The following is a 57,032-nucleotide window of genomic DNA, read 5'->3' on the forward strand; positions in this document are numbered from 1 at the left end:
AGTTTATGAATAGGAAGAACATATATTAAAGTGATGAGAAAAAAAGTAATGAAAAATAGCTTTCCTTGGCTCCAAAGGGTTGTTCCAGGAGCACCAATAAGCAAATTGCGTAAAGCTCCTCCTCCAAAGGCTGTAATGAAGCCTAAAGCATAGTAACCGATTAAGTCATAATCTTCTTCAGATGCAATAATTGCTCCACTTAATGCAAAAGCAATCGTTCCAATGATGTTAAAAATCTCCCAAGACATAATTACTGTTTACACCTACATTCATTAAGTTTAAAAATAGTATTGTCACTACCGATAAGTATTGTAACATCTTTTACTAGGAAGGTGTAAAAAAAGTATCATTCATTTAAAAATAATTAGGTGAATAAATGATACTATTACAATTATTTAGAACAAATATAAAGACTAAAAGATAAATGACTAAATTAACTTAACGATCACACCATGCTTTCAGTATAGAGTCCAGCTGCTGAAGCGATTTTTCCGATTTTGTTTTCGCATCTTCCAGCCAAGACTGATGTCTACTGTGCTGACTCATCCGATTAGCAATCATTCTTTTCACTTCATCTGGATTCGGGCCTCCTGGCAGCGAACGAACATGAACAAAATAATCAGCATCAAGTGACTGCCGAAGTTTTGCCTCATCCAGTAACAGCGGTTTGCCAATAACCTCTACTGCAGCTTTATTGACATGAGATAGAGTGATTTGGTATGGGGAGATATGTTGAGTTATTGCGTTTTTCACAACGATACTTGCAATATGGTGTGCTTTACGGAAGGAAAGTTTATCCGTTCTTACGAGAGTATCCGCTAATTCAGTAATAGTAGCGAAACTAAAGGCAGCCCGCTTACGAAGATTTTCTTTATTCACCTTCACCGTTCCGATTACGCAGCCTATCAGCCGGCATAATTTGTCCAATAGCTCCAAGCTTCTCCAAGCGTATGGCTGCATATCATCTTCTGTATCGACAATGTCGCCAAAAGGAGTGTTGTGAAGCATGGTAAGTACGGTTTTTGTATTGCCTACACAGCTCGATAATAGTGATCGAATATGCTCGAAAGACACTGGATTGCGTTTTTGCGGCATAATGGAGCTTATTTGCACATAAGGATCGGCAACCGTTAATACTCCGAACTCTTGTGTGCTCCAAACAAGCAGATCTTGAACAAAACGCCCGAGGGTAATGGCCGTAATTTGAGTGGCAGTCATAACCTCCGCAATATAATCAGCTCCTGCAATCGCATCATAGGAATTTTCCACTAATCCATCAAATCCAAGTAATTCCATCATCCGTTCCCGATTGATAGGGAAGCCAGAAGTGGTAAAAGCAGCTGCACCCATTGGACTTTGGTTGCAATGTTTATATGCTAGCATAAATCGTTGGATATCCCGATTTAAGCTATCAACAACTGCCATAATATAATGGCCGAGTGTTGTAGGCTGTGCCTGCTGTGTGTGCGTATATCCAATCATAAGGGTATCAGCGTGTTCTTGAGCAAAGTGGAGTAATAGTTTTTTTAAAGATAAGATGGAAGAAATGGCAATCTGCATTTTTTGGCGCAGCGTCAGGCGAAACATCGTGATGCACATATCGTTGCGGCTTCGGGCAATATGGAGATTTCCAGCAATATCTCCAGCTTTTTGCAGCAGCTCACCTTCTATTTGAAAAAATAAATCCTCTACTTCAGCAGTATAATGAGAGGTGCGAATAGAATGTAAATCTAAGCTTCTAAGAGCCTCAGCAATCTGTTTTCCTTCCTCAAACGAAATCAAGTGCCGCTCGTGCAGCATAATGAGCTGCGCTTTATTAATGGCCATCATCGGATCAAGCAAATGGAGTTTCGCGTTGTCATAGGAAGGTTGAAGCACAACTTCTGTGTATGTTTTTCCTGGAAAAGTATAACCTTCCTTTTGAAAAATTTGGTCACTGTGCTTGATTTCTTCATCGTTTATTGATTGCTTATTCGAGGTTCCCATTGCATCTTCCCCCTTAATTTTTTCTATTATTAATAAAATAGCAGTGCATTCCAGTTGTTATCTGAGTAATTAACGTGTAATGTTTTCATTTCATCTTATTCCATTTGCCTGAATAACGTCATGTATTTATTTAGAATATAGTGTTCTGAAGTAGCTTAGAAAATCTGTATAATAATTGTAAAAATCAAAATGAAAAAATAGGAGGAAAAATTAACCGTTAAATATACATTATAATTAGAAATGAGGAATGAAATTGTTACATTTTATTGGATGTGGAAGTGCTTTTAATACGCAATTAGGAAACAATGCAGCATTTATCAAAAAAGGGAATAGCTTATTTTTAATTGATTGTGGCAGTAGTACATTCGAAAGGTTTCAGAGAAGCGGCTTGTTAAAGGGTGTCGAGCAAGTATACATACTTTTGACACACACTCATCCAGATCACGTTGGCTCTTTAGGCGACTTGATATTCTTTGGATATTATGTAATGGGGAATTTGGCAGAACCAAGCGTAACGGTGCTTGCTCCTAATAAATTAAAAATTCAACACCTATTAAAAGGAATGGGAGTAGAAGAAAACATTTATACATTCATTCCATTTGAAAAGAACGGAAGAATTCGCTGTAATGATTTCCATTTACAGTATGAAGCTGTTTCTGTTACACATGTAAAAGAATTAAGTTGTTTTGGCTATATTATTCATTTTGAGAATAAGACCATTTATTACAGTGGAGATGCTAATAGCATCCCACCAGAAATTTTAGATAGGCTTCATGATGGTGAATTTGACTTTTTTTATCAAGATACTTGCAAAGCCGATTATAAGGGGAACGTCCATTTATCATTAAGAAAATTAAATGAATTAGTGACGCAAGAGTTTAGAGATAAAGTTTATTGTATGCATTTAGATGAAGGATTCAAAAAAGCAGAAGCAAATAAGTTGGGGTTTCATGTAGTAAAATCGATCATTTAATATTAAAAAAGTAAATCCTTCCTAAAATTTATGCAAGTAATATTTTAATACTGAATGGAAAGAATAAAGTGGACAAACGAATTGTCAATCTTTAAAGGGAGGAAAAAAGATAATGACAAAAGTACAAGATGTAATGACAAAAGATGTAAAAGTATGTACACCACATGAGCCTCTGACAGCTGCAGCAAAAATTATGCGTGATATTAATTGTGGTTCCGTACCGGTTTGTGAAGGGAAAAAAGTGGTGGGAATGATCACGGATCGTGATATTGTCATCAAATGTGTAGCTGATGGAAAAGACTGCAGCACCGTTCATTGTCATGATTGTATGACTTCGGATGTTATTACCTGTTCGCCGGATACAGATGCACATGAATGTGCCCGTATGATGGCTGACCAGCAAATCCGCCGTATTCCTGTGGTCGAAAATGGAGAATTAGTTGGAATTTGTGCGATTGGTGACTTGGCAACCGTTGATATTCATATTAATGAAGCCGGGGATGCGTTAAGTCATATTTCTCAACAGCTTCATTAATTTTATACAATACATTTAGGAGGCAATATAATGGGAAGAGCAAACAATCAAGTATCATCGGGCAATAAAAATTCATTACCTCAAACTCCAAAAAACTTAAAAATAGCACCGAATCATGTTGATGAAGAGTTTTCTCGTGAACTAGGTGAAAAAGAGAAAATAAAAGCCCCAAGACCTCAATAAAAATATGTACCAACGCAATATCAATATTAATTTTAGGGTTGCCGATTACAGGTGATCCTTTTTTTGTTAAAATTTTTTTAGTTATACATAAGCTCAACCTGAAATATTAAGAAAATCTTAAGATTTTTCATCCGAGAATGTTAAGATTTTCCCATTATGATATAAACAGAGAAAAGATAGAAGAAAGCAGGGGAAACATGGAGAAGTTAAATGTATTAGTCGTGGATGATGAAAAAGAAATCCGCGATGCGATTGAAATTTATTTAAAAAACGAAGGAGTCACCGTATTAAAAGCGAAAGATGGAATCGAGGCGTTGGAATTAATCCATGAACAAGAAATCCATCTCATCATTTTAGATATCATGATGCCGAGGCTGGACGGTATTGCAGCTACTTATAAAATACGGGAAGAAAAAAACATCCCTATAATTATGTTAAGTGCAAAAAGTGAAGATACGGATAAAATATTAGGCTTGCAAGTTGGCGCAGATGATTATGTCACGAAACCATTTAATCCGATGGAGCTTGTTGCCCGGGTAAAATCACAGCTGAGAAGGTATGTGACATTCGGCACATTCGAAGGCATCAATAAAGTCATTGATTTAAACGGACTGACATTAGATGCAGAAGCAAAAGAAGTAAAGGTGAATGGAGAGCCGGTAAAGCTCACACCAATTGAATATAAGGTTGTCGAGCTGTTGATCCAACATGCAGGACGCGTATTTTCCATTGAGGAGATTTATGAAAGAGTATGGAAAGAACCGAGTTATCATGCCGAAAATACAGTTGCCGTACATATTCGCAAAATTAGAGAAAAAATCGAAATTGATCCAAAAAATCCAAGATATTTAAAGGTGGTGTGGGGCATTGGCTACAAGATGGAAAAATAGCATTGGTTTTGTCGTTTGGACTCTCTTATTTACAATTGGAGTAAGCGGTTTATTCACGATTTACATATTAGTGAAGGATTATCGGTATAAAGATTATTTCAACACACCGCAATTTAAGCGAGTAGTTGATCAATTTGCCGAGTATTTAAGTGACTTTGAATTATACAGCATTCCGTTGGAAGACGCGAAAAAATTAATAAAAGTGACAGGTGAAGAAATTAATGAGCACCGCTATCGATATGGAAAGCTAGATGACCAGGTTGCTAATATAAAAGAACAGTATAAACAGCAAATTGCAGAAGCTTATGCAGAGGAAAATGAAAAGCAAGCAGATGCATATATAGCAGAAAGAGATGAAAAAATTGCTGATATTAAGGAGAATTTTGAAAGCGATGAGCATGTAAAATCAAAAGTAATAAAAGAAAAAATAGAAAAATTAGAAAGTTATTATAGTGAAAAAGAATCATACCGTATAGATTACTACGTAAACATGGAAGGATTTAGCTATTATTTTAAAAATGATAAAACAGGGAAAGTATATACGAATTTAACGCCTTCTGAACAAAAACCTGGAAAGAATGTGATGAATACAAAAAATATGCTGTTTCATACAGACTATACGGTAACAAGTAATGGTTTTATTGATGATAGATTTATCGATTATGTGCAGCTGGACGATTTAATAACAATAGATAAGCCTGGAAGGTTTGAAGGGGAAATTGGTGTATCCCAATCTTTATCCACTTCTAGTGTTCTTATGGAGGCGTACAATCAGTATAAGCAGGAGCAATTTATTTTATTTGTGTATTCGTTATCAAGTATGGCAACACTTATTATCGCTTTTATTATCGGGAAAAAATCTAGAGTAATAACAAAAGTAAGTGAAAGCTGCAAATCTCTTTATCAAAAAATCCCAATTGATATATGTGTTTTATTTTTCATCACAACGATTGTGTGTACGGGTTTCTGCATTTACGGAATAACTACTGAATTAGAATATATATTCGATACTTTATTTCTACAGGATATTATCATATTTCTTCTCATCGGAGCGTTTTGTTGGGGATTAACGATTATTCAAGGAAAAATACTATTATCAGCATGTAGAGATTGGAAGCAATTAAAAAAAGAGTGGAGTAAAGCGCTGGTAAGTAAAACTATTTCTATCTTAATCTTGCTCTGCAAAAAAACAGTCCATCGTGTAAGAGAAGCATTTTTAAATCAAAGTGTCGGCAGGCAATTATTTATGATGTTAACAACTATTTTCGGGTTAGGCCTTTTAGCAACATTGTCAGTAGTGGAACCGGATTTTATCTTTATATATATCCTTATCCTTATCATTATAGGTTTCCCATTAGCCATGACCTTAGTAAAAAAAATCGACTATTTTAATAGAATCGTACTGAAAACAAATGAACTTGCAGCAGGGAAATTAGGACCGGATCTCGAAGTGTCCGGGAAAACAGTATTCGCACAATTAGCAGGCAATATGAATGTATTAACGGAAGCAGTAAAAACATCCCAAAGTGAACAAGCAAAAAGCGAACGGCTGAAAACAGAATTAATTACAAATGTCAGCCATGATCTTAGAACGCCTTTGACTTCAATCATTACGTATACACAGCTACTAAAATCGGGGTCTGTCACAAGTGAAGATCAGGTGAGTTATCTTGAAATTATTGACCGGAAATCGAAGCGGTTAAAGGTGCTGATTGATGATTTATTTGAAGTGTCGAAAATGGCAAGCGGCAATATTGAGCTGAAAAAAGAAAAAGTCGATGTTGTGCAACTATTGCAGCAGGCATTGGCAGAATACGATGAAGGCATCAACGAATCTACTTTACAGTTCCGAGTAACTCACAAAGAGAAGCCAGTGTATGCCTTTGTTGATGGTCAAAAAATATGGCGGGTTTTTGAAAATTTAATCGGCAATATTTTAAAGTATTCCCTAGAGCATTCCCGTGTTTATATCTCAATTGAAAAATTAGACAATCAAGCAGTCATTACCTTTAAAAATATTTCAAAATATGAACTAAGCGGCAACAGTGAAGAGCTGCATGAACGATTTAAGCGAGGAGATACATCCCGCCATACAGAAGGGTCAGGCCTTGGGCTTGCCATTGCCAAGTCCATTGTCGAACTTCATGATGGGATATTTACGATGGAAACAGATGGAGATTTGTTTAAAGTAAGCATTTCGTTAAAAGAGGAGTAAGGAGAAAGGAGCAAATAATGGAGAGTCAAACGGATATTTCAAAAATATTTCCCTTATTTTATCAACGCTTATTTCAAATAAGCTACTCCATCACAAGAGATCGGCATTTAGCAGAAGACGTTGTTCAAGAAACATTCATCAAAGCTATGAAAAAAATGGGAAGCATAGAGGATGAGAAAAAGATAGGCGCCTGGTTATCTGTAACGGCAACAAGAACAGCGATTGACTTTGTCCGGAAAGAGCGAAAAAAGCAAGGTGTCTTGATGGAGAAAGATATGCTTGATTGTTTCGGAAAAACGGAAAAGCAGCATGTAGAAGACAAAGTGGAAGCCGACCTATTTTTCGATCGAATAAATGATGCAATTGGACGGATGAATAAAGAATATCAGAAAGTATTTTTATTAAAAATAAAACATGGCTTAAAAGAGAATGAAATTGCCGAAATCCTTGGCATTAAACATTGCACTGTAAAAACAAGAATTTACAGAGCAAGAAAACAGTTGAAAATGCAATTTTTAAATGAAGTGCAAGTATAATATGTAAAAAAGTGGTGTCCTATTTGGGAAGTAGTTCAGATAATGTGGAGAAAATGTAAAATAACAGTGAAAAATCAAATATTAGTATATTTAGCATACAAAAACGTTTGGGATAAACCCAAGCGTTTTTGATAAAAATTATATTGGTTTGTTAAATGAAGACCATTACCTTGAAGGTTACTATTGAACTTCAATTACAAAGGCATAACTTGAACTTCCTTTTTCCCATCTTGCAGAAACATCGTACAAATACACACCTTTTTCTTTTGGCAATAGTATTACGTTATCACTTAATGGAACATTTTCGGTTTTTTCATTGGTAAGCCATCTATTTACTCCTAATGTATTTTCTTTAGGCTTATTTTCGAATTCTATTTTCAATTGGGATTGTGGTGATACGACCACAGGTTTTAGTTCTTGATGTTTAATGATTTCCGGTGGAGAACTAGTATCAGCACAAACTGAATTAAATAGTCCATCCCAACAATACGAACCTTGTGCTACTTCCACCTTTTTATCTCCGACAGTTATGATTGGTGAAGGTGGTTTAGTGCTAGATAGCCCAATAATAAAATATACTCCAATAGATACTACACCTATTATTAATATAGAAATCAAAAACTTTCGCATACATCCCCCTCGTGTTAATTTTTACTTAGCTAATCTTTTAAGTAATCTATCTATTATATTAACATATAATTACAATTTACTTTTCGTCATTTTAAATCAGAGGTAGAATTAGCAATTAATTAAACAACCCAAATGCCAAGATGGCAATTGTAGTTGTCATACTGATATTTCGTATGTTATTTGCTATATGTTTTTAAATGATAAAAGTTATTAATTGTTAATATAACTAGGGTTGGAAAAGACTAAATCATAATGCGATTTGGTCTTACAGTTGATATGCTTTCTAATGTTTCTCTACAAAAAATGCTTACTTTTAGGGACACCACTTTTCTGTTTATAGAGCAGCTTTAATCACTTTTTTATAATAGAAAACAGACAGGATACCAAAGATAGAGTAAAGTGCTGTATATAGCACCATGACAATAATCATTGGCGTCCATAATTCGGTGCCGAAGAAAAACCAGCCGGATTGTACGGCGAAATAGCTGTGAAGCAGTCCAACGACCAACGGAATTCCAAAGTTAAAAAGCTGCTTGCCTTGAATTCCTTTCAGTAAATCACCTTGTGTATAACCTAATTTTCGTAAAATCGTATAATTGTATTTTTCGTCTTCGCCTTCATCCATTTGTTTAAAATAGAGGATGCATCCAGATGTAACCAGGAAAGCAAGTCCTAAAAAGGCAACGATAAACATTGTCAGTCCCATCATTCTTTTTTGATGGTTTAGCATATCGAGGCGGGAATGGTTGCTTTCATCAAGTGCCAGCGCATGAAACGTTTGATTGGCTTTTTCCATTTTTGTTTCGTCTTGTAAATCAATGCCGATATAGGTAGTAGATTTCATTTGTATATTTTTATCAATATTATCAGCCAGCGTGTGGAAAACAGTTTGATCGACGATGGCTGTAGGCAGCCCGCCGCTTGTGAAATTAAAGGAAACGACTGTGTTTTTATTCAACCCTAAATAGTTAAGGGGAATAAATCCTTTTTTATGATTGAATGTAACAATTCCTTTATCTTTAAAGCCCATAAAACGCTGTAGTGCGTCATTTACGCCTGTAAAAAGGACTTCCTCTTTTCCTACTTCCACTCCTTTGACACTGTTTTCGCTCACAACAGCAATCGGCATATTGCTCATATCCTGCGTCATTCCTTTTGGTTCAGAAGCGAGGATTTTCTTTAAATCAGTACTCACCTGAATAACGGGAATGATTGTTTCTTTGGATGATATATTTTTATCTGCTAATGTTTGCTTAAAGGTATCGGCTGTTTTTGTTTCATTGAAAGCAAACTGGTTCGGAATACTCTTTTTTGCTGATTGCTCTGCAGAATAAAAGGTAATGTAGCTTAACGACAATAAGGCAATAGCAAGAGCAGAGACAGTTGTAATAATCGTTAATAAAAGCGCATTTGATTTCATTCGGAACATAATCGTAGAAAGGGAAAGCACTTCATTGATGTTCAAATAGCCGTTTTTGCTTTTTCTAATAATATTAGAAATAAAGCTGACAGATCCTTTATAGACAAGATAAGTTCCAATAATAACAGACGCTAAAATGACAACCATTGCCATAAACAATTCATTCATCGTAGTGAAATCTCCATCAAATAGTCTGGAGGAAATATAATAGCCGACAATAACAAGAATAATACCAACAATACCCATCAATATTTCCCAAATAGATAATTTTTTTACTCTGCCTTCCGATGAAGATTTCACTCTAAATAAAGCTAAAATCGTTTGTCGTTTAATGAAGGCGTAATTCATCAACATGATAAAAACATAAATTGCACAAAAAACAAGTATCGTTTGAACAAGTGCCTGTGATGAAAAATGTAATGTTGCAATTCCTTTAACGCCTGTTATTTTAAATAAAATTAAGATAACAAATTTCGAAAAAGAAAAGCCGATAAAAGTTCCAATCAGCAAGGAGCCAAAATATAAGATAATATTTTCTGTAATAAGGATTCGGAATATGCGATTTTTCGTCATTCCAATTAGCTGGAATAGTCCAATTTCTTTGCTGCGGCGTTTAATAAAAATCGTATTCGCATAAAACAGAAAGATACCGACGATCGCAACTAATAAAATCGAAGCAGAACGAATGGCAGCGCCTCCTTTTAATGAACCTTTCGTTGCATCCATGGACGGATCATATTGTAAGGTCACAAAAGCGAAATACAAGGATACACTAAAAATAAGGGCAAATACATAAAGATAATAATTTTTGATATTCTTTTTTAAATTTCGCAGGATAAGCTGATTAATGTTCATATTGCACCCCGCTTAACACACCTTGTGTTTTCATAATATCTTGGAAGAAGCTTTGTCTTTCTTGTTCGCCTTTATTTAATTGTGTATAAATTTGCCCATCCTTTATAAAAATGACTCTGCTTGAGTAGCTCGCTGCAGCTGGGTCATGAGTAACCATGACAATTGTTGCTTTGCGATTTTGGTTTAAAAGCTTAAGTTTATTTAATAAATCGGAAGCAGATTTAGAATCAAGTGCTCCTGTTGGTTCATCGGCAAAAATAATGCTCGGTTCATGAATGAAAGCTCTTGCAGCGGATGTTCGCTGTTTTTGTCCGCCGGAAATTTCATTTGGATATTTATCTTTTAACTCGTAAATGCCAAGTTCTTTCGCAAGCGTATTAAATTTTTCCTCTGCTTCTTTTTTCGGCACATTGGAAATAGATAAAGGAAGAAGAATATTTTCTTTTACCGTCAAAGTATCCAATAAATTATAATCTTGAAAGATAAAGCCAAGATGGTTTTTGCGAAACGTAGCTAATTGTTTTTCTTTCATGCCTGTAATTTCTTTGTTTTCAATTTTGATCGTACCGTTTGTGACTTTATCAATAGAAGAGAGCACATTTAAGAAAGTGGTTTTACCAGAACCAGATGCTCCCATAATGCTGACAAATTCGCCTTTTTGAATACGAAGATCCAATCCCTTTAACACTTCTTGCCTATTAAACTTATTTCCATAGCTTTTATGAATTTTATTTGCTTCTAAAATAGTCATTTTTGACAACTCCTTTATTTGATACGTTTATTATAAAAAGATATGGTGATTAATTCCTTCGATTAGCCGAACAAATAAAGGAAGCATGTGACAAAATTGTCACATGCTTTGTCACTGCCAGCTGTTTGTTTCCCATTACTTGATGTTAAGAAGTACAAAATCATTTTTTTTCGGAAAGGTTAACGTAAAGGTTGTTCCTTTTTTCGGCATGGATTCCACTTCTAGATGAATAAGCAAGGAATCTGCCACTTTTTTTGTTAAATACAATCCCATGCCGGTCGCGTGATTGTTCATATGATTTGTTGTGGAGGTAAAGCCTTTATCAAAAATGCGGGGAAGATCTTTAGCATCAATGCCAATTCCGCTGTCTTTGATTTGCAATACACTATTTTCACCTTTTTGACAGCTGCATATGATAATGTCAGATGCTTCGCAGTACTTTACTGCATTGGATAAAAGTTGTCTAATGATAAAAGCAAGCCACTTGCTGTCGCTAAGGACTTCAGTTGCTTCTAACTCTACATCAAAACCAATTCCTTTTTGAATGCACCACGATTGTAATGTTTTAATTTCATCGAAAATAATTGCTTCTATATTTGTTTTTTCGATATACAAATCATTTTGCATAAATGGGATTCTTTTTTGATGAAGCTGCTGATCAAGCAAAAGGTGAATTCGAAGCCACTCATAGGTTAACTGCGCTTTTATTGGTTCATTTTCCAGGCGGTCGATCATTAAATGAAGGGCAGTTAATGGTGTCTTCACCTCATGTATCCAGGCTAATAGTTCATCTTTTTCTTCTTCCAGCATAATTAAATTTTGCTGCGCTTCTTTTTTTAACAGTTCTGTTTGATTTTTAATGCTCTTTTCAATAATTTTTTCGAAAGGGCTTTCAGGATCTGCAACGCTTGTTAAATCAAGATTATCTTCCCTTTCTGCTAAACTTTTATAAAATGCCGTTTCTTTTTGATAGCGCAGCAGTAAAAAAACAACGAGAAAAAGCAAGGCTAAAAAAGATATGTATAGCATGGAATGAAAGGAAAGCCTCTGATCCATACTTGCGATAAAAAGACTTAATAGTTGTAAAAATAGAATAAACAAAATCCAGCTTCGTTTTTCAGAAAGAAAGGTTCTAATCATATCGATTCCTCTTCTATTGCGATATAGCCTTGGCCAACTTTTGTTTCGATAAACGTGCCAAGACCGATTTTATCGAGCCTTTTTCGCAGTCGATTGACATTAACTGTTAGCGTATTATCACTGATAAAACGTTTATCATTCCATAAACTGTTTATTAAGTGATCGCGGCTGACAATTTTATTTTTTTGTTCAATCAGCAATTTTAAAATAAAGATTTCATTTTTTGTTAATTCAATCGTTCCAGCACTGTTTTCTACTGTATTCTTTTCATAATCCACGGTTGCATCCCACCATGTTTTCAACTCATTTTTTTCTACACTATAGTTATACACTCGACGGAGGGTTGCTTGAATTTTGGCAATTAGCACATCAAAATGAAAAGGTTTCTGGACAAAATCATCGGCACCAAGCTGCATTGACATCACCATATCGGTTGGATGATCTCTTGATGATAGAAAAATAATCGGAACATTGGAATGGGAGCGAATCATCCGGCACCAATGAAACCCATCATACTTTGGCAGTTGAATATCAATAATAACCAAGTCAGGCTTTTTTTCCGTAAAATCCCGCATCACATGGTTAAAATCCGTGATGCCAAAAACCTCATAGGACCACTGATTTAACCGGTCCTTCATCTCTTGAAATAAAGTTTTATCATCTTCAATTAACAATAGTTTAAACATAATAACCACCACATTTTTGACATTTTCTACTATAGAGTGTAACGAAAAACAGGAGAGGATGCTATATAAACAATGAAAAAAACGGAAATGAGGAAAAAATTTTCGTTAGTAGTGGTAAAAATAGGAATCTTTTTTAAAAAGTAATCGTATATGATGTAAGAAATGAAACAAGGAGGAAGATTTATATGTTAGAAGTTAAAGTGAAACTGTTGAATGATGTTCTCATAATAAACTGGCAATTGGCTAAAATAGACATTCCTTTATCCGAAATCGTCAAAGTAACAGAAGATGATACTTATGCTGGTGAAGAAAAAGCGGCTATTCGAATCGGATTTCCATATCCTACAACCGAAAGAATAGTAATAAAAACCAATTCTGATACTTATATTTTATACACAAGTGAAGATGCAACGAAAAAGAAATTATTATCACTTGTGAAAAGGTAATGGAATGATTTGGTGAATATATCACAACAGAGCATTTCTACAATAGGTAGGAATGCTTTTTTACTAACATTACAAAAGTTGCTTTTGTAAGACTATGTAAACAATGACATGGTGAGATAAAAGAAAAAATCAGGTGATAAAGGAATAATCACATTTTATTTCCACTATTTTCAAGGAAAAGTATTGATATAATTTAGCACCTAGTGTTAATATTAGGTTATAAAACTAGGTGTTTAACTAAGGAGGGCGAAAAACAGATGAAATCAAAAGCAAGAATTACAGCTATTGGCACTTATGTACCTGAAAAAAGGCTGACAAATGATGACTTAGAAAAAATCGTAGATACAAGTGATGAATGGATTGTACAAAGAACTGGCATGAAGGAAAGAAGAATTGCAGGAGATAAAGAATATGCATCAACAATGGCTATTAAAGCCATTGAAAATCTTAGAGAGAATTATAAAAAAGATTTAGAAGATATTGATTGTATTATTGTAGCAACTACAACTCCTGACTATGCGTTTCCTAGTGTCGCATGTCAAATTCAAAGTCACTTTCATATTCCTAGTACAGGAGCGTTTGATTTAAATGCTACTTGTGCAGGCTTCACATATGGCCTGCACTTAGCAAATAATTTAATTACGTCCGAGGCTCATAAAAAGGTACTGGTAGTTGCAACCGAAACTTTATCAAAAGTAACGGATTATGAGGATCGATCAACCTGCATTTTATTTGGAGACGGTGCTGGTGCAATGCTAGTTGAATATGATCCCGAAAATCCTAGCTTCCTTGCTCATCATATGGGAACAAATGGAGAAGGGGGTATGCATGTTTACAGAACAACCTTTGCAACTACGATGAATAACAAACCTTTAACGGATACTGGAAAGATGGTCCAAAATGGCAGGGAAGTATATAAATGGGCAACTCGAACTTTACCAATAGGAATAAAAGAATTATTGCTGAAGGCAGAATTAAATAAAATAGATATTAACTGGTTTATACCACATAGTGCAAATCTAAGGATGATTGAATCAATTTGTGAAAAAACAGAATTTCCAATAGAAAAAACGTTGACTAGCATGAAGTATTTTGGGAATACCTCTTCTGCGTCTATCCCATTAGCACTTAATCTAGCAATTGAAGAAGGAAAAGTTGAGAATGGCGACACGTTATTACTTTATGGATTCGGAGGAGGACTGACACATTTAGGACTTGTTATTACATGGAATTTAACTAAATAATTGTCAAACGAATTAGAAATATTTAGTGGAATAGGACTTGACGAAAATGTTTTCAAGGGTATATAGTGTGTACGTGGATAAACATTTATAAATGATACGAAATAGTTTGTTTTCTGTTAAGTGAGGCTCCTGTATAGAGATACGCTGCTGCCCAAAAATGTCCAAAGACGCCAATGGGTCAACAGGAAAAATCGGATTAAGGTTTTTCTTAATGTAGCTGGATATTCCTATGCTATACAGTGCTAAAACGAAACGAGGGAAGACATATGAAGCTGAATATTGCTTATTATGACTTCTTGCGATTGGAAAGAAGTCTTTTTTTATAGGGAAAAGTGTAACTTTTGAAGTTAGATGGATGTCTAGCTTCAGCGCCTAGCTCTTGTGAAAAATAACCCCATGCCTCTAAAAGTAAAAAGCACTTTTTGAGTCATGTGAACATTTTTCTTCAGAGCTGTACAAGGCGCTTGCGCTTTTCTAAATTGGAGGTGGGGAAGAATGGGAGCAGATGATCCGAGTAGGATAAATGAACAAAAAGAGAAAACACATGAGGAAATAAAGGTCCCTCCCGTTCTTCTTAACACTTTTCAACAAGTAAGATAAACGGGAATAGAAACATCTTTATTGCCTCTAATCGAATGAAGAGGTGACGAGTATGATTAAGACATATTTTTACACAAAAACAAATGAAGAAGTAAAGAAGAATATTAATTTAACGGATATAAAAGATTATATAAAAATAGGAAATGAGAAAGATACTCTTCTATGGATAGATCTTTATGATACGACGAAAGAAGAACTGCAAAAAATTGCGGAGATTTTTGATTTCCATCCGCTTGCAATCGAAGACTGCTTGCAGCATACATTGCGTTCGAAGGTCGATCGTTATGAAGGATATACTTTTTTTGTTTTTAATGCGGTTAATTATAATGAAGAAGAAGAGGTGGAAATTACAACACAGGAATTAAATGTATTTTTAGGTGAAAATTTTATTGTAACAGTTCATCCAAAACGAATAAAAGCAATAGGAAAAGTAGTAGATAGCATTCTACACTCTAAAAAGAAGATGAAAAAAGGGGCAGATTACTTTTTATATGCGATTATAGATGAGGTTGTCGATGAATATTTTCCTATATTAGAACGAATATCAGAACGGATTGATGAACTGGAAGACGAAATGTATATCAATCCGGCACAGGAAATTTCAGAAGAATTCCTTGCGCTTAAAAGAACAATCGTTTTATTTAGGAGGGTCATTCAGCCAAAAAAACGGATATTTGCTTCGGTAGGAAATCGTTATTTATTTAAAGTACAAGAAGAAAATATTCCTTATTTTATGGATTTGGTCGATCATTTAGAACGAATTGCTGATTCTTTAGAAGTGTTTCGGGATTTAGTATCTGGTGCGATGGACACCTATTTTTCCATCGTGTCTGCACGAACAAATAATTCGATGCAAAAATTAACAATGATTACAGTTGTTACAGCAGTTATTGCGGCTATTACCGGTTTCTTTGGCATGAATATTCCACTGCCATTTCAAGATAAACCAATCATGACAATTGCTGTCCTTATCCTGCTTATATTGATTCCTGTATTAAGTTGGAAATCAGCCAAAAAAAGAGATTATTTATAAGATTTGTTATGGAATACGAAGATATCAATGAGTTATATAAAAAGAATTTATTCATGAAAAAGGGCCAAAACTGGTCCTTTTTTCATGTGATAAGAATAAGTCTTTTCCATTTAATACATAGTTTCCGCATGTTATGATGAATATGTAAAAAATTTCGAAAAAGTTCTATTTAATGTAATGGTTCAAGGAGGAGAACTGCGTGACAACGATTAAAAAAATAGCAATTGTTGGACTTGGGGCAATCGGGTCTGTGTATGGAGATATGCTTCAGAAAACAGGTGAGTTTCAAGTAAAAGCAATTGTCGATCAAAAAAGAAAAGAGCGTTATGAACAAACCGGCATATATGTGAATAATGAATTGGTTTCTTTATCATACATAACACCTGAAGAAGTGGGGGAAGCGGCAGATTTAATCATTGTTTCTGTTAAGTACGGACAGTTAGGAGAAGCAATTTCTGCTATTAAACATCATGTTGGAGAAAATACAACCATCCTCTCTTTATTAAATGGCATAACAAGTGAAGAAGAATTGGCTGCCGTATATGGAAAAGAAAAAATAGTGTACGCAATGTGCAACGGCATTGATTCTACAAGAGATGGCAATTCTATTTTCTGTTCTAATCCTGGCAAAATATCATTTGGAGAAAAGAAAAACTATCAAATCACGGAAAGAGTGCAACAAATCAAAGCATGTTTTGAACAAGGACAAATTCCAGTTGAAGTTCCAGAAGATATGGAGCGAACATTATGGTATAAATTTATGATAAATGTAGGGATGAATCAAGTTTCCGCAGTAACTCGATCACCATATGGCTTCTTTCAACAACCTGGTTTTGCAAGAGATTTAGCGATGCGCGCGATGAAAGAGGTTATTGCACTTGCAAAAGCACAAAACATTGATTTAAAAGAAAAAGATATGGAAGATTTTTTCGACAATATTTTAAGCAAAATAAGCAAAGATGGAAAAACATCGATGCTGCAAGATATCGAAGCAAAGCGTTTAACAGAAGTTTCGATGTTTTCAGAAAAAGTAATAGATTATGGAAAACGGCTGAATATTGACACACCTGTAAATCAAACACTGTACGAAATTATTCGGACGGTAGAAGCTGCTTTTTAAAGATCCCAACTTTATAAAGAGCAATACTAGATTAAAATCGAGGGGAAGCAAAATATTTTTAGCACCATTATTTGAAAATGATGTACCAATAGTACTTCTCCGTCCTTAATGGAGTAAAGTGACCACTTCTCTCAGCAAGGGACATTTATTGATTGAAGAATCCATTTTGATTAATCTTTTTTCAAAATGGATTCTTTTGCTGTCTTTACTTATTTTTAGCTGCTTTATTAACCATTTCTTTTAATTCTTCATACGTATTTCCTTCAAATTTTATACCATTAATAAAAATGGTAGGTGTACCGGTAATAGAAAGGGAATGAACGTAAGACAAATCTTTCTCTAGGGAATCTTTATACTTATTTTCTTCAAATGCTTGAACGACTTTCTCCATTTCTTCATCGGAAGCCATTTCTTTTAACGTTTCTTTTAAAAACGCTTCAGTATAAAGGTCAATATTCTCATATTTTATATCATCGGGCTGTTTTTCAAAAAGCAATTCATGGAATTGCCAAAATGCATCTTTTCCTAATTCATGATAAATCGTTTCGGCAAACAATGCAGATCTCGTCGAATCGGTATGAATAAAGGGGTAGTTCATAAAATAAAATTTTGCTTTCCCTGTATCAATAAAGTCTTTTTTAATAAGAGGGAAAAAGGATTCATTAAAATTTTTACAAACTGGGCATTTATAGTTGCCAAATTCAATAATGCTGACATCAGCGGAATCTTCTCCTAAAAAAGGCTGATCTGTATAATCAATGGCAACAGCATCTTTTGGCAAGTTTGATAAAATGACAAGACTAATAATGCAAAAGATGAAAATTCCAATAATCCAGTATAAAAACTTAGAAGGTTTATTTTTATTTTTTTTGTTTACCATGTATTCTCCTTCATTCAATTAGGCTCTTTTGGTATAGATTGTTATTATTTACCCCGCAGCCCTGAATACACTTCGCTTTCCGAGGACGAGTGCCGAGCCTCCTCTTCGCTATGCTCCTGTGGGGTCTCGTCTTTCTCGCTTTTCTAAGCAGGATTCTACGTGTATTCGGGCTGCTTAGTGCTTCAAGCATGTTTACTATTTTATTCAAAAACAACAAACTTCTAGAAAACAGCCTTCAATTAAAATAGTTAGGCACTTTGTTGTTTGCTTTTATTAGAGGGGATGATATTATCTAGTGCAAATGCCTGTTCCTGATTAAATGCTAGGAATAGAGACATGGCAAGCAAAGATAATTCAAATTCATAGCCGCCAACAAAGCCATTGCTTCCATTCACCATAAAAATGGCACCTACCATAATTGCTGCAAATAATACTGAAATGATTCGTGTTCCAAGACCAATAATAATAAGCACACTTCCGATAAGTTCTATTCCAGCTACGAGATAAGCGGAAAAACCAGGCAACCCTAAGCTTGTGAAGAAGCTTGCTGTATTTTCGATTCCATTTTGCACCTTTGCTAAACCATGCATAAAGAAAATAATCCCTAGAACGAAACGAATAAGAAGTACGCCAATAGGTTGTAATGTAAACATGTTATTCCTCCTATTTTGATAATATTTTATATAAACACTACAATATGTAGTGTGAATCGTGAAAAAAAATTAAATCAATGTGATAATAAATAATATCGAAAGAATAACAAATATATTCAGAGAAGCTATTGTAGATAAAAATGGAAGTCTTACAGAATAAGCCTTATCAGGATCCAGAATATATTTAATCCGATAATTAACAGAGCTTTCTGCAAAGGAAACATAAGTAAATAGCTGCTTTTTTTGTTGTCGATTTTTTATCATTTTAAGTAACGCATTACTAATATCTATCGGATTGCCGCTCTTTTTTATTGCATAATCATCTGCCATCACTTCCTGAATGATGATATATTGTTGGGAAATCCATTTTAATAAAGGAATATACCAAATAACTGTTGCAAATAAGTGAGTAAGAAAACTTTTTAATGGATCAAGTTTTTTCTGATGATATGCTTCATGAAATAATACAGCTTTTATCTCATCTTTTGATAATAGCTTCCATAATCCGGTGGAAAGAATAATTTTCGGTTTGAAAAACCCCATTGTAATAGCCAGTGGCTCACGGTGTTCAATCACCAGCAAAGATTTTTGACGGTTCTCCAGCAGTTTCATTAATTCTAAACTATGTTCTTCATTAACAAAACGCAATAGCTTTTTATGCATTTTTCTTATTTGGATGGTTTGTTTGGCAATGAGCCAGCCAGCATGTAATATGGTATAACAAACTAATCCTAGAAGCACATATTCAATAAAAGGGACACCAATTACTTGAAACAGTTGCTGACACGCTTGAAAAAGATTAAAGCTTAAAGAAAATCCGTAAAAAATAGAAAAAAGATAACAAATCATTTGCATAAGCAAAATGCATGAAATAATAGTACTTGTTATAAAAAGAGCATTAGCATAATTTTTTTTCATACTATTGTTCCTTTTTCCAATCTTTTATTTTTTGTTCTAATTTTTCTACTAAATCTTGATCCACATCTTCTAATGCATCCAGCATATGATTAACAACAAGGGATCCGAATTCATCCATTAATTCATGAGTAAGTTCTTTTGACTGTCTGTCTAAAAAAACAGCTTTAGAAAGAACAGGTTTGTAGAGAGAAGTTCTTCCTTCGATGCGTTTTTGTAATATGTCTTTTTCCACTAACCGATTCATTACGGTCATTACAGTATTGAAGCTTACTACCTTATCTTTTTCTAAAATTTGCTGTACATTTTTAATCGTCATTTCTTTCCCTTCCCATAAAATGGACATAATTTTTGACTCTAATGGTCCGAAAAAACGATTTAAACCTTTTTCATTAAACTTAAACTGATTAATTTTCAAGCAGAAACACCTCACACTACTTATTGTAGTGTATAGATTTATTTTTAGTCAAGAAATGAGTGCTTAAAAGGTATTTCAAAAAAAGTTTATAATTATTAACTATAATAAACGTTAATAACATCTTAAATATGTTATTATTCTAATGGTTGCAAAGTAATAGAAGTTCAAAAAGCATTTTTTAAAAGACGATAGAAATATAAAGGCAGCTGGTTTAAAGTTTGACTAACTTACGAAAAGGAAGGTGGTACTTCTGAATCATGTAAAACAAATCCCCTTTTGCATAGAGGGTTATTTAAAATTAGCAGATGCAGTAATGATTACAGATATTAACCATACAATATTAGAAGTAAATCAGGAATATGAGCATATCACAGGGTATACTAGGGACACCGTTATAGGATTGCAAGCAAACTTTCTCAAATCATCGCTAACCCCTTCATCTACATATTCTTCTTTAAAAAATGCAATAAATCATCATAAACCTTGGTCTGGAGTATTAATAAACAAAAAAAGTGTGGAGATCTTTGGCATTCTTCTTTAACCATCACTCCAATTTTAGAAGATAATGAAGTATATTATATTGGCGTATTTCGTGAATTAGAGCAATTAAAACAGGGTGTATATATTCCAGAAAGTAAAAAAATAGGAACAGAAAGAGAATTATTGCGCGTACTGGCTATTTCCTGTGAAATTCGCGATCCAGGAATTGAAGAGCATCTAATGAGTGTTCAACATTTAACAGAAAAATTAGTTGCTTCGTTTATTACAAAAAATAGTCAACGTTTTTCTATGCAATATTTATATCAAATAATTCATGCAAGTATTTTGCATGATATAGGAAAGGCAGGCATTCCAGAAGGAATACTATACAAACCGGGTTCGTTGACAAAATATGAGAGAAAAATTATAGAAATGCATCCGTTAATAGGAACAGATATATTAAGCAAAACATCGACAGGCTTACATTATGAATTTATGAACAATTATAAAGTAGCGGAAAACATCATAAAATATCATCATGAAAAATGGGATGGTACAGGCTATCCATACGGTTTAAAAGAAGAGGATATTCCTTTTGAAGCAAGAGTCGTTGCGATAGTGGATGTATTTGATGCATTAGTTGCAAAAAGATCATATAAAGATTCATGGACAGAGGAACAAGCGTTAGCTTTTATTAAGGAACAAAGTGGAAGTCATTTTGATCCAGAAATTGTGGATGCTTTTATGGACTTGTTTTAATGCTTTCAATAGCTAAAAAAATAAGATAGATTGCCAATGAAAATTGCAATCTATCTTATTTTTTAGGTGCTTTATTTATCATCTTTAGACTTGTGAACACATAAAAAGTAGTTTAAAAAACTAGTTCAAAAAATGCCTCTTCTTGCTCGGTATCTTCAAAATATTTAATCCCAATATATTGAAAACCGATTTTCCCTAAAACAGAGATAGCTTCTTTGTTAAGAATGGAAGAAGAGGCAGTTACTTTTTGGACAAGGTTTGTTCGATAAGCGTAATTTAAACAAGCAATCGCAGCTTCTGTCGCATAACCTTTATTCCAAGCATCTTTGATAAAATGAAAAATCAGTTCAGGATTGTCCGAATCATGTTCGATATTAAATCCGGCTGCACCAATTACTTTATTTGTCGCTAACTCCACTACCGCATACACTGACAAACGGTTGTCTTTTTGAGATTGTTCATAAAAAGCAATAACATGTGGGAGCAGCTCATCTGAAGTACTTCCTCCACAATAAGCCATTACTTCCTCATCTCCCCAAAATAATGCACATACATTTATATCATCTAATTGTAATAACCGATAGCCTAATCGATCTGAAGTAAAAAGATATTCCAATATGATTACTCCTCTATCATAATATGGTGAAAGGTATACTATAGAGGAAATTAGATGAAAAGTAAATTCTTATAGAAAAGTTGCTTTTTAAAACTATTAGGCTGTTTTCTCAAAGTTTGTTGTTTTTACGTAAAAAAATGGGAGAAGAAGTACTCAGCAGACTGAATACACGTAGACTCCTGTGGGAATGCGAGAAAGACGAGACTTAAGCAGAGCGTATGCGACGAGGAGGCTCGACGCTCGCCCACGGAAAGCGAAGTGTATTCGGGCTGCGAGTTTAAAAGCAACAATCTATACGAAAACTGCCAACTAATAAAAGTGAAGTAACATCTAAAAATGGACGTATAAACAAAGTACCTTTTTATATAGAATGACCATATATTATGAAAAAGGTGATTTCTTATTAAAAAATATGGGAGATTTTTTACATTTATTTGTTCTTTATTGATCGTTTATTTCCTTTTTTTTGATACAGAGTTATTTCAGTCCATCCAGAAGGGAGAGATAAAAACGGTCTCGGCCTTTTTGGAAGAAAACATCTATTATGCACTTATGTTCAGCTTATTTATTATGATTATTCAAAACAGCTTTACGATTATCCCTTTACTTTTTGTGATTACGTTAAATTATTATTTATTTGGTTTTTTTTACGGGTTTATTTGGAGTTGGTTTTCTAGTATTCTTGCAGCAATGATTATCTTTTTAGCAGTGCGATATTGGTTTCAAGAGATCGTGCCCGCAAAAAAATATGTTGATTTATTAAAGAGAATGGAAACGAGAGGGATATATTATGTTATATACGGTAGAATATTCCCTTTTTTTCCAACGAGTATTTTAAACATTATCGCAGGCATCAGCATGATTTCTTTTAAATCCTTTATTATCGGAACAGCAATCGGAAACTTTTTCTACTTTTTTATTTTGGCTTTAATTCCATTAGGATTATTTTCAATGGAGATTCATCCAGTTTTTGTAGCCCTGATTATATTATGTACGATTATCGTCTTTTATTCTATTAAAAAAATGAAACCAAGGTGTTGGCAAAATATAAAGAAAATTAAACAAAGATTTTAATAGATAAAAGGACTAAACCTTGGCATTTCTATTGGTTTAGTCTTTTTTTGATAAATAGTGTAAAATTTTTAAAAAATTACATAAATATGAAACTTTATGAAATCATATCCGTATAAAATAAATAGATAAACGAACTTTTATCAAAGGAGGAGATAAAATGACGATTATTTTATTATTAATAGGGCTAATTATTGTCAGTACCTTACTAGTGAAAAAGAAAGATACTAGAATAAATAATCACAATTCCGGTTTTTATACCCAACACCACTCTACTCATGATATGGGCTATGCAGATAGTGGAAGTGATTGCGGTTCTTCCTTTGGAGGCAGTGATGGTGGGGGAAGCTGCGGAGGAGGAGGTGGAGAATAAGTAAGCCTTCTTTACTATAGGCTGTTTCTCAAAGTTTGTTGTTTTTTTACGTAAAGGCTCTGTTAAATTTAAATGTTGATTTCTATATAATAATTAGGGGAACCTCATTTGTTGAGGTTCCCCGTTCTTCTTCAACTAACGCACCTTTATCTACAGTATGTTTTTCCACCGTATTCAACGTATTTTATGATAACAAAAATGGTAATTTTCTATCTTTGTGGAAGCATTATCTACAGTAATTATTTATAGTTTTCAACGTACACAAAGATAGGACTTTACTTGGAGTGGTGGGTATGATAGGCTCGAATGCCTGATGAAACAACTGCTTCAGCCTTTCATGACCAATCGTACCCACGGAGGCTCCATGTCAAGTCCTTAACCACTTATCTTGGCATACATGTACATAAAGATAAAAGGTGCATTCTATCAATCTTTTGTTGGTAATACTGTAGATAAGCGCCCGTTAGTTGAAGTGTTAAACTTCACAAACTATTAGCCAGCTCAAGGCTATCCAATTTTAGTTAGAATATAGCTTTAATAGTTCTTGTACTGGAAAACTATTTGTATTGTTCACCTCAACAAAATATGCTAACTGCCATTTTTGTGTTTCGATAGCTTGTTTGCTAGTGGGATTTTCCCATCTAGGGTAAACTCTAATTGCCATTTTTCCTTTTGTAGTGCCTGTTTTAAGGATATTTTGTTTTACAAGAACTTCTTTTGGAAAAACGAATTGTCCAAAATTATTATTACTAGTAAAAGTATTGATAACCAATAAATCAGTAGCCTTTTCATATGAAAAGGCTTGGTTTTTATTATTTCCATCTTTTTCCCAAAAAGCAACAAACTGTCCTATCTTGTTAGGTGTTATTTTTGCGACTCTAAATCTAACCGATTTTGAATTTAGTTGAAACATACCAGCCCCATAATCTGAATTTTGAGCTTCTTCTCGAATAGCATTTATTGTTAAGTGATTTGGTTCATAAAAAATTTTATTTACATATGTTAACGCCTTATAAAATTCATTCACTGCTTTGTACTCCTTATTTTTTATACTACGTAATCCAATGCCTTCTTGAATAGAATAGGCTAATCATAAAATACCGTCAAAATTTTCTTATTATATCACGTTTCTTATCTAGCTATCCTGCTCCGTTAGTTAAATAAGAACTAAATAGCGAAATTTGATAAGCGTAAACTGCGATATGTTTCTTTCACTTCAAAAACAAATGATGTCAAAAGAAACTCTTTGATGTTATGTTTTGTACTTTCATTACTATGACTATCTACAAATAAGAACGAAGCAAGATAATTATCAAGGTATTTAGTAGCCACACCTTTAAAACGGTTTATCCAATGTTTTAAACGTGAGTGCAGTCCATTAACATTTTGAATATGGTACAAACCTTTAATAACGTGTTTCCCATCATTAGATTTAATACGATAATGTTCTATCCCTTTTTCCTTTGCATAGGTTTTATAGGCTCTCCAAGCATCTGTAACAAGAACATTTTCAGGTGTCAGTTTAGAACCAATCATATTATCAACCTTTGTTTTCACAACCCGCTCCATACACGCTACCTTAGAAACCGTTGATTTAGTTCGCTCTCTAGCGACAAGAACACAGACTTGTTCTTTGCTTATTCCTCTATGTTTGGATTTTCCGCCTCGTTTACGAGGTTTACGTTTCTTAATACCACGTTGTCCTTTTTGAGAGTACAGAAAATAGGTCTCGTCAACTTCAACAATACCGTCAAATTGCTTAAAATCCATTTGTTTAAGGGCTGATAATATCTTGTGTCTCCAATAAAAAAGCGTAACCCAAGTAACCCCTACGATTTCCGCTGATTTTCGTAGGGAATATCCTTTAAACATACATTCAACAAAAGTAATCCATTCGTTTCCTTTTCGAGTTCGGAACAGAATCGTATTTGTAGTATCTGTAAAGGTTTTACGACAAGCCTTACAACGATAACGTTGGCGACAATTAGTTTTGCCAAATCTATTGACGTGTTCAGAAGTACAATGGGGGCATTTAAAGCCTTCTTTGAAACGTGCTTCTCTCTAGACGACCACCAACAGTTGAGGAAGGTTCAACATAGCGTTTTCATTGAAACACTCGTTCTTTATTTGTATGTGATAATTTATCAATATGTTTTAATAAATTGCTAAACGCTTTGCTCATTTCGAACTCTCCTATACGAATGTTTGTTCTTATTATAACCGCATTTTGGAAACGTATCAAATATCAACATTATTTTTTAACAGAGCCTACGTAAAAAATAGGAGTCTATGTGGACTCAGCAGACTGAATACACGTAGACTCCTATGGGAATGCGAGAAAGACGAGACTTAAGCAGAGCGTATGAGACGAGGAGGCTCGACGCTCGCTAAACGGACGAAGTATATTCAGATACTAACGAAACAGAATACTGGGTAAAAAGCGTATTATCTATAAAAATATTTATAGATGATGCGCTTTTTTATAATTTGTTTTATGAATAACTGTGACTTACAATTACACTTGTAACATAGAAATCTAAATATGGAGGAAAGACAATGTCAAAAAAAATATTAATGGTAGTTACAAATCATAAGCAAATAAATGAGGAGAAAGCTACGGGCGTTTGGTTATCAGAGTTTGCTGAAGCATATCTAGCATTCGAGAAAAAAGAATATGAGATAACCGTAGCAAGTCCACTTGGCGGAATAGTTCCAGTAGATCCAGGTAGTGTAGATGAAAGTACGCCACAAGAAATTTTGGACACGAAACAATACTTGCAAAACACGGTGAAACTTGATTCATTATCTGCTGAAGGTTTCCATGCAATTTTCTTGCCAGGTGGACACGGAACAATGTTTGATCTGCCAAAGAGCGAAAAACTTCAGGAATTGCTTCGTGATTTTTATGAAGGAGATAAAATTGTTGCAGCTGTTTGCCACGGACCAGCTGGATTAGTAGGAGCAACTCTTTCAGATGGTCAACCTCTAGTAGCTGGAAAACGTGTCAATACATTTACAGATCGTGAAGAAGCTGAAACTACACTTGACCAATATATGCCGTTTTTATTAGAAAGCAAAATGCGTGAACTCGGAGCCATTTTTGTCGCTGCTCCTAATTGGACGACGCATTATGAAGTAGATGGGAACCTAATTACTGGACAGAATCCTCAATCTACAATAGCGGTAACAAATGCTGTTATCGAAAAACTAGGATAAAACTTATAGGTTGATATCTTTTGAAGATATCAACCTATTAAATTTTTTGCATCAACTCTCTAAATAAGATAAGATCGTTAAAAAAAGGATGATGAACGTGGTTGATTTTGAATGGTATCGAAGTTTTATCAGCATCTATAAGCATAACTCTGTATCCGAAGCCGCAAAAGAAAGAATCATGACACAGCCTGCCATGAGCCAGCATCTAGCAGCACTGGAAGCTGAGGTTGGGCAGCCTCTATTTACAAGAACATCCCGAAAGATGCTTCCTACTGAAAGAGGCAAAGAGCTTTATTCAGAAGTTGCCCCGCTTATAGAAGCGTTGGAGGAAAAGACAATTGGACTGAAAAGTGTCTCGCTATCGAGCGTACCAGTGATTAGATTCGGCTCGGCCATTGAATTTTTCAATGAACTAATCCTGCCTAATCTAAACGATGAAAAATTCCGCATGATAGCTCATTTTGGTGTTGCATCTCAATTAATGGATCAATTATCAGAGGATAAAGTAGACCTTATTGTTACATCTAAAAAATTTCACATGCCAGGGATTGAATATATTCCATTAATGAAGGAAGAATTCGTTTTAGTTGCACCTAAAGAATTAATGGTTCCAGACTTTCAAGACTTAAATGAGGTTGAAAATTGGCTGGTAAACCAAAAATGGTTAAGTTATGGTTTGGACCTGCCAATTATAAGAAGATTTTGGAGGCAGCACTTTAGCAAGCGTCCCCAACTTAAACCAATCCACGTTATCCCAAATCTTCATGCTTTGTTAGCAAGTGTGGAATATGGAACTGGCATCACCTTAATTCCAACCTTCCTATTAGATCATTCGATGAATGGTGAAAAGGCTAAAAAAATAATGGAGCATTTAAAAGTACCTAATGAATTATATATCGCTTATAAAACGAAGCATAAAAACTCACCAGAAATGAATCAAGCAATAGACTTCATTAAGCGAATTTCAAATAAAGATGTATGAAGTAATGGAGGTAATTACGATGAAGGGAATAGGTATAAAACAATATGGTAATGTACTACAGCTCACGACAATTTCTATTCCTACAAAATCAGTAGGACCAAACGAACTGCTTATTTCAATTAAAGCAAGTGGAGTAAACCCTGTAGACTGGAAAGTGCGAGAAGGGTATTTGAAAGAGGACTTTCCATATAAAATGCCTCTTATTTTAGGATGGGATGCAGCAGGAATAGTAACGGGCGTTGGGAGTAACGTAAAGGAATTTCAAGTGGGAGATGACGTTTTTTTTAGACCTGAAATGGAGAAACAGGGTACATACGCCGACGAAATCGTAGTTCCAGCATATCTTGTTGCCCGAATGCCTAAAAAATTGTCCTATGTGGAAGCTGCTTCCCTCCCGTTAGTAGGGCTTACGGTTTGGCAGGCACTTGTTGAAGTAGGAAATATTCAGCAGGGGGATAAAGTGCTTATTTTAGCAGGTAGTGGCGGGATTGGTTCTGCTGCTATTCAAGTCGCAAAAGCGTTTGGTGCATATGTGGCGGCAACAACTAGCTCAAAAAATCGTGACTTTGTACGTGAATTGGGAGCAGATGAAGTTCTTGCATATGATCTTGGGGGCATGAATACAAACACCAAATTTGACTTTATGTTAGATGGAATTGGAGGCTCAGCATATGGTGATGTATTACATCTTATGAAGAAAAATGGTAAAGTAGCTACAATCATTAGTGAGCGAGATACCGTCCGTCCTGAGTATATAGATGCATTGGAAAAAGAACGTGAACTAGTAGTTCAGTTTGTGTTTACAAGACCAGATCGAGAAAATTTGAAAAATATTGCTGATCTAGTTGAAGCACAAAAACTGAAGCCGGTAGTTTCAGAAGTATATCCGCTTACAATAGATGGAGCAAAAAAAGCCCATCTTTCTAGTCAGACTGGTCGAACAAGAGGTAAGATTGTTTTAAGTAGAGAGGACTAAGCTCTATAAAATAATATTATTGTAGACAGAATAAAAGGAACAGTGAGGTAGTAATTTAAACAGTCTGAATATCATCCAAAGCAGATATCACTCTCTTTTACACAAAAGCTAAAAATTATATTAATTTTGCCATATAGTATTCATCAATATACTGATTATTAATCATTAAAGAGTGCTTTTTTGTTCCTTCTATTTGAAAACCCATTTTTTTGTAAAGGGCGATGGCTGCTTCATTGTGGGTCATAACTGTAAGTTCCAGCCTATGAATATTGTTTGAATAAGCCCAATCTTCCAATACAGAAAATAAATTTGTTCCGATTTTTTTACCTGTATAAGCCTTAAGTATTCCTATTATAATATACGCACTATGACCCATTCTCTTAAAACTTTCTCTTGTTGCAGAAAGGTATCCAACTATCTTACCATCTATCTCGCATACAAGAATGAGTGATAAATGATTATATAAAGTTTGCTTAATATATTCCTTCTGTTGTTCTAACGTTGTTTGTCGTTCATCAGGTTCAAGCATCATAAATTCTGATTCTTCATCCAATGTTTTACGGAGTGTAAGAAAGTTTTCTGAATCAGAAGTTTCTATTTTTCTAATTATCACAATAAAGTACTCCTTATAAAGTATTTTACTGTTATTATAGGAGATGGCTAGAATTTTTACTACAATTTTGCATAATTGGAGTTTAGCTGTTAAAAAGAATAAATAAAATAAAGCTATTATAAGGAATATATTGAAAAAAACATGCTAGTATAGAAACGAATCTATAGCTAGCATATTTTTTATAAACGTAAAAAATTCATTAATAAAAAGGTGGATAATAGTTTGCATAAGGATTAAGATATGGTTGGTATGGATTGGTTGATTGCATAGCAGGGTGCAAATATGGATAAATAATGACTGGACTTCCAGCTGTAAAACTTGTGGTAGCAGGCACTGCTCCATGCCCGATAGCACCTGTCCCACCTGCGCCATGGACAATTGGTGGAACAACTGGAACTGTTCCGATAACTGGAGCACCATGTAATCTGTTTTTCGAATGGATAGGATACATTATTTTCACCTCCGTGGTATTTTATTATATGTGTAGTAAGGAGAGTCGCTACATGTCAATATTAGTTATGTACATTCATAAAACAGTAAATGGAAAAAATACAGGTGGTTTTTATGAGTGAAAGATTAGTATATAGTGTTCTAAAGCGGATTAATGACGGAGATGTTGGAATCATTTCTAAAGATTATCGAATGCCGGATCGGGATTTTAATCAATTTATTTCATTATTAAATTCAAATGGTTATATCGATCAATCCTCGCTTACTAAAGTTAAACTTACGATTAAAGGATTAGAATTTCTCAAGGAAAATAAAAGGTTTGATGAAGAGATACCCGAATCTATAAAAGAACTTCCTCAATGGGTTCGATATGCAGGCGCTATTTATAAATGAAAGAAAAAGAAAATTAAACCTTATACATACGACATTTATAACTATATAGAATGGCAAGTAATTTTAAATCAAACCCTTCAACTGACAAAAAACAAACATGCTGAAATTCAACATATAGATATTTTTGACAAAGCAAATAAGGAAGAAATTAAGAATATTGAAATTCAAATAGGAATGTCACTTCCCATTTCGTATAAAAATGTAGTGCAGCAGTTTTCAAAAAGGGTTCATTTCTATTGGGCAGTGAGTGAAGAAAATGCATTGAATATCAATAACCGTTTGATTAGTTCGGGCAGTTTTTTGGATGGGCCACTTTGGGATGTTGACCAACTAATTATGTTAAATGAGATGAGGCGTGACAATGAGGGTTTAGATGAAGATCAGGCTCTTGATCATTGGAAGTATTCATTTATATTCTCTCGACATGGAAACGGGAATTATTTTGCAATCGATTTAAAATATCATCCAGGGGAAGTTATTTATTTAGCAAGTGATGGAATGATGCATGGATTAAGGCTTGGAGAAAGTTTTGAATCGTTTATGGATAATTGGATTCGTATTGGATGTGCAGGACACTGGGGAGAAGATTTTGAGTTGTTTTCAGATGACTACGTTTATTTAGATCACACATCTTTGAATTCATTACTGTGTAAAAAGTGGCTTGGGTTAATTTACTTTTCTTAGGAGTGCTACATGTTTAATAAGTTGGTTTCAACATTAGTTGTGTTCTTTTACCAAACAAGTTGTTAAGTGACAATAAAGTTGTTTAAAACGTCAGTCATGCTATTCAACAATCGGGTCATAGAAAATGATTCTAGGTTGATGGATATTCAAGTAAGGCCAAAAAGTAACAGGAAGAATTGGAGAATGATCATTCTTGACTGTCAGCTGATCAAAAAATTGAAAAGGGGTGTTCCTTGATGACAAATAGTAGAATGAATCCTAAGGTTGATGAATTTTTAAGTAATGCTAAAAAGTGGAAGGAAGAATATGAGACGTTGAGAAATATCGTTCTTGACTGTGAGCTGACCGAAGAATTTAAGTGGATGCATCCTTGTTACACGTTTAAGAAAAAAAACATCGTTTTAATACATGGATTTAAAGAATATTGTGCGCTTCTGTTTCACAAAGGTGCCTTGTTAAAGGATGCTCATGGAATTCTAATCCAACAAACGGAGAATGTACAGGCAGCGCGCCAGATTCGGTTCACCAATGTTCAAGAAATAGTTGAAATGGAAACCATCTTGAAAGCCTATATTTATGAAGCCATTGAAGTTGAAAAAGCCGGTTTGGAAGTGAATTTTAAAAAGAATACTGAATTCATAATACCTGAAGAACTTCAAAATAAATTCGATGAAATTCCTGCCTTGAAAACTGCTTTTGAAGCATTGACGCCGGGACGGCAAAGAGCATACATTCTTCATTTTTCTCAACCCAAACAATCCAAAACTCGAGAGTCAAGGGTTGAAAAATGTATACAGAAAATTCTCAATGGAAAGGGATTAAATGATTGCACTTGTGGACTATCTCAAAAACAGCCCAATTGTGACGGCTCGCACAAGAACATTCGATAAGAAAATCAATTAATCAAAATAAAAATTAGTGAATTTATAGTTGCAATGAAGAATATAATAAGTATAATAAATGAAAAATAGTAAAAATCTTGGAAAAAGAGAGTAGTTATTTGGAAAGTCACAGCGAATTAGGGTAGGTGGGAGCCTAATACCGAACAAATAATGAAGCGCACTTTGGAGATGTTTTTCTGAAAACAGTAGGAAAAACCGGAAATAATCCGTTAACATAGGCAAGTGGTTTTTTCTAATAGGAAAAAACAATTAGAGTGGTACCGCGGGATATTAAAAACTCTCGCCTCTTCAAATAGAAGGGGCGGGAGTTTTTTTATGTAGAAACTAGCATGAGAATTTTCTTTAAGACCTTTATGGAAAAAAGAATTGTATGCAGACTCAGGACATAATAAAGGCGGCGTGAGTAGAGAACTCACTATATATTCGAATAAAAAAACAAAATATTGGGCACATGGGCACAGAACCGCGTTATTTTCCATCTAAATTTCGAAGCTCTGTCCCCTTTTCCACAGAAAGGAGAAAATATGTTGAACATAAAAAACGAACTAGCCAATTGTTTAGTTAATAGTTTACAAGGAGAAATAGAAAAAGAAACGATTATTTCTTTCTTGGAAAAGCCGAAATTGTCCCATTTAGGGGATTATGCCTTTCCATGCTTTCCATTAGCAAAGCGGTTTCGGAAGGCTCCGCAAGCAATTGCCGAAGATCTTGCTGCAAAACTAAAGTCACCATTAATAGATAAAGTGGAAGTGGTTACAGGATACGTCAATATCTTCTTAAAAAAGCCTGTCTTATCTTCCTATATTTTAAAAGAAATAATGATAAAGAAAGAAAGCTACGGTCAACAAGTCATTGGCAATGGTGGCGTCATAACCGTTGATTTTTCTTCTCCTAATATTGCTAAGCCATTTTCGATGGGACATTTACGATCGACGGTAATTGGAAATTCCTTAGCACATATTGCTGAGAAAAATGGGTACAAACCAGTTAGAATTAATCATTTGGGGGATTGGGGAACACAGTTTGGAAAGCTGATGGTTGCCTATCAATTATGGGGAGATAAAGAGAAGGTTAAAGAAAATCCAATTAAAGAATTATTAAAACTATATGTAGCATTTCATGAAGAAGCAGAAAAAAATCCTCAGTTAAATGATCATGGGAGATATTGGTTTAAAAAATTGGAAGACAGTGAGGAGGAAGCAGTTGAATTATGGAAATACTTTCGAGAAGAATCAGTAAAAGAATTTAACAAGGTGTATCAATTACTTGGCATTACTTTTGATTCTAAAAATGGTGAAGCTTTTTATAATGATAAGATGGATAAGGTTATTGATTTATTAGAAAAAGACCATTTGCTTTTAGAATCAGAAGGTGCAAAAGTCGTTCAATTAGATGGTTTTCCACCTTGTTTAATCAAGAAAAAAGATGGCACCACCCTCTATGCCACCCGTGATTTAGCGGCTGCCATATATCGACAAGAAACGTATCAGTTTGTAAAAGCTATATATGTAGTAGGAAATGAACAAACACTGCATTTTAAACAGCTTTTTGCTGTGCTAAATAAAATGGGGTATGATTGGCAAAATGGAATGGTTCATATTCCGTTTGGGATGATGTTAAAAGATGGCAAAAAAATGTCTACGAGAAAAGGGAAAGTAGTATTACTGGAAGAAGTGTTAAACGAGGCGATTGATCTTGCCTGTCAAAGCATCGAAGAAAAAAATCCAAGCTTACAAGCAAAAGAGGAAGTGGCAATACAAGTAGGCACAGGTGCGGTTATCTTTCATGATTTAAAGCATTATCGATTATCGGATATTGAATTTTCATTACATGATATGCTTCGTTTTGAAGGAGAAACAGGACCTTATGTTCAATATACACATGCACGAGCATGCTCCTTATTAAGAAAAGGGAATATGATGGAATTAGAAAAGTATGAACTTGCAGATGATATAAGCTGGAATGTGATAAAGGTATTACTGCATTTTCCAGAAAAAATAAAACGGGCGATGATCAACTATGATCCGTCTGAAATAGCCAAATACGTGCTTGACCTTTCAAAAGCTTTTAATAAATATTACGCATCTACACGAATTCTAGAAGAAGATGCCCTAAAACAACAAAGATTAGCACTTGTGTATGCAGTAACAATCGTTTTAAAAGAAGGTTTGCGGTTATTAGGAATAGAAGCACCGGAAGAAATGTAAAAGTAATTGCATTTTCAAAAAATAGGTAAAAATGATGAGCAGATGTTTTTCTAAAAAAGATAACTTGTCTTACAATGGAATTGTGGAAGCATGCTTCATCTTTTCTTCGTGATGGAATAATAGACGAAGAACAAACAGGTTATTTCCACCTAATAAAGGAGTGGCGTAAAAATGAATATCACGATTACAGAAGATGCGAAAAATAAATTGCAAACATATGATGTTCCAGAAGGAGCAAATTTTAAAATAAGTACCATTTTCAGCGGCGGATGCAGTTATACGTATGATTTCGAATTTGCTTTAGATTATATAGATGATAAGGATACAAAATTTGAAGATAACGGAATCGTAATTTATTTAGATCAACTGACGTTAAAACATACTAATGAAGACTTAAAGTTGGATTATGTACAAGGAAAAGGCTTTCGTTTAGTAGGCGCAAGTCAAATCTATTCCTTCTATTTAGAAGTGAAAAGAAAAGTAACCGTATAAAATAATAAAAATCGCTTTCCAGAGAGGGAGAGCATTTTTTATAAGTCTATATAAAAGCTCATTGTTGATTTTGACACGATGTTGATTGGAGTGGAAGGCGTGAGACTCCTGCGGGAAAAGTGAGTCAGAGGAAGACCACACAGGCACACAGCGAGCGATAAGCTTCGGAAATCCCCTTTTAACTAAGCCTTTTTATAAAAAAATACATCCTATCAAAAATGATCGAAAAGGAGGGAATAGGCAGTGGGGAATTCAGTAAAAGTTTATCATTATGATGCGTTTAGTCAAATGCCGAATAAAGGGAATCCAGCCGGCGTCGTATTAGACGCTGATCACTTAACAGACGAAGAGATGCAGAAAATAGCCCATCTTATTGGCTTTAATGAAACGTCCTTTCTTGTTGCATCAGAAGTTGCAGATATAAGGATTCGTTATTTCACACCTGGTCACGAAATGGATTTATGTGGACATGGAACGATGGCTGCCATTGGTGCATTAGTGTTACAAGATAAATTGCGACAAAAAAAGGTCACAATTGAAACGAAAGCAGGTATATTTACTGTAGAAATTAACTTTTTAGCAAATGGTGAATATGAAATAACGATGAAGCAAGCTGCACCGAAATTTCATGAGTATAAAGGATCAAGGCAAGCGCTTGCTCTTTCTATTAGTATTTTAGAAGAGGAAATAGATAAAAATTTGCCGATTGTTTACGGAAGTACAGGAATATGGACTTTGCTAATTCCAATAAAAAAATTAGACACCTTCCAAAAAATGAAACCTATAAATCAAGATTTCCCAACGATATTAACGGAAAAACCACATGCATCATTGCATCCATTTTGTTTAGAAACCTATCATGCAGAAGCAAACATGCATGGTCGCCATTTTTCCTCTCCATATTCTGGAACGGTAGAGGATCCTGTTACAGGTACAGCTTCAGGTGTTATGGGGGCATATTATGCGACATACATAAATAAGCTATTGAAGCAAGACGAAAAAATGAAATTAATAGTCGAACAAGGACAGGAAATGAACAAAGATGGAAAAGTATTGGTGGAAGTTTGTAACCAGGATAAAGGATTTGAGGTGCAAATTACTGGGAGTGCAGTGTATGTAAAAGAATGGAGATTGGAATATTAATAAATAAGTAATATTACGATAACCTAAAAGAAAGCCAAGTCATTCACACTTTTACACAACGTGAATGATTTGGCTTTGTTTAGCCAGCAATAAAATGGAGATGAAAACCCCCTACTGTGATAGCTTCTTACTTATGTATTTTCATTCTTTTTCCCCGATTTTTCAACGACTAGTTCTATTAAGCTGATCAAAGCAGCAGCTAATATTTGTGTATATTCACCAATTTGAATAGAATCCATCCAACTGTCTAATAAAAAAATAATCGCCCAGTTGACAAAATAGTTTAATAGAAACTCAGTGAAAAACTGCATAAAGGCTGTTGGGATTAATGCATGGATCAATGTATTTAACAATTTGAAAATAATCTCCCCAATAATGCCTAATAAAAGATAAAACAGCACAAACAGAAATAGCGTGTAAAAAGAGTCATACTGTACATGAAGAAGCTTAAAAAATCCTAATAAACCAAAATAATAAGTAGCAAATACAAAAGCAAGTGCAAATAGAATCAAAAAAGTAATGATGGAAATAATAAAGATTTTTGATTTAAGTGTTTCATTGCGAAATGGTTTTTCTGAATTCATATCGATACACTCCTAAACTTCTAAACAAGCTAAATATTATGAATCATCTTGTAAGAAAACAAAGGCATTCTTTTATACGATTAGAGAATAATATAGTTTCAAGTAATTCCAAAAAATTTACTATAAACGATTTGTTTGACAAGGAAAAAGAAACGTGGCAAAATAACTACCGAACGGTCGGTTGGTTCGATAGTAAAATAGTTAGAAGCTCTAGAGGAGGCAAAATATGAATCGTTATTGGATGATGGTTTTTGGAGCAGGTTTAGTAGAAGTGCTTTGGGTTGCAGGATTAAAATATGCAGAAACACCTTTAGAATGGATTGGAACCGGAATAGCCATTATTTTTAGTTTTTCCCTGCTAATATATACAACTAATTTTTTGCCGATTGGAACCGTATATGCAGTTTTTACTGGTCTTGGAACAGTAGGTACTGTGGTAGGAGAGATTATCCTATTTCATGAACCGATACAGCCATTAAAAATATTGTTTATCGGAATATTACTGGCAGGTGTAATCGGTTTGAAAATAGTGACAGATAAAAACCCTGGAACAAAGGAGAAAGTATAATGGCGTGGATTGCGTTAATGATAGCAGGTTTATGTGAAGTGGCAGGCGTGCTTAATATAAAAAGATTGACACAGAAAAAATGGGATGCGGTCATTTTTCTTGTTTTAGGATTTGTATTAAGTTTTGGTATGTTGACATACGCATTAAAGACCATTCCAATGGGAACAGCATATGGAATTTGGACAGGAATCGGCACAATTGGTTCTGCATGTATCGGCATGTTTTTATATAATGAACCAAAAGACTGGAAACGATTATTATTTATCAGCATGATTTTAGCAGCGTCAATCGGACTAAAAATAATTTCATAGTGAAGTTAATCATTTCATGAAAGGAGGAGACCTTGTGAAACGTGAGGAATTAAAACAGGCGGCTTTAAAATATTTTGGATTACACGGATACGAGGGCACCTCCCTTGCACAAATTGCAGAAGAAGCAGGCATTAAGAAATCTTCTATTTATGCCCATTTTAAGGGGAAGGATGAGTTGTTTTTAGAAGTATTAAGAGAAGCAAAAAAAGTAGAAATAAGCTTAAAAGAAACGTATTTTCAACAAAATAATACGAGAAATGCAGATGATTTTTTATATGGTTATTTAGTACATACAAAAGAAATGTTTCAAAAAAATGAAAGCTTAAAATTTTGGCTCCGCATGGGTTTTTTTCCGCCCGCCCATCTTTATCAAGAGGTGCATAAAGACGTAATGGAAGTAGAGATATTACAGGAAATGCTGTTGAAAAAAGCATTTAAACAATGGATACAACAAGATGCCCTAACAGCAGAAGAGAATGAAGAGACTTTAACGATTGCTTATACAGGGATGATTATGGCCATTATGGTGGAGCTAGTTTATTTTCATACGTCTAATCGAGTAGAAGAAAAGCTTGAGGCGTTATGGAGAATTTTTTGGCAGGGAATAAAAAGAAGGTAGAACGGTAGAAAGTGCAGTATTTGTAAAAAAGACAAAAAACTGCACTATTGCTAGTTATTAATCTTGTTGTTAGCTAGATGTTTCAGCAATCATTTCTTTTAATAGTTGTGCATACTGTTCTACTTCTTCGATTGTTGTATCTTTCCCAAACGAAATCCGCACAAATTCCTTTGCTTGTTCATCCGAAAAGCCCATTGCCTTCATTGACTTTGATGGAGTTTGTTGACCGACTTGACAGGCACTACCTGTTGAAATCGCATATCCTCTTCGATTACTTTCCAACATGACCCACTGACCTTCCATATTCTTTACTCGTAATCCAATAATAGATGGAAGTTGCTGGGCACATTCTATTACATGGATAGATGAATTTCCTTTTGTTTTTTGTAAAAAGGCGTTTCGCAGCTGCTTAAAATGAAACTGATTCCCCTCTAATTGCAAATGTGCTTTTTGCGCAGCAACCGTCATGGATACAATTCCTGCCGTATTTAACGTGCCAGGTCTAAACCCATTTTCATGAGTCGTTCCCGGGTAATAGCCTTCCCAATTATGTTTTGGGTTGATATATGCGACTCCGACTCCTTTTGGTCCATAAAACTTATGACTTGATAGAGAAAAACCATCAAGCATGTTTGTGAAAGAGGTAAGTGGAAGTTTGCCAAAGCTTTGTACAAAGTCACTATGAAAAAGAACACCATGTTTTTTGCAAATGGAACCTATTTCCTCAATCGGTTGAATGGCACCAGTTTCTGAGTTGACATGATGAATCGAAACTAGTGCAGTATTTTCGTTTAACCTTTTTTCAAAGAGCTCTAAATCAATTAGCCCGTTATTCATGACGGGAAGATAATCTATTTCATATCCTTGTTTTTCTAGTATTTTCATCGTGCTGTGAATCGAAGAGTGCTCTGCTAATGTTGTTATTATATGATTCTTGTTCTTTGGTTGTTCCGACAGCAAAGCCTGGATCGTTAAAAAGTTGCTTTCCGATCCGCCGCTTGTAAAATAAATTCCCTCTTTGTCTACTCCTAATAAAGAAGCAAAATCACTGCGGCATTGTTCTATAAAAGATTGAACTGTGCCTCCCATATCATGAAGACTGTTAGAGTTGGCAAAATAATTAGCAGCTACTTTAATATATGCGCTAGCTGCATCTTTATCCAACGGACAAGTTGCCGCATAATCGAAATAAATCATCGTGTTCCCTCCAAATAGTTGCTTGATGAATCCATAAAAAAATCCTTCTTAACATAAAGAAAATGAGAATATTAAAAAGTCCTAAAAGAAAATACTTGTCATAAGTTTAAAACTATGTAAATATAAGTGTCAAGACACCTGTTAATAAGGGGAGTAAAAATATGAAATCAGATGTATTAATTATTGGCAGTGGATTGGCAAGTTTACAATTGGCAAAGTTACTTTCTAAGCATTTAAATGTGATGATTCTCACAAAGTCACACTCATTTCATAGTAATTCTTATTTGGCACAAGGAGGAGTTGCTGCATCCATAAGCAAGCAAGATGATTTTAAAAAACATGCACTTGATACACTCGAAGCAGGCAGATTTCATAATAATGTCGAGGTAGTAAAGACAATAACAAAAAATGCCCCCGACTTAATTCATGAATTGCTAGGCGGTGGCTGTGCTTTTGATCAAGATGACAACGGAAACTTGTTGCTAGGCATGGAAGGAGCCCATAGTGAAAATCGTATTGTTCATGGAGGAGGCGATTCAACTGGCAAAAGGCTAGTTGAGTTTTTAACCCACTCTTTAGGTAATAATGTCACGATTTTAGAAAACTTTTTTGTGGATGAATTGATTCAAAACAATCAAAACGAATGTATAGGTGTAAAAGGAACACATGCAAATGGCCAACAAGATTGTTTTTTTGCAGCACATACAGTGCTTGCCACTGGTGGATGTGGGCAAATTTATTCCTTAACTTCAAGTGAAAATACGATTACAGGAGACGGGATAGCACTGGCATATTTAGCTGGGGCTGCTGTAACAGATATGGAGTTTGTACAATTTCATCCTACCTTGCTTTCAATTGAAGGGAAAACAGTTGGTCTTGTTTCAGAAGCTGTACGAGGAGAAGGAGCAAGGCTTATATCGGAAAAAGGATCATACATTATGGAGGGCGTGCATCCATATAAAGATCTTGCTCCAAGGCATATTGTCTCCCAAACGATTTTTAGCCATATAAAAAAAGGGGAAAAAGTGTATTTAGATATTAGCAGTATTCAACATTTTGAACAAAGATTTCCCTCCATTTCAAAGATGTGTATACAAAATGGCATTGATTTAGCTAAAAAGAAAATTCCAGTTGCACCTGGCAGTCATTTTTTAATGGGAGGAATTGAAACAGATCTGATTGGCAGAACAACAATTAAAGGATTATATGCGATCGGCGAAGCAGCATGTACGGGATTTCATGGAGCAAACCGGTTAGCAAGCAATTCTTTATTGGAAGGTTTATTTATGGGAAAACAGCTTGCTTGGTATATTAGTACGACCAACTATCTTCCATCGACTTTTATTAGAAAAGAAACAAAAGTATCCCATCTTGGAACGCCCCTAAGCTTACCAGAAGTAAATGTACTAAAGGAAAGCATGATGGAGAATGTCGGCATTGTAAGAAAGAAACAAGATTTGCAAAACCAGCTGCATTGGCTGAAGGGATTTGGAATACATGATCTATCTATTAATCTTGATACATTCTCTTCAAAAGAAAAAGAAATTGCTTTTATGCTAATTACCGCCTGGTTGATTACAAAATCTGCTTTAGCTAGAACAGAGAGCAGAGGCGGACATTATCGCGAAGATTTTCCGGAAGAAAAAGAAGAATGGCTAAAAAGAAAGATCGTTCATAAAAAAGAAAAGGTAGGACATGATGAATACAATAAAATTGCGAAAACAACTTGAACAGTTTTTTATAGAAGATATTGGAGAAAGAGATGTTACAACCGACACGATATTTCCAGCTTATACAACAGGCGAAATTGTATTTATAGCAAAAAGTTCGGGAATATTCTGTGGGCAAACCGTTATTGAACATGGTTTCCAATTGCTTGAACCATCCATGGACATAAACATGCTGATAAAAGATGGAGAAAAAGTGGAGATAGGACAAGAAATTGCAACCGTAAAAGGAACAATTCGCAATCTTTTAAAAGGAGAAAGGGTTGTTCTCAATCTTATTCAAAGAATGAGCGGTATTGCCACGAAAACAAAAGAATGTGTCGATCGTTTGAACAGCCCTTATACGAAAATTTGTGATACAAGAAAAACGACTCCAGGCCTTCGTATGCTGGAAAAATATGCAGTAACAGTCGGCGGCGGTTATAATCATCGCTACGGTTTATATGATGCCGTCATGATCAAAGATAATCATATTTCTTTTGTAGGTTCTATTAGAAATGCCGTTAAAACCATCAAACAATCTATTGGTCATATGGTAAAAGTAGAAGTCGAGGTCGAAACAAAAGCACAAATGGTAGAAGCATTGGAAGCTGGAGCGGATGTGATTATGTTTGATAATCGCAGTCCAGAAGAGATAAAAAAATGGATTAAATATATTCCAGAAACAATCATTACAGAGGCATCTGGAGGAATCACATTAGAAAACGTAGCTTCCTACAAGGATTGTGGAGTTGATTATATCTCGCTCGGTTTTTTGACCCATTCGGTTGCTTCGTTGGATATAAGTGTAAAGGTGAACCTATCATAATTTAATCAAAGGGGATGAAATCGATGAATATTCTTGATCAATTACAAACAAATCATAAACAAATTCCAGAACACTATAAAAATATGTCGACACAAGAATTAGAAGCTCGAGCAATGAAAATAAAAAGGAAACTCGGAGATCGTTTATTTGTTCCAGGTCATCATTACCAAAAAGATGAAGTAATCCAGTTTGCTGATACAACAGGTGATAGCTTACAGCTTGCTCAAGTTGCAGCTGATAACAAGGAAGCAGAATATATTGTTTTTTGCGGCGTGTATTTTATGGCAGAAACAGCGGATATTTTAACATCAAAACAGCAAAAAGTGTATCTTCCTGATATGCGGGCAGGCTGTTCTATGGCAGATATGGCAGATATTTATCAAACCGATCGTGCATGGGAGAAGCTGCTGCAGCTTTTTGGAGATACAATTATTCCACTTACTTATGTCAATTCAACTGCTGCAATTAAAGCATTTGTTGGCATAAATGGAGGTGCAACTGTTACGTCATCGAATGCAGAAAAAATGGTTTCCTGGGCCCTAACACAAAAGGAGAGGTTACTATTTTTACCAGATCAGCATTTAGGAAGAAATACCGCATTTAATTTAGGGATACCATTAGAAAATATGGCCGTGTGGGATCCTATTAAGAATGAATTGGAATATTCCGGTCCCTTGGAGAATGTTCAAGTCATTTTATGGAAAGGACACTGTTCTGTACATGAAAACTTTACGGTGAAAAATATTTTTGATGTAAGAGAACAATTTCCAGATATGAAAATTATCGTTCATCCAGAGTGTCGTCGTGAGGTGGTGGAGTTAGCAGATTATGCTGGTTCTACCAACTATATAATAAACTGCATTCAAAATGCTGCTCCTGGAACATCGTTTGCAATCGGAACAGAAATGAACTTAGTAAAACGAATCATAAAAGAGCATGCGGATAAACATATTATTTCCTTAAACCCCAATATGTGCCCTTGTTTAACAATGAATAGAATTGATTTGCCTCATTTTGTTTGGTGTTTAGAATCTTTAGAAGATGGATTTGAAATGAACCAGATTATAGTAGAAGAACCCATTGCAAGTAACGCTCGTTTAGCACTCGAAAGAATGCTGACAACTACATGAATTAATTTAATTATTAAATAAATTTACTAAAAAAGCTGTTGACGTCATAATCGTTGACAGTTTTTTTACATTATTTTTGATTTTTTTGTAACTTTTTTAATTGTTATTCGTTTCTATATATGAAGAAGTTAATATTCTTTATCGTAAATGAATAAAGGGGATGTAGGATAATATGTGGATTACAATATTTTTACTACTGATCTTTTCTATCATACAATATCGAGATATAGCGCATCCTAAGGAACCCCAATTAACAAGAGTGGATATTGCCAATCAACAAGATGAAGGAAATAAGATGATAGTAGACGATCATACGTTAACGGAACTACAACATGTTTGGGACAATGCTTTATGGGAACAGTCAAAAAGAAATATGTCGAGAGTAGAGGATGTGGATATTCAGCTCTTTTATGAATACAGATCAGATTTTCCTAAGAGTATTGAACAGTACAAAATATGGTTTTCCGTTAATGGAAGTACAGAAATAATCAACCCAATCGATCATACATACGTAAAATTAGAAGGAGAAAAAGCAAAAAAGGTGAAAAATATTCTTCTGAACAAAACGGTTGAAAAAACAACATAAGAGCAATTCATATAGTAATAAATAGCTTACTCTTAAATGCAAAATGACAAGAAAACGATCTTGCTTTAAGATAGATGTAAAAAGAAGGGGAAAATGAAAAATTGTTTTTTTATAGAAAAAGTATAGATAAAAGAATAGTGCATCCTATAAGAGAAGAGATTTATGAAATTGCTTATCTATTAACAGGAAATCAAACAAAAGCACACCAATTAATGCAATCCGCTCTTTATAAAGCAAATTATTCATTATTAAAAATAAAAGAAGAAGCTTTTATACATAATCTTTGGAAAGATTACAAGATACTAATTAAAACAGATGCTTTAACACCTAATCCGAATCCATTCGATAAAATGCCATTATTAAAAAACTTGCATCATCTTTCTGAAATAGAAAAAATGGTCATTATTCTTCGTTATCATAAAGAATATCCAATCAAAAAAATAGCAAAAATCCTTTCTCTATCAAGACAAAAGGTAAGAAGCAAGCTCTTTCACTCAATTCCAATATGGAGTGGGGAAAACACAGCGATTTCTTTAGCACAGCTACCGGGGGTTTTTCAAACTGAAATTGCTAGGTTAGAAATACAGCTTGATGTTAAAGAAGTTCATATCCTTAAAATAAAAACATCTTCCAAAAAGAAATTCTATTATATGTGTGCGGGTATTTTAGTATTTTTAATTTTAGGCGGCAGCATGAATGATGCTACCGTAGATAAAACAAGGGCAAGTGCAGGACCTGATATTGTTAAAATTTATAAAGAAGGTACACTATTACAGATTATCAACCAAAAATTACACGATCTTGGTTTTTCGGAATGCTATTTGAATCGAGATTCTTTGTCCCATACAATTTCTATACAAACAGATAGTTTAAAAGTAAAAGATAAACAAGAGCAAATCATTTCGGCAGTTTCAGCCATATTAGATGCAAGACTTATAGATGATGCAGTCCAATTTGAATATTTTGAGTCATCCGAAGAAGGAGAAACAATAGAGGAAAACGAAGATCCGTTCATGAAAAAACGACAAGGACCTGAGGGTGAAATTTGGGTGGAAGTAAATCGAAAACTAATGTTTGCCGATGACTATTCTTCGGCTGATTTTGATGGGGATAAATGGATTTTAACGGTGCCGGATAATATCAGCGATGAACAAGAAGAAACAACGCGCAAGACAATACAAAAGATATTAAACAAATATCAAGAAAACACGGACGTCACCTTTCAATTTTATAATAAAAAACAAATAGATAGCATGCAAAGATGGTATTCACTTCTTGATTATATATCAGAAGGACTAGCCAATGACGAAAAATATCGATTTAATGAATTGATGATAGATTACAAAAATGGAGTAGTCCAATTAAATATTACGACCACCTTCTTTTCTGACGAAAAAGGACATGAATCGATAGTTCGAGAAATAAAAAGAGGCATTACGACATTTTTACAAGATAAAGAAATAAAAAAAATCATTAAAAAGGATAAGTATTCCATAAATGTACTAGCAACATCAGGGGAAAAGTTAGAAGGAGAATAACCAAGATGTAGACAGAGAAGTTGTCTACATCTTAACCTATTATTTATATGCTTTATTTTTTTCTTCTAAAAACTCGCCAAGTTCATCATCGTATTCAACATGATCATCAGTCGTGTACATATCGTCTTCATCTTTACTGAAATTAAATAAGTTTATTAATTGTTTAATCATCTCAAATCATCCTTACGTATTATTGCTGTTTTATTTGTTTCATAATTAGAATTTCCGCAAGCACTAATCCTTATACGAGCAATAAGAAATTAATTTTAAGAAGAACTGAATGAAGGTATACATCATAGGAAAATCGGCAATAATGTGTGGATGTTAATGAATAGATGTTTTAGCAAGTGCTCAAAAGGAGGAAAACCTGTGCGGGAAGGTTGAGGCACGAAAGTCACGAAGAGATTTGCCAGCTAAGTTTCCGGACTTTTTGAACAACCTCTTTTATGGTAAAATATATTCAATAGTCAAGATATATGGACTAAAATGCAGGTAAAGGCAGTGGAGTGGATTGACAAAAAAAGAAAAGGTCATTGTTTTGATAGGTCCAACAGCTGTTGGTAAGACAAAACTCAGCATAGAATTAGCGAAACGCTTTAATGGGGAGATTATTAGTGGTGATTCTATGCAAATATATAAAGGAATGGATATAGGAACAGCCAAAATAACAAAAGATGAAATGGAAGGAATTCCACATCATCTAATTGATATTATCCATCCAGAGGATAGTTTTTCTGTTGCCGAATTTCAAACGTTGGTAAGAGAAAAAATTTCAGAAATTACGAATCGTGGGAAAGTGCCATTTATAGTAGGAGGAACAGGTCTTTATATTCAATCTGTACTATATGATTATCATTTTCAGGAAACACCAACAGACAGTGCTTATCGAAAGCAGATGGAATCTTTAGCAGTAACTGAAGGTTCGCAAACAGTGCATGCTTTATTAGAAAAAATAGACCCTGATGCCGCATATTCGATTCCACATCAAAATGTGCGTCGTGTTATCCGAGCGCTTGAAGTATTTCACGTAACTGGAAAAAAAGCGTCAGACTGGCAAAAAGAACAAAGCAAAGATCTATTATATGATGCAGAAATAGTCGGATTAACGATGGATCGAGAACTTTTATATAGCCGCATAAATGAACGAGTAGATATCATGGTATCAGCGGGACTTGTGGATGAAGTAAAAAATCTTTACAACCGAGACATAAAAAATTGTCAATCTATTCAAGCAATCGGTTATAAGGAATTATATAAATATTTTGACGGCTTACTTTCTTTTGATGAGGCCATTGAAGAATTGAAACAAAATTCAAGACGTTATGCCAAAAGACAATTAACTTGGTTTCGTAATAAAATGAGTGTAAAATGGTTTGATATGACAGATAGTGTAAAACATGATAACATACGAAAAAAAATAATGGAAATTTCAACCTATCTGGAAGGAAGCTTTAAAGAAATATAGAATACATAGTATTAGAGAGAAAAGAGGAGGATTTTCATGAAGCAATCTGTTAATATTCAAGATCAATTTTTAAATCAACTACGAAAAGACGGGATAAGTGTAACAGTATTTTTATTAAATGGATTTCAAATTCGAGGATCAATAAAAGGATTTGATAATTTTACCGTTTTATTTGAATGTGAAGGAAAACAACAATTAGTATATAAACATGCAATTTCGACGTTTTCACCATTAAAAAATGTGCAAATTGATTTAGAAGGAAATCAAGCATAATGAAGAAAAACTCCACGTATCATGATACGTGGAGTTTTTTATTGGAAAAGGGGCTAGAGCTTCGCCAACTTTAATGGAAAAAATACGAGTAACGGTACTCTGTAGTTTGTTTTTATCCTTATTAAGATTGGAGTGGCTTCGCTCACGCCGCCTTTATTAGGTTTGAATCTGCTTTTTCCTTGTTAGATGGTCAAGTATCCATATGAGTTTTTGTGAAAAAAATGAACTCCGTTTAAATAGTATTTTTAATAAATAGGGCTAATCGTGAATATAAATAGATATGGGGCAGAAAATCGTTTCGTTATATTTGTAGCTGTAGGCTTAATGTTCAAGGGGAAGAAAGCATAAAATCTTTGAACTTAGTCGAGTGTCAAGCTCCGGCGCCTCGCTTTTCTAGTAATATTAGAATTTTTATCTAAAAGTTAGATGGATGTCTAGCTCCGACATACAGGATGTATTAGTGCCGGCGTAGCCACAGGGCGTGGCGCATTTAGCCGGCCAGCGCCTAGCCCTTGTGAAAAATAACCTCATGCCTCTAAAAGTAAAAAACACTTTTTTGAGTCATGAGAACATTTTTCTTCAGGGCTGAACAAGGCGCTTCTGCTTTTCTTATAGTATCAGAATTTATAAGTTTTAAGTTAGATAACTGTCTAGCTCCAGCGCCTATCGCCTATCGTACTTCAGGTCTTCTCCCTACGATAAGTCAACATCGATTCGCTTACGCTCTTCGTGTTTCCTTTATCTCAGTCGAAGCCCCTCCAGTCCGTACGGCGATAAACAAGGCGCTTGCGCTTTTCTTACTAGGAGGTGTGGCTTTTGGAACATCCAATAAGGATGAAAAATAATGGACAGATTAGTGTTGTGATTAATTCGCAAAAAAAGAAGGTTCAACCGAGACAGCTGCCAGAAGCGAAAACAATCCCTAAAAAAATTCCTAGTGAACATGCTGCACTGAAGGAAATTGAAGAGGAATTAGGAAGCCTTGTTGGCATGGATGAAATGAAAAAAATGATTAAAGAAATATATGCATGGATATATGTGAATAAAAAAAGAGAAGAAAATGGCCTGAAAGCAGGAAAGCAAGCACTTCATATGATGTTTAGAGGGAATCCGGGAACAGGAAAAACAACGGTTGCAAGATTAATCGGCAAATTATTTCAGAAAATGAATGTTCTTTCAAAAGGTCATTTAATAGAAGCGGAGAGGGCTGATTTAGTCGGAGAATATATCGGCCACACCGCACAAAAAACGAGGGATTTAGTAAAAAAGTCTTTAGGAGGCATTTTATTTATTGACGAAGCTTACTCTTTAGGCAGAGGCGGAGAAAAAGATTTTGGCAAAGAAGCAATCGATACGCTTGTGAAGCATATGGAAGATAAACAACATGAGTTTATTTTAATTCTCGCCGGTTATTCAAGAGAAATGGAATTTTTCTTATCATTAAATCCTGGTCTTCATTCCAGGTTTCCTCTCGTAATTGACTTCCCCGATTACACGACTGAGCAATTAATGGAAATTGGCCATCGCATGTTGGAAGAAAGAGAATATACATTAAGTCATGAAGCAGAAAAAGGCTTAAAAGAACATTTGAATTATATCCAAACGGTACAGCATCCGAAAACATTTTCTAATGGGAGATATATACGGAATATCATCGAAAAGTCGATAAGAGCACAAGCGATGCGCCTGCTCATGCAAAGCAATTATGATCGACACGAATTAATGACAATCAGAAGTAACGATTTAGTATTTGATCAGAAGGAAAAAGGATAAATCGTATAGAAATAGATATAAATAGATATAAATGACACTAATGAAATGATTAGTGTTTTTTTTTGTCACCAGGAAATTATAAACGAAATGGGATTGTGGATAACTTGGCGGTTGTGTCCGCATCCAGCTCCAGCGCCTAGCTCTTGTGAAAAATAACCCCATGCCTCTAAAAGTAAAAAGCACTTTTTGAGTCATGTGAACATTTTTCTTCAGAGCTGTTCAAGGCGCTTGCGCTTTTGTTCCGAAAGGCTGTTTTCTATAAGTTTGTTGTTTTGAATAAAATAATAAACACGGATGAAGCACTGAGCAGCCTGAATACACGTAGACTTCTGCTTAGAAAAGCGAGAAAGACGAGAACCCACAGGAGCATAGCGACGAGGAGGCTCGGCACTCGTCCGCGGAAAGCGAAGTGTATTCAGGCTGCGGGTTAAATAACAACAATCTATACGAAAACAGCTTAAGAAAAGAAAAAATGAATATAGGTTTTTGTTGGATATTGTCGATTTAATAAGATGTTGTATTAAAATGATTAATTGATGATAAGATAGACTCCATTAGGAAAGAAAACGTTTTTTTGTTATAATAAACTGCAAGAGTAATATGGAAAGAAGGTTTGTTTATTGAAACAAGCGAAAGAAAAAGTAATACTCGTGGGCTGTCAAACAATTGAAGATACAACAAGATATGAGTATTCAATGGAAGAGCTTGCAAGTTTAACTGAAACAGCAAATGGAGAAGTAGTTGCATCCCTTATTCAAAACCGTGACCGTATCCACCCGTCTACTTATATTGGGAAAGGGAAAGTGGAAGAATTAGAAGCACTTGCAGAAGAATTAGAAGCAGATATTATTATTTTTAATGATGAGTTATCTCCTAGTCAAATTCGTAATCTATCGAAAAATATAGAAGCGAGAATTATTGATCGCACCCAGCTAATTTTAGATATTTTTGCTGGCAGAGCCCGTTCAAAAGAAGGGAAGCTGCAAGTAGAATTAGCGCAGCTTCAATATTTATTGCCTAGATTAGGCGGCCAAGGTCTTGCGCTTTCAAGATTGGGAGCAGGAATTGGAACGAGGGGACCAGGTGAAACGAAACTAGAATCAGATCGAAGACATATACGTCGAAGAATTGATGATATTAAATCACAGCTGAAAGTAATCGTTCAGCACCGTGATCGTTATAGGGAAAGAAGAAAAAAAAATAAAGCATTTCAAATTGCCCTTGTCGGATATACAAATGCAGGGAAATCGACTTTGTTTAACCGGCTGGCAGAAGCAGATTCTTATGAGGAAGATATTTTATTTGCAACCCTCGACCCAATGACAAGAAAAGTTATTTTACCAAGTGGATTTACTGCATTAATAACGGATACGGTTGGTTTTATTCAAGATTTGCCGACCACATTAGTAGCTGCGTTTCGATCGACATTAGAAGAAGTGAAAGAGGCGGATCTATTGCTGCATGTCGTGGATATGTCGAATGAAGAATATTATCAACACGAAGAAACGGTGCACAAACTGTTAGATGATTTAGACATGCCTCCCGTTTCTCAATTAACCGTTTATAATAAACGAGATTTAATGCATAAAGAATTTGTGCCGACCAGTAAAACAGAAAGTATTGTGATTACTGCATTAGATAAAGAAGACCGGAATAAATTGAAACAAAAAATCGAAAAGCTGATGATCGAGAAGATGGATTATTATGAAGTCGACGTTCCTGCAAGTAATGGGAAACTACTATCTCAATTAAAAAACGAAACCATTTTACGCAGTTTACTGTTTGATGAAGATAAACAGCACTATATTTGTAAGGGGTATGTGTTAAAAGAACATGCCCTTCAAACAAAATTGGTGTAATATAACAGAATTTGAATGGAGAAACAGATGTACGAACATTTATCATTTGGGCAGAAGCTTCAATCGCTAGTAAAAGAAGTGGAACAGCAAATAAGCCCTGTTCATAAACAAATAGAAGATGCGATAGATGTAAATCAATATCGTGTATTAGCTAGTTTTCAACAGAATAAAGTAAGCGAGTCTCATTTTATTCCTTCAACAGGTTATGGATATGACGATTTAGGAAGAGATACGTTAGAAAAAATATATGCAGATGTTTTTGGAGGAGAATCAGGCTTGGTCCGCCCGCAAATTATTTCTGGCACTCATGCTATCAGTATAGCACTATTTGGCATATTGCGACCTGGTGATGAATTATTATATATAACTGGGAAACCTTATGATACATTAGAAGAAATAGTCGGTATTCGCGGGGACGGAGTTGGCTCATTAAAAGAATTTCAAATCGGTTATAAAAGTATAGATTTACTTCCAAGTGGAAAAGTAGATTTTGAGGCAATTGCAGCAAATATCAAACCAAACACAAAAATGATTGGCATACAACGATCGAAAGGATATGCAACGAGGCCATCTTTTACCATTTCAGAAATTAAAGAAATGATTCGCTTTGTAAAAGAGTTAAAAGAGGATGTCGTTGTGTTTGTAGACAATTGTTATGGGGAGTTTGTTGAGCAGCAAGAGCCGTGTCATGTTGGAGCAGATTTAATGGCAGGCTCCTTAATTAAAAATCCGGGTGGAGGGATCGCAAAAACGGGCGGTTACATCGTCGGAAAAAAAGAGTTTGTAAAAGCATGCTCTTATCGAATGACATCACCAGGGATTGGAGCAGAAGCAGGAGCATCCCTTAATAGCCTTCAAGAAATGTATCAAGGTTTTTTCCTTGCTCCGCATATTGTAGGGCAAAGTTTAAAAGGTGCTGTTTTTACTGCAGCCATACTGGAAAAACTAGGTATGAATTCCACGCCAAAATGGAATGTACCACGAACAGATTTAATACAGTCTGTTCAATTTGATGATAAAGATAAAATGGTAGCATTTTGTCAGGCCATACAATTTGCTTCCCCAGTAAATTCCCATGTTACGGCTTATCCAAACTATATGCCAGGGTATGAAGATGATGTTATTATGGCCGCAGGAACCTTTATACAAGGAGCAAGTATAGAATTAACGGCAGACGGTCCAATCCGCCCTCCATATGTTGCATATGTTCAAGGCGGGCTAACGTATTCCCATGTAAAAATTGCCGTATGCATGGCCATCAATCGGTTATTAGAACAAAAATTGATTAAAATAGATTAAAAATTTTTATTCGAATTCGCGTTGTTAACAAACAAAAGTTAGAAAGTATCACATAGGTTGACAACAATTCTTACCAAAACTATAATGAAATTGGGTAAATTTATATAAAAGGAGCCGAAAAACTATGTCTGGTAGTCAAATTCGTCGGTCGATGCCTCTATTCCCAATAAGTATTGTTATGCAGTTAACGGAGCTGTCCGCTCGACAAATTCGCTACTATGAAGAGCATGAATTAGTGGCTCCAGCAAGAACGGATGGCAATAGACGACTTTTCTCATTAACTGATATTGATACATTATTGGAAATTAAAGATTTAATCGATCAAGGAGTAAACCTTGCTGGCATTAAACAAATTTTCTCTGTTAAGGAAAAACAAGAATTAACAGAAGATGTAAAAAAAGAAGCAGAAAAGGCACGTCGAGAATTATCTGATGAAGATTTACGTAAACTTTTACGTAAAGAGTTATTAAATGCTGGACGCTTTAACAATTCTACTCGAACATCCATGCGACAAGGAGATATGACAAGATTTTTTCCGAGATAACTTAGAACTGACTGTATTTTAGGAGGAGAAAACATGGCTAAAAATTATACAAAAGAAGATATTAAACAATTTGCAAAAGAAAGCGATGTAAAATTTATTCGTCTTCAATTTACAGATATTTTAGGAACCATTAAAAACGTGGAAATTCCAATCAGCCAGCTTGATAAAGCATTAGAAAATAAGATGATGTTTGACGGATCATCCATTGAAGGATTTGTTCGTATTGAAGAATCAGATATGTATTTATATCCTGATTTAGATACATGGGTTGTTTTCCCTTGGACAGCGGAAAAAGGGAAAGTGGCTCGCCTTATTTGTGACATTTATAATCCTGATGGCACTCCATTTGAAGGAGATCCACGCAATAATTTAAGAAGAATTCTTAAAGAAATGGAAGCGCTTGGATTTACAAACTTCAATTTAGGACCTGAACCAGAATTCTTTTTATTTAAATTAGATGAAAAAGGGGCTCCAACACTTGAGTTAAATGATAACGGTGGATATTTTGACTTGGCACCTACTGATTTAGGTGAAAACTGCCGCCGTGATATCGTACTAGAACTAGAGGAAATGGGCTTTGAAATCGAAGCATCCCACCATGAAGTGGCTCCTGGCCAACATGAGATCGATTTTAAATATGAGGATGCTATTACAGCATGTGACCAGATTCAAACGTTTAAATTGGTCGTAAAAACAATAGCCCGTAAACACGGTCTTCATGCAACCTTTATGCCGAAGCCGCTGTTTGGAGTGAACGGTTCTGGAATGCATTGTAATTTGTCATTATTTAAAAATGGCGAAAATGCATTTTTTGATCCAACAAGTGAACTGGAATTAAGTGAAACGGCATTGCAGTTTATCGCAGGGATCATTAAACATGCAACAGCATTTACAGCAGTAACGAACCCAACCGTTAACTCTTATAAACGATTAGTTCCAGGCTATGAAGCACCTTGTTATGTGGCATGGTCTGCACGCAACCGTTCTCCGCTTATACGTATTCCGGCATCACGTGGCTTAAGTACACGTGTGGAAGTTCGCAGCGTAGATCCAGCTGCAAATCCATATTTAGCGATGGCGGCACTTTTAAAAGCAGGATTAGATGGAATCAAAAATGATTTATTCCCGCCAGCTCCAGTAGACCGCAATATCTACATCATGAGCAAAGAAGAGCGTATAGCAGAAGGTGTTGTCGATTTACCAGATACATTAGCAGTAGCATTAGACGAATTAAAACGAAATGAAGTCATGATCGATGCACTTGGTGAACACATTACTGCACATTTTATTGAAGCAAAAGAAATTGAGTGGGACATGTTCCGTACGCAAGTACACCCATGGGAGAGAGATCAGTACTTGGAAATGTACTAAGAACGGAATAGGTTGATATAACTGGGTTTTTAAGGATTAATAATCATGGGTGCGTACATGTGTTATTGTAGAAGAATAGCACACGCCCAGTAAACGCCCATGAATTCTTTTTAACCCAGTATATTACCCATATGATTTTCGTATTTATCTAAAGTATCTTTTTCTATTTTCTTTGATATATGCGAATATAGATCGACAGTGACTTGGTAGTTTTTGTGGCCAAGTCTTTTTTGTACGTATTCGATACTAGCTCCGGATTCAATTAGCAAAACTGCATGGGTGTCTCTAAGAGCATGAATAGGTATTTGCTGAAGATTTGCTCTAAGTAAGATTCTTTCCATCGCATTAAATAAACTTGACTTAGGCATAAAATTCCCATCGTTCCTGCAAAGGACTAAATTAAGATCATGTAAATAATTTTCTTTTAATGCTAATTTATTTTGATTCTGATAGTTTCTGTGAAAAGATAAATCATTGATTAATCCTTTTCGGATAGTAATAATCCTGTTTGATGTGAATGTCTTTGGATCACCAAAAAGATCGTCATCATCTTTAGCTTGAAAATCCAATGTCTTATTAATGTTTATTGTACCTTCTTTTAAATCAATGTCTTTCCAAGTTAGTGCAGCTGCTTCTCCTTTTCGCATACCTGTTTCCAAAAGTATCTTAAAGAATATCCAATAAATATAACCATATTGATATGCAGCTTGTAAGAACACTGGTATATTATCAGATTCCATGTACTCTAATTTCTTTTTCTGCTTTACTGGTTTAGGTATAGTGACTCCAACAGCAGGGTTAAATTCAATTTTTTTTAGCGTTACTGCCTTTTCCATTGCAGAGAAGAAGGTACCATGTATAATCTCTATAGTTCTACGACTATAATCTTTTTGGGCAAGTGACTTTAGAAACTTTTGATACATAATTGGTTTGAGTTCAATTAAATTAATTTCTTTGAAATAAGGTATTAAATGATTTTCAATACTGCGCTTATGAATGTTAAATGTATTCTTTCTTACATTCGGTTTCTTATATTCCATTAGCCATTCAATTAAAAGTCTTTGAGAAGAAGTTTATTATCAACTTCTAGACCACTCATTAGCTTCTTTTCATGCTCCTGTGCAGCAAATCTTGCTTCAGGTTTAGTTACGAATCCTCGTTTTGACTTTTCCTTTTGTTTTTTGGTAATTGGATCTTGGAAGGTAATTCGATATTCCCATTTCCCATCATTCCTTTTTCGATAACTAATAGCCATATAAATATTCCTTTCTTTAAAATTTTCCGACTTCTAAAAATGAATCACCTCCTTTAAGGAACGCATGTTCTGTTTTATGTTTAAAAAAATTTAGAGGTATAATGAGTGATTAATAGTTTCTCAGGTATACCATATTCAACAATTGCTTCGTGAAAAGATATCTCATCTGAAAAATCTTCATCGGAGAATAAAAGGTTTATAGCAAACATATTTGCTTCCATTTCAATTTTATCTGTTGAAAATAATGTGTGTTTCTTTAAAAAAGGAGTATTTGCATCTGGGTGTAGAACAGCATGTCCAAGTTCGTGAGCACCAGTGAATTTCTTTTGGTATTCATTAGCATTCTCGTTGATGTGCAAAACCTTAATTCTAAAGTGCCTGCTATAATACCCTAATGTATTCCCTAAGTTTTCAAATAAAACTTCAATGCCCAGTATTTCTGCAAGCTTAAAAGGGCAATTAGTTTTATGTGTTTTTTTCAATTTCTGAACCTTAGCAATAATCGACTCCATAGTAAACTCCTAATTACGATATTTGTTAGGTGTGAATTTTTGTTTAGCGATTCTTTTTGCAATTCTTAAAGAATTTTCTAATGATGAAAGTAATAATTCCCTATCTTCCTCATCCATATCTTCGATTGTTTCTCCATTGAAGTGAGCATATCCATTTTTTCCTTCTAATCCATCAATCATTTTTTGAAGTTCTTTTTGAATATCTTTCTCATCTTTTTCTGTTAATTCTGGATTAAAATCTTCAATCTTATTTTTATCTTCAACAATATCGCTCACATTAATATTTAGTGCAACTGCGATTGCCTTTAATGTATCTAGACTTGGGTTGTATCTATTTCTTTCCAAATCAGCTAGGTAAGAACGTGACATATTTGCTTTTTCAGCTAATTGCTGCTGTGTTAATTTTGCTTTTTTTCTATGCAATTTTATATTTTCACCAACAGTCATCTTTTTTACCCTCCGTATTTGTCGGTAATTCCGACTTGATATTTCTATTATATATAGAAAATGTCGGCAATACAATGTTTAAAATGACGGAAATACGAGTAATTTTAAGAAAAATGACGTGCATACCAGTGTTTTTCTTCTATTTGCTCAAATATGCTTAATTTTAAAGTTTTTTGGACTTTTACACATTGTCGTGAATACAATGCAATTCAGTTATACAAATTAAGAGTAACAACTGGAGGTGATAACATGTTAGACAAAAAAAAGTTAGGTGCTCTTATTAAAGCAAAGCGTAAAGAGAAAAAACTTACTCAAATCATTATTTCAGAAGAAACAGGCCTATCTAGAAACTACATCTCAGATATTGAGAATGGAAGATATATGCCAAGTACAGAATCACTATACAAAATAGCTTCATGTATTGACATGGATTTAAATGTGTTAAAAATGACGGAAATACAAGTTGTGGAGTGATTGAATTGATCAGTATCAACATTGATGAAAAATTTGTTGAACAGCAATTTCTCCAAGAGTTAAATAAAAGACTTCAAGAAATAGAAAATCGCTGTACTTTTTGGGACATGAAGGAGCTCATAAAACAAACCAACATGAGCGAGAACAGCATCAAAGATAAGTTTTTTTATGATAAAAGGTTTCCTAAACACAGAGTAGGAGGGAAGTGGTACTTTCCAGCAAGAGAAGCAGAACAATTTCTAATTATGTGAATTAAGGAACAACCGACTCAATAGGTGGTGATATTCATGCTCTTGGAGAAAGCTGAAATGTTTATTGAATTTTCAGTGCTTATGTACTCAAAAAACAGAATTAATATAGCAATTTGGGCAACTAAACAAAGTGAAATTTGCTTAGATAACCATTTAAAAGAAATCAAAAATTAGCAATTACTTTTTTTCAAACTTACTAATCAAAGAGCTGTTAACCGAGCCAATGACGGTTAGTGATAGAACTGATAGCTGAAAAGACGGTAGCAACGTCAATAAGTGTGGAAGGGTGAAATATATGAAAATCAAACCATCTGAATGGTTTCAATTAGAGCCGGCTGATCGATATATAAAGATTGTTAAATCATCTAAATATGCGAAAGGTGTGAAGTAAATGAATAACTATTTAGCAACTGATTTATCAGCATTAGAAGCAGTTGGAAATGGTGTTGTGTTGGAAAAAGTAAATGAAAGGGTGAAAGTAATGAACGCAGCACAAATGAGAATCAAATCAAAAGAAAATAGTCATAAAATCGCTGTATCAATGAAAGAGCAATTCATTATTCAAGCAAACAAAAAGATTGAAGAGAGAGCAAGCGAAGGTTATTTAAATGCTCTAATTCAAGTGGTTAATAATCCAACTTGGAATGAGTATTTTCTTACGGAAGTTGTAAGCATGCACTATACGAAATTAGGTTTCAAAGTAGAGGTTACACCATTTTTACTTTCATTAAACTTCAGAATATCGTGGGCGGAAGGTGATGAAACTTATGAATCTTGAACATCCGATGATCACTCGTATTAACGATACCGGCTATCCGTCAAAAGATATTGAACCAGTTGAAAAAGCAAGTGCTGGTACAGATTATTTCGGAAATGAAATCTTTGTTGGTGATGAAGTAGTGGTCCATAACGGAGAAACAATTTTAGTTGATAGTTTGGAAGATTACTTGATTGAAGTTTTGGAATTTGAATTTA

At 34.6% G+C, this 57,032-nt stretch carries 64 protein-coding genes, 1 pseudogene, 1 riboswitch and 1 other annotated feature (2 of these 67 cut by a window edge); of the genes and pseudogenes, 42 read left to right on the forward strand and 23 right to left on the reverse strand.

All coding sequences use genetic code 11. The features are described 5' to 3' along the window. Both ACTXGU_RS11030 and argH read right to left on the reverse strand, forming a co-directional pair. Window positions 1-248, reverse strand: the 5' portion of a protein-coding gene (locus ACTXGU_RS11030; protein WP_443481567.1) for a trimeric intracellular cation channel family protein. The gene continues 394 nt to the left of window position 1, outside the view; the window shows 248 of its 642 coding nt (coding positions 1-248); the start codon lies at window positions 246-248; its stop codon lies off the left edge, out of view. A gap of 190 nt (window positions 249-438) precedes the next feature. Continuing rightward, window positions 439-1,986 (reverse strand): argininosuccinate lyase, encoded by a 1,548-nt coding sequence (argH, locus tag ACTXGU_RS11035; RefSeq protein ID WP_443481568.1) that lies wholly within the window; start codon window positions 1,984-1,986, stop codon window positions 439-441. A gap of 253 nt (window positions 1,987-2,239) precedes the next feature. Here argH and ACTXGU_RS11040 point away from each other — a divergent pair, with 253 nt between their 5' ends. The 6 genes from ACTXGU_RS11040 to ACTXGU_RS11065 all read left to right on the forward strand — a co-directional run bounded on the left by ACTXGU_RS11040 (window position 2,240) and on the right by ACTXGU_RS11065 (window position 7,318). After that, entirely contained in the window at window positions 2,240-2,959 is a 720-nt protein-coding gene (locus tag ACTXGU_RS11040) for an MBL fold metallo-hydrolase (RefSeq protein WP_443481569.1), read from the forward strand. Window positions 2,960-3,071: 112 nt separating this feature from the next. Continuing rightward, window positions 3,072-3,494 carry a CBS domain-containing protein gene (locus tag ACTXGU_RS11045; protein WP_443481570.1) on the forward strand — a complete coding sequence of 141 codons (423 nt, stop codon included), beginning with the start codon at window positions 3,072-3,074 and terminating at the stop codon, window positions 3,492-3,494. Window positions 3,495-3,524: 30 nt separating this feature from the next. After that, complete coding sequence (locus ACTXGU_RS11050; protein WP_443481571.1) at window positions 3,525-3,677, forward strand: YfhD family protein; 153 nt, start codon at window positions 3,525-3,527, stop codon at window positions 3,675-3,677. A gap of 197 nt (window positions 3,678-3,874) precedes the next feature. Next, a complete protein-coding gene (locus ACTXGU_RS11055) occupies window positions 3,875-4,567 on the forward strand; it encodes a response regulator transcription factor (protein WP_443481572.1) in 693 nt (230 codons plus the stop codon). Further along, window positions 4,545-6,782 (forward strand): sensor histidine kinase, encoded by a 2,238-nt coding sequence (locus tag ACTXGU_RS11060; RefSeq protein WP_443481573.1) that lies wholly within the window; start codon window positions 4,545-4,547, stop codon window positions 6,780-6,782. The genes ACTXGU_RS11055 and ACTXGU_RS11060 overlap by 23 nt, the downstream gene beginning before the upstream one ends. A 17-nt stretch (window positions 6,783-6,799) precedes the next feature. Continuing rightward, on the forward strand, window positions 6,800-7,318 hold the full coding sequence (locus ACTXGU_RS11065; protein ID WP_443481574.1) for an RNA polymerase sigma factor: 519 nt from the start codon (window positions 6,800-6,802) through the stop codon (window positions 7,316-7,318). 180 nt (window positions 7,319-7,498) lie between these two features. On the opposite strand, the gene ACTXGU_RS11070 is transcribed toward ACTXGU_RS11065, so the two are convergent. The 5 genes from ACTXGU_RS11070 to ACTXGU_RS11090 all read right to left on the reverse strand — a co-directional run bounded on the left by ACTXGU_RS11070 (window position 7,499) and on the right by ACTXGU_RS11090 (window position 12,800). Then, a complete protein-coding gene (locus tag ACTXGU_RS11070) occupies window positions 7,499-7,948 on the reverse strand; it encodes a hypothetical protein (protein ID WP_443481575.1) in 450 nt (149 codons plus the stop codon). A 334-nt stretch (window positions 7,949-8,282) separates the two neighbouring features. Continuing rightward, complete coding sequence (locus tag ACTXGU_RS11075; RefSeq protein WP_443481576.1) at window positions 8,283-10,223, reverse strand: FtsX-like permease family protein; 1,941 nt, start codon at window positions 10,221-10,223, stop codon at window positions 8,283-8,285. Next, window positions 10,213-10,974: an ABC transporter ATP-binding protein gene (locus tag ACTXGU_RS11080; protein WP_443481577.1), complete on the reverse strand. Its 762-nt coding sequence runs from the start codon at window positions 10,972-10,974 to the stop codon at window positions 10,213-10,215. The genes ACTXGU_RS11075 and ACTXGU_RS11080 overlap by 11 nt, the downstream gene beginning before the upstream one ends. Before the next feature lie 135 nt (window positions 10,975-11,109). Continuing rightward, window positions 11,110-12,114, reverse strand: a complete 1,005-nt coding sequence (locus ACTXGU_RS11085) for a sensor histidine kinase (RefSeq protein WP_443481578.1) — start codon at window positions 12,112-12,114, stop codon at window positions 11,110-11,112. Continuing rightward, window positions 12,111-12,800, reverse strand: a complete 690-nt coding sequence (locus ACTXGU_RS11090) for a response regulator (protein WP_443481579.1) — start codon at window positions 12,798-12,800, stop codon at window positions 12,111-12,113. Before ACTXGU_RS11090 ends, ACTXGU_RS11085 begins: the two co-directional genes overlap by 4 nt. Before the next feature lie 185 nt (window positions 12,801-12,985). On the opposite strand from ACTXGU_RS11090, the gene ACTXGU_RS11095 reads away from it, so the two are divergent. From ACTXGU_RS11095 to ACTXGU_RS11110, 4 genes are all read left to right on the forward strand, one after another. Beyond that, window positions 12,986-13,246 carry a SunI/YnzG family protein gene (locus ACTXGU_RS11095; RefSeq protein ID WP_443481580.1) on the forward strand — a complete coding sequence of 87 codons (261 nt, stop codon included), beginning with the start codon at window positions 12,986-12,988 and terminating at the stop codon, window positions 13,244-13,246. A gap of 257 nt (window positions 13,247-13,503) precedes the next feature. Next, complete coding sequence (locus ACTXGU_RS11100) at window positions 13,504-14,490, forward strand: ketoacyl-ACP synthase III (protein WP_443481581.1); 987 nt, start codon at window positions 13,504-13,506, stop codon at window positions 14,488-14,490. A 105-nt stretch (window positions 14,491-14,595) separates the two neighbouring features. Next, a riboswitch (M-box (ykoK) riboswitch) is annotated at window positions 14,596-14,757 on the forward strand. A 385-nt stretch (window positions 14,758-15,142) separates the two neighbouring features. Then, window positions 15,143-16,123 carry a magnesium/cobalt transporter CorA gene (gene corA, locus ACTXGU_RS11105; RefSeq protein WP_443481582.1) on the forward strand — a complete coding sequence of 327 codons (981 nt, stop codon included), beginning with the start codon at window positions 15,143-15,145 and terminating at the stop codon, window positions 16,121-16,123. 199 nt (window positions 16,124-16,322) lie between these two features. Continuing rightward, a complete protein-coding gene (locus ACTXGU_RS11110; protein WP_443481583.1) occupies window positions 16,323-17,243 on the forward strand; it encodes a ketopantoate reductase family protein in 921 nt (306 codons plus the stop codon). Between the two features lie 205 nt (window positions 17,244-17,448). On the opposite strand, the gene ACTXGU_RS11115 is transcribed toward ACTXGU_RS11110, so the two are convergent. The 4 genes from ACTXGU_RS11115 to ACTXGU_RS11130 form a co-directional block, all read right to left on the reverse strand. Then, window positions 17,449-18,123 (reverse strand): DsbA family protein, encoded by a 675-nt coding sequence (locus tag ACTXGU_RS11115; RefSeq protein ID WP_443481584.1) that lies wholly within the window; start codon window positions 18,121-18,123, stop codon window positions 17,449-17,451. Window positions 18,124-18,371: 248 nt separating this feature from the next. Continuing rightward, window positions 18,372-18,776, reverse strand: a complete 405-nt coding sequence (locus ACTXGU_RS11120; protein WP_443481585.1) for a DoxX family protein — start codon at window positions 18,774-18,776, stop codon at window positions 18,372-18,374. 69 nt (window positions 18,777-18,845) lie between these two features. Continuing rightward, window positions 18,846-19,694, reverse strand: coding sequence for a M56 family metallopeptidase (locus tag ACTXGU_RS11125; RefSeq protein WP_443481586.1), 849 nt, complete (start codon window positions 19,692-19,694; stop codon window positions 18,846-18,848). A 1-nt stretch (window position 19,695) separates the two neighbouring features. Beyond that, window positions 19,696-20,109 (reverse strand): BlaI/MecI/CopY family transcriptional regulator, encoded by a 414-nt coding sequence (locus tag ACTXGU_RS11130; RefSeq protein WP_443481587.1) that lies wholly within the window; start codon window positions 20,107-20,109, stop codon window positions 19,696-19,698. 313 nt (window positions 20,110-20,422) lie between these two features. Here ACTXGU_RS11130 and ACTXGU_RS11135 point away from each other — a divergent pair, with 313 nt between their 5' ends. Both ACTXGU_RS11135 and ACTXGU_RS11140 read left to right on the forward strand, forming a co-directional pair. Further along, a complete protein-coding gene (locus ACTXGU_RS11135; RefSeq protein ID WP_443481718.1) occupies window positions 20,423-20,650 on the forward strand; it encodes a PAS domain S-box protein in 228 nt (75 codons plus the stop codon). Continuing rightward, complete coding sequence (locus tag ACTXGU_RS11140) at window positions 20,593-21,348, forward strand: HD-GYP domain-containing protein (RefSeq protein ID WP_443481588.1); 756 nt, start codon at window positions 20,593-20,595, stop codon at window positions 21,346-21,348. The genes ACTXGU_RS11135 and ACTXGU_RS11140 overlap by 58 nt, the downstream gene beginning before the upstream one ends. 112 nt (window positions 21,349-21,460) lie before the next feature. Here the strand turns inward: ACTXGU_RS11140 and ACTXGU_RS11145 are convergent, their stop codons facing one another. Next, the gene (locus ACTXGU_RS11145) at window positions 21,461-21,964 is read right to left on the reverse strand and encodes a GNAT family N-acetyltransferase (protein ID WP_443481589.1); all 504 of its coding nucleotides are present in this window, start codon (window positions 21,962-21,964) and stop codon (window positions 21,461-21,463) included. A gap of 525 nt (window positions 21,965-22,489) precedes the next feature. Here ACTXGU_RS11145 and ACTXGU_RS11150 point away from each other — a divergent pair. Beyond that, on the forward strand, window positions 22,490-23,038 hold the full coding sequence (locus tag ACTXGU_RS11150) for a TVP38/TMEM64 family protein (RefSeq protein ID WP_443481590.1): 549 nt from the start codon (window positions 22,490-22,492) through the stop codon (window positions 23,036-23,038). A gap of 157 nt (window positions 23,039-23,195) precedes the next feature. Further along, window positions 23,196-23,408 carry a hypothetical protein gene (locus tag ACTXGU_RS11155; RefSeq protein ID WP_443481591.1) on the forward strand — a complete coding sequence of 71 codons (213 nt, stop codon included), beginning with the start codon at window positions 23,196-23,198 and terminating at the stop codon, window positions 23,406-23,408. 517 nt (window positions 23,409-23,925) lie between these two features. On the opposite strand, the gene ACTXGU_RS11160 is transcribed toward ACTXGU_RS11155, so the two are convergent. Next, window positions 23,926-24,435: a MepB family protein gene (locus ACTXGU_RS11160; RefSeq protein ID WP_443481592.1), complete on the reverse strand. Its 510-nt coding sequence runs from the start codon at window positions 24,433-24,435 to the stop codon at window positions 23,926-23,928. Between the two features lie 140 nt (window positions 24,436-24,575). Next, window positions 24,576-25,590, reverse strand: a pseudogene (locus ACTXGU_RS11165) (IS1595 family transposase). 374 nt (window positions 25,591-25,964) lie between these two features. On the opposite strand from ACTXGU_RS11165, the gene ACTXGU_RS11170 reads away from it, so the two are divergent. The 3 genes from ACTXGU_RS11170 (at window position 25,965) to ACTXGU_RS11180 (ending at window position 28,582) form a co-directional block, all read left to right on the forward strand. After that, window positions 25,965-26,624, forward strand: coding sequence for a type 1 glutamine amidotransferase domain-containing protein (locus tag ACTXGU_RS11170; RefSeq protein ID WP_443481593.1), 660 nt, complete (start codon window positions 25,965-25,967; stop codon window positions 26,622-26,624). A 97-nt stretch (window positions 26,625-26,721) separates the two neighbouring features. Beyond that, window positions 26,722-27,606: a LysR family transcriptional regulator gene (locus ACTXGU_RS11175; RefSeq protein ID WP_443481594.1), complete on the forward strand. Its 885-nt coding sequence runs from the start codon at window positions 26,722-26,724 to the stop codon at window positions 27,604-27,606. 19 nt (window positions 27,607-27,625) lie between these two features. After that, window positions 27,626-28,582: an NADP-dependent oxidoreductase gene (locus ACTXGU_RS11180; protein ID WP_443481595.1), complete on the forward strand. Its 957-nt coding sequence runs from the start codon at window positions 27,626-27,628 to the stop codon at window positions 28,580-28,582. A 115-nt stretch (window positions 28,583-28,697) separates the two neighbouring features. Here the strand turns inward: ACTXGU_RS11180 and ACTXGU_RS11185 are convergent, their stop codons facing one another. Next, entirely contained in the window at window positions 28,698-29,195 is a 498-nt protein-coding gene (locus tag ACTXGU_RS11185) for a GNAT family N-acetyltransferase (RefSeq protein ID WP_443481596.1), read from the reverse strand. A 199-nt stretch (window positions 29,196-29,394) separates the two neighbouring features. Beyond that, the gene (locus tag ACTXGU_RS11190; protein WP_443481597.1) at window positions 29,395-29,646 is read right to left on the reverse strand and encodes a hypothetical protein; all 252 of its coding nucleotides are present in this window, start codon (window positions 29,644-29,646) and stop codon (window positions 29,395-29,397) included. A 113-nt stretch (window positions 29,647-29,759) separates the two neighbouring features. On the opposite strand from ACTXGU_RS11190, the gene ACTXGU_RS11195 reads away from it, so the two are divergent. From ACTXGU_RS11195 to ACTXGU_RS11220, 6 genes are all read left to right on the forward strand, one after another. Further along, on the forward strand, window positions 29,760-30,038 hold the full coding sequence (locus tag ACTXGU_RS11195; RefSeq protein ID WP_443481598.1) for a hypothetical protein: 279 nt from the start codon (window positions 29,760-29,762) through the stop codon (window positions 30,036-30,038). A gap of 120 nt (window positions 30,039-30,158) precedes the next feature. After that, window positions 30,159-30,722: an SMI1/KNR4 family protein gene (locus tag ACTXGU_RS11200; protein ID WP_443481719.1), complete on the forward strand. Its 564-nt coding sequence runs from the start codon at window positions 30,159-30,161 to the stop codon at window positions 30,720-30,722. Between the two features lie 236 nt (window positions 30,723-30,958). Beyond that, complete coding sequence (locus ACTXGU_RS11205) at window positions 30,959-31,612, forward strand: DUF1801 domain-containing protein (protein WP_443481599.1); 654 nt, start codon at window positions 30,959-30,961, stop codon at window positions 31,610-31,612. Window positions 31,613-31,693: 81 nt separating this feature from the next. Beyond that, window positions 31,694-31,915, forward strand: a binding site (T-box leader). 236 nt (window positions 31,916-32,151) lie between these two features. Further along, window positions 32,152-33,831, forward strand: coding sequence for an arginine--tRNA ligase (gene argS / locus ACTXGU_RS11210; RefSeq protein WP_443481720.1), 1,680 nt, complete (start codon window positions 32,152-32,154; stop codon window positions 33,829-33,831). Between the two features lie 171 nt (window positions 33,832-34,002). Beyond that, window positions 34,003-34,323 carry an iron-sulfur cluster biosynthesis family protein gene (locus tag ACTXGU_RS11215; protein ID WP_443481600.1) on the forward strand — a complete coding sequence of 107 codons (321 nt, stop codon included), beginning with the start codon at window positions 34,003-34,005 and terminating at the stop codon, window positions 34,321-34,323. Window positions 34,324-34,566: 243 nt separating this feature from the next. Further along, window positions 34,567-35,466 carry a PhzF family phenazine biosynthesis isomerase gene (locus tag ACTXGU_RS11220; RefSeq protein WP_443481601.1) on the forward strand — a complete coding sequence of 300 codons (900 nt, stop codon included), beginning with the start codon at window positions 34,567-34,569 and terminating at the stop codon, window positions 35,464-35,466. A gap of 131 nt (window positions 35,467-35,597) precedes the next feature. Here the strand turns inward: ACTXGU_RS11220 and ACTXGU_RS11225 are convergent, their stop codons facing one another. Further along, complete coding sequence (locus tag ACTXGU_RS11225) at window positions 35,598-36,050, reverse strand: YrvL family regulatory protein (protein ID WP_443481602.1); 453 nt, start codon at window positions 36,048-36,050, stop codon at window positions 35,598-35,600. A 226-nt stretch (window positions 36,051-36,276) separates the two neighbouring features. Here ACTXGU_RS11225 and ACTXGU_RS11230 point away from each other — a divergent pair, with 226 nt between their 5' ends. The 3 genes from ACTXGU_RS11230 to ACTXGU_RS11240 are packed head-to-tail and all read left to right on the forward strand — an operon-like array spanning window position 36,277 to window position 37,548. Beyond that, complete coding sequence (locus ACTXGU_RS11230; RefSeq protein ID WP_443481603.1) at window positions 36,277-36,618, forward strand: DMT family transporter; 342 nt, start codon at window positions 36,277-36,279, stop codon at window positions 36,616-36,618. Continuing rightward, window positions 36,618-36,929 (forward strand): DMT family transporter, encoded by a 312-nt coding sequence (locus tag ACTXGU_RS11235; protein ID WP_443481604.1) that lies wholly within the window; start codon window positions 36,618-36,620, stop codon window positions 36,927-36,929. The genes ACTXGU_RS11230 and ACTXGU_RS11235 overlap by 1 nt, the downstream gene beginning before the upstream one ends. A gap of 34 nt (window positions 36,930-36,963) precedes the next feature. After that, on the forward strand, window positions 36,964-37,548 hold the full coding sequence (locus ACTXGU_RS11240; RefSeq protein WP_443481605.1) for a TetR/AcrR family transcriptional regulator: 585 nt from the start codon (window positions 36,964-36,966) through the stop codon (window positions 37,546-37,548). Window positions 37,549-37,617: 69 nt separating this feature from the next. Here the strand turns inward: ACTXGU_RS11240 and ACTXGU_RS11245 are convergent, their stop codons facing one another. Further along, complete coding sequence (locus tag ACTXGU_RS11245; RefSeq protein ID WP_443481606.1) at window positions 37,618-38,745, reverse strand: IscS subfamily cysteine desulfurase; 1,128 nt, start codon at window positions 38,743-38,745, stop codon at window positions 37,618-37,620. A gap of 161 nt (window positions 38,746-38,906) precedes the next feature. Here ACTXGU_RS11245 and nadB point away from each other — a divergent pair, with 161 nt between their 5' ends. The 5 genes from nadB to ACTXGU_RS11270 all read left to right on the forward strand — a co-directional run bounded on the left by nadB (window position 38,907) and on the right by ACTXGU_RS11270 (window position 44,534). Beyond that, window positions 38,907-40,475 (forward strand): L-aspartate oxidase, encoded by a 1,569-nt coding sequence (nadB, locus tag ACTXGU_RS11250; RefSeq protein ID WP_443481607.1) that lies wholly within the window; start codon window positions 38,907-38,909, stop codon window positions 40,473-40,475. After that, complete coding sequence (gene nadC, locus ACTXGU_RS11255; protein ID WP_443481608.1) at window positions 40,444-41,280, forward strand: carboxylating nicotinate-nucleotide diphosphorylase; 837 nt, start codon at window positions 40,444-40,446, stop codon at window positions 41,278-41,280. Before nadB ends, nadC begins: the two co-directional genes overlap by 32 nt. A gap of 23 nt (window positions 41,281-41,303) precedes the next feature. Continuing rightward, complete coding sequence (gene nadA, locus ACTXGU_RS11260; protein ID WP_443481609.1) at window positions 41,304-42,410, forward strand: quinolinate synthase NadA; 1,107 nt, start codon at window positions 41,304-41,306, stop codon at window positions 42,408-42,410. 172 nt (window positions 42,411-42,582) lie between these two features. Further along, entirely contained in the window at window positions 42,583-42,996 is a 414-nt protein-coding gene (locus ACTXGU_RS11265; RefSeq protein ID WP_443481610.1) for a hypothetical protein, read from the forward strand. A 101-nt stretch (window positions 42,997-43,097) separates the two neighbouring features. Further along, complete coding sequence (locus tag ACTXGU_RS11270; protein ID WP_443481611.1) at window positions 43,098-44,534, forward strand: sigma factor-like helix-turn-helix DNA-binding protein; 1,437 nt, start codon at window positions 43,098-43,100, stop codon at window positions 44,532-44,534. 39 nt (window positions 44,535-44,573) lie between these two features. Here the strand turns inward: ACTXGU_RS11270 and ACTXGU_RS11275 are convergent, their stop codons facing one another. Next, complete coding sequence (locus tag ACTXGU_RS11275) at window positions 44,574-44,705, reverse strand: hypothetical protein (protein ID WP_443481612.1); 132 nt, start codon at window positions 44,703-44,705, stop codon at window positions 44,574-44,576. Between the two features lie 340 nt (window positions 44,706-45,045). On the opposite strand from ACTXGU_RS11275, the gene miaA reads away from it, so the two are divergent. The 7 genes from miaA to glnA all read left to right on the forward strand — a co-directional run bounded on the left by miaA (window position 45,046) and on the right by glnA (window position 53,118). Then, entirely contained in the window at window positions 45,046-45,999 is a 954-nt protein-coding gene (miaA, locus tag ACTXGU_RS11280; RefSeq protein ID WP_443481613.1) for a tRNA (adenosine(37)-N6)-dimethylallyltransferase MiaA, read from the forward strand. A 36-nt stretch (window positions 46,000-46,035) separates the two neighbouring features. After that, window positions 46,036-46,272, forward strand: coding sequence for an RNA chaperone Hfq (gene hfq / locus ACTXGU_RS11285; protein WP_443481614.1), 237 nt, complete (start codon window positions 46,036-46,038; stop codon window positions 46,270-46,272). A gap of 816 nt (window positions 46,273-47,088) precedes the next feature. Next, window positions 47,089-48,045, forward strand: a complete 957-nt coding sequence (gene spoVK / locus ACTXGU_RS11290; RefSeq protein ID WP_443481615.1) for a stage V sporulation protein K — start codon at window positions 47,089-47,091, stop codon at window positions 48,043-48,045. A 620-nt stretch (window positions 48,046-48,665) separates the two neighbouring features. Beyond that, window positions 48,666-49,904, forward strand: a complete 1,239-nt coding sequence (hflX, locus tag ACTXGU_RS11295) for a GTPase HflX (RefSeq protein WP_443481616.1) — start codon at window positions 48,666-48,668, stop codon at window positions 49,902-49,904. 27 nt (window positions 49,905-49,931) lie between these two features. Then, window positions 49,932-51,203 (forward strand): methionine gamma-lyase family protein, encoded by a 1,272-nt coding sequence (locus ACTXGU_RS11300; protein ID WP_443481617.1) that lies wholly within the window; start codon window positions 49,932-49,934, stop codon window positions 51,201-51,203. Window positions 51,204-51,327: 124 nt separating this feature from the next. Then, entirely contained in the window at window positions 51,328-51,747 is a 420-nt protein-coding gene (locus ACTXGU_RS11305) for a MerR family transcriptional regulator (protein ID WP_443481618.1), read from the forward strand. Window positions 51,748-51,780: 33 nt separating this feature from the next. Next, complete coding sequence (gene glnA, locus ACTXGU_RS11310) at window positions 51,781-53,118, forward strand: type I glutamate--ammonia ligase (protein WP_443481619.1); 1,338 nt, start codon at window positions 51,781-51,783, stop codon at window positions 53,116-53,118. 110 nt (window positions 53,119-53,228) lie between these two features. On the opposite strand, the gene ACTXGU_RS11315 is transcribed toward glnA, so the two are convergent. The 4 genes from ACTXGU_RS11315 to ACTXGU_RS11330 form a co-directional block, all read right to left on the reverse strand. Further along, on the reverse strand, window positions 53,229-54,158 hold the full coding sequence (locus ACTXGU_RS11315) for a tyrosine-type recombinase/integrase (RefSeq protein ID WP_443481620.1): 930 nt from the start codon (window positions 54,156-54,158) through the stop codon (window positions 53,229-53,231). 11 nt (window positions 54,159-54,169) lie between these two features. Further along, the gene (locus ACTXGU_RS11320) at window positions 54,170-54,373 is read right to left on the reverse strand and encodes an Arm DNA-binding domain-containing protein (RefSeq protein WP_443481621.1); all 204 of its coding nucleotides are present in this window, start codon (window positions 54,371-54,373) and stop codon (window positions 54,170-54,172) included. 80 nt (window positions 54,374-54,453) lie between these two features. Then, entirely contained in the window at window positions 54,454-54,885 is a 432-nt protein-coding gene (locus tag ACTXGU_RS11325; RefSeq protein ID WP_443481622.1) for an ImmA/IrrE family metallo-endopeptidase, read from the reverse strand. Window positions 54,886-54,894: 9 nt separating this feature from the next. Further along, window positions 54,895-55,332, reverse strand: coding sequence for a helix-turn-helix domain-containing protein (locus ACTXGU_RS11330; protein WP_443481623.1), 438 nt, complete (start codon window positions 55,330-55,332; stop codon window positions 54,895-54,897). Window positions 55,333-55,581: 249 nt separating this feature from the next. Between ACTXGU_RS11330 and ACTXGU_RS11335 the strand changes: the two genes are divergently transcribed. The 4 genes from ACTXGU_RS11335 to ACTXGU_RS11350 all read left to right on the forward strand — a co-directional run. Continuing rightward, the gene (locus ACTXGU_RS11335; protein ID WP_443481624.1) at window positions 55,582-55,806 is read left to right on the forward strand and encodes a helix-turn-helix domain-containing protein; all 225 of its coding nucleotides are present in this window, start codon (window positions 55,582-55,584) and stop codon (window positions 55,804-55,806) included. Beyond that, a complete protein-coding gene (locus ACTXGU_RS11340; protein WP_443481625.1) occupies window positions 55,803-56,057 on the forward strand; it encodes a hypothetical protein in 255 nt (84 codons plus the stop codon). The genes ACTXGU_RS11335 and ACTXGU_RS11340 overlap by 4 nt, the downstream gene beginning before the upstream one ends. Window positions 56,058-56,448: 391 nt before the next feature. Then, window positions 56,449-56,835 carry a hypothetical protein gene (locus tag ACTXGU_RS11345; protein ID WP_443481626.1) on the forward strand — a complete coding sequence of 129 codons (387 nt, stop codon included), beginning with the start codon at window positions 56,449-56,451 and terminating at the stop codon, window positions 56,833-56,835. Then, a protein-coding gene (locus ACTXGU_RS11350; RefSeq protein WP_443481721.1) for a YqaI family protein crosses the window boundary here: on the forward strand, window positions 56,816-57,032 show its 5' portion. 14 nt of this gene lie beyond the right edge of the window; the window shows 217 of its 231 coding nt (coding positions 1-217); it begins with the start codon at window positions 56,816-56,818; its stop codon lies off the right edge, out of view. Before ACTXGU_RS11345 ends, ACTXGU_RS11350 begins: the two co-directional genes overlap by 20 nt.

This window comes from Niallia sp. 01092, from assembly GCF_052318935.1.
In the GTDB taxonomy this organism is placed as follows: Bacteria; Bacillota; Bacilli; order Bacillales; family Cytobacillaceae; genus Niallia.

Bases quoted from the DNA above. Each gene is read 5' to 3' on its own strand.
- glnA (WP_443481619.1), top strand. From the start codon at position 51,781: ATGGCTAAAAATTATACAAAAGAAGATATTAAACAATTTGCAAAAGAA.
- ACTXGU_RS11275 (WP_443481612.1), bottom strand. From the start codon at position 44,705: ATGATTAAACAATTAATAAACTTATTTAATTTCAGTAAAGATGAAGAC.
- ACTXGU_RS11075 (WP_443481576.1), bottom strand. From the start codon at position 10,223: ATGAACATTAATCAGCTTATCCTGCGAAATTTAAAAAAGAATATCAAA.
- ACTXGU_RS11080 (WP_443481577.1), bottom strand. From the start codon at position 10,974: ATGACTATTTTAGAAGCAAATAAAATTCATAAAAGCTATGGAAATAAG.
- ACTXGU_RS11180 (WP_443481595.1), top strand. From the start codon at position 27,626: ATGAAGGGAATAGGTATAAAACAATATGGTAATGTACTACAGCTCACG.
- ACTXGU_RS11120 (WP_443481585.1), bottom strand. From the start codon at position 18,776: ATGTTTACATTACAACCTATTGGCGTACTTCTTATTCGTTTCGTTCTA.
- ACTXGU_RS11135 (WP_443481718.1), top strand. From the start codon at position 20,423: ATGATTACAGATATTAACCATACAATATTAGAAGTAAATCAGGAATAT.
- ACTXGU_RS11205 (WP_443481599.1), top strand. From the start codon at position 30,959: ATGACAAATAGTAGAATGAATCCTAAGGTTGATGAATTTTTAAGTAAT.
- ACTXGU_RS11300 (WP_443481617.1), top strand. From the start codon at position 49,932: ATGTACGAACATTTATCATTTGGGCAGAAGCTTCAATCGCTAGTAAAA.
- argH (WP_443481568.1), bottom strand. From the start codon at position 1,986: ATGGGAACCTCGAATAAGCAATCAATAAACGATGAAGAAATCAAGCAC.
- ACTXGU_RS11195 (WP_443481598.1), top strand. From the start codon at position 29,760: ATGAGTGAAAGATTAGTATATAGTGTTCTAAAGCGGATTAATGACGGA.
- ACTXGU_RS11125 (WP_443481586.1), bottom strand. From the start codon at position 19,694: ATGAAAAAAAATTATGCTAATGCTCTTTTTATAACAAGTACTATTATT.
- ACTXGU_RS11325 (WP_443481622.1), bottom strand. From the start codon at position 54,885: ATGGAGTCGATTATTGCTAAGGTTCAGAAATTGAAAAAAACACATAAA.
- ACTXGU_RS11045 (WP_443481570.1), top strand. From the start codon at position 3,072: ATGACAAAAGTACAAGATGTAATGACAAAAGATGTAAAAGTATGTACA.
- ACTXGU_RS11055 (WP_443481572.1), top strand. From the start codon at position 3,875: ATGGAGAAGTTAAATGTATTAGTCGTGGATGATGAAAAAGAAATCCGC.
- ACTXGU_RS11320 (WP_443481621.1), bottom strand. From the start codon at position 54,373: ATGGCTATTAGTTATCGAAAAAGGAATGATGGGAAATGGGAATATCGA.
- ACTXGU_RS11050 (WP_443481571.1), top strand. From the start codon at position 3,525: ATGGGAAGAGCAAACAATCAAGTATCATCGGGCAATAAAAATTCATTA.
- ACTXGU_RS11235 (WP_443481604.1), top strand. From the start codon at position 36,618: ATGGCGTGGATTGCGTTAATGATAGCAGGTTTATGTGAAGTGGCAGGC.
- ACTXGU_RS11345 (WP_443481626.1), top strand. From the start codon at position 56,449: ATGAATAACTATTTAGCAACTGATTTATCAGCATTAGAAGCAGTTGGA.
- ACTXGU_RS11115 (WP_443481584.1), bottom strand. From the start codon at position 18,123: ATGGTAAACAAAAAAAATAAAAATAAACCTTCTAAGTTTTTATACTGG.
- ACTXGU_RS11155 (WP_443481591.1), top strand. From the start codon at position 23,196: ATGACGATTATTTTATTATTAATAGGGCTAATTATTGTCAGTACCTTA.
- ACTXGU_RS11065 (WP_443481574.1), top strand. From the start codon at position 6,800: ATGGAGAGTCAAACGGATATTTCAAAAATATTTCCCTTATTTTATCAA.
- hfq (WP_443481614.1), top strand. From the start codon at position 46,036: ATGAAGCAATCTGTTAATATTCAAGATCAATTTTTAAATCAACTACGA.
- ACTXGU_RS11305 (WP_443481618.1), top strand. From the start codon at position 51,328: ATGTCTGGTAGTCAAATTCGTCGGTCGATGCCTCTATTCCCAATAAGT.
- nadC (WP_443481608.1), top strand. From the start codon at position 40,444: ATGAATACAATAAAATTGCGAAAACAACTTGAACAGTTTTTTATAGAA.
- ACTXGU_RS11190 (WP_443481597.1), bottom strand. From the start codon at position 29,646: ATGTATCCTATCCATTCGAAAAACAGATTACATGGTGCTCCAGTTATC.
- ACTXGU_RS11215 (WP_443481600.1), top strand. From the start codon at position 34,003: ATGAATATCACGATTACAGAAGATGCGAAAAATAAATTGCAAACATAT.
- ACTXGU_RS11245 (WP_443481606.1), bottom strand. From the start codon at position 38,745: ATGATTTATTTCGATTATGCGGCAACTTGTCCGTTGGATAAAGATGCA.
- corA (WP_443481582.1), top strand. From the start codon at position 15,143: ATGATTAAGACATATTTTTACACAAAAACAAATGAAGAAGTAAAGAAG.
- nadA (WP_443481609.1), top strand. From the start codon at position 41,304: ATGAATATTCTTGATCAATTACAAACAAATCATAAACAAATTCCAGAA.
- ACTXGU_RS11090 (WP_443481579.1), bottom strand. From the start codon at position 12,800: ATGTTTAAACTATTGTTAATTGAAGATGATAAAACTTTATTTCAAGAG.
- ACTXGU_RS11085 (WP_443481578.1), bottom strand. From the start codon at position 12,114: ATGATTAGAACCTTTCTTTCTGAAAAACGAAGCTGGATTTTGTTTATT.
- ACTXGU_RS11170 (WP_443481593.1), top strand. From the start codon at position 25,965: ATGTCAAAAAAAATATTAATGGTAGTTACAAATCATAAGCAAATAAAT.
- ACTXGU_RS11225 (WP_443481602.1), bottom strand. From the start codon at position 36,050: ATGAATTCAGAAAAACCATTTCGCAATGAAACACTTAAATCAAAAATC.
- ACTXGU_RS11230 (WP_443481603.1), top strand. From the start codon at position 36,277: ATGAATCGTTATTGGATGATGGTTTTTGGAGCAGGTTTAGTAGAAGTG.
- nadB (WP_443481607.1), top strand. From the start codon at position 38,907: ATGAAATCAGATGTATTAATTATTGGCAGTGGATTGGCAAGTTTACAA.
- ACTXGU_RS11335 (WP_443481624.1), top strand. From the start codon at position 55,582: ATGTTAGACAAAAAAAAGTTAGGTGCTCTTATTAAAGCAAAGCGTAAA.
- ACTXGU_RS11330 (WP_443481623.1), bottom strand. From the start codon at position 55,332: ATGACTGTTGGTGAAAATATAAAATTGCATAGAAAAAAAGCAAAATTA.
- ACTXGU_RS11100 (WP_443481581.1), top strand. From the start codon at position 13,504: ATGAAATCAAAAGCAAGAATTACAGCTATTGGCACTTATGTACCTGAA.
- ACTXGU_RS11315 (WP_443481620.1), bottom strand. From the start codon at position 54,158: ATGGAATATAAGAAACCGAATGTAAGAAAGAATACATTTAACATTCAT.
- ACTXGU_RS11070 (WP_443481575.1), bottom strand. From the start codon at position 7,948: ATGCGAAAGTTTTTGATTTCTATATTAATAATAGGTGTAGTATCTATT.
- ACTXGU_RS11265 (WP_443481610.1), top strand. From the start codon at position 42,583: ATGTGGATTACAATATTTTTACTACTGATCTTTTCTATCATACAATAT.
- ACTXGU_RS11095 (WP_443481580.1), top strand. From the start codon at position 12,986: ATGTTAGAAGTTAAAGTGAAACTGTTGAATGATGTTCTCATAATAAAC.